This window comes from Hymenobacter sp. UV11 (assembly GCF_004684095.1).
Taxonomy (GTDB): Bacteria; Bacteroidota; Bacteroidia; order Cytophagales; family Hymenobacteraceae; genus Hymenobacter.
In genome coordinates this window covers 112878-170548 of record NZ_SRII01000004.1, presented here as the reverse complement: position 1 = coordinate 170548, position 57671 = coordinate 112878, and the positions used below count along the sequence as shown (strand labels likewise).

The window sequence follows — 57671 nt, the reverse complement described above, 5'->3', positions numbered from 1 at the left end:
CGGGGGCCAGCTCCACGGGCACCGTAATCTCGTTTTTACCCTCGGGCTTCACAAACAGCCGAATGGCCATCTGCCCATCCTTTAGAAACTTATCGGGCTCGTTGTAGAAGTTGAGCTTTATCTGGGCCTGCGTGGAAGCCAGGTCCGACACCACAATCGTGACGAGCTGGGTAGCCGGGGCGGGCCGCGGGGCCGTTCCAGCGCTGAGTATGGAGCTACTCAGGAGAAGCGCGGTCAGGGGCAAAGCATTCATTGTAGGGCACTAAGCTAATGGCAGAGTACTGGCGTAAACTTATGAAGCAGCCTAAATCGTTCCTATCGGGGCCGGGCGGCCGGGCGGCGGGGCACGGTTTACCTTCGCGTATCCCACCCTACCCCCCTGCTGCGTATGCAAGCCTACTTCCGTCATTTTCAGCGCCTAGCCGAGGCGGGCGCCTACGCCGAGCTAGCCGAGCGGCCCCTTCCGAAACCCGAATTCTTTAACTGGACAACTGATATTCTGGAGGGCCTGCACGTGGCCGAGCGCCCCCACCAGCCAGCCCTGGTGCTGGCCGACGACGCGAGCAGCCAGGCCATTAGCTACGCCGAGCTGGCCGCCCACGCCAACCAGCTGCTCAACTTCTGGCGCGGGGCCGGGGTAGCGCCGGGCCAGGCCGTGCTGCTGATGGTGCCCGTATGCGCCGAGCTCTGGGATACCTACGTGGCCGGCATCAAGGGCGGACAGCTGCTGATACCGGCGGCCAGCATTCTCACGGTGAGCGACTTGGAATACCGCTTCAGCCGGCTGCTGCCCGCCGTGGTGATTGCCGACGCCGAGAACGCCGCCAAAATCGACGCCGCCGAGCAGGCCCTGGGCCAGCGCATTGGCCTCAAGATGCTGGTGGGCACCACCGAGCGGCCAGGCTGGGTAGGGTTTGCCGGCCTGGCCGGGCTGCCCGCCACCGCCGAGGCCGCCCCCACGCGGCCCGACGACCCGCTGTTTTTATTCTTCACCTCGGGCACCACCGGCCTACCCAAAGTGGTGACGCACACGCACTTTTCGTACCCCGTCGGCCACCTCAGCACCGCCGCCTGGATTGGGCTGCGGCCCGGCGACCGGCACTGCAACATTGCGCAGTCGGGCTGGGCCAAGTTTGCCTGGAGCAGCTTTTTTGCGCCGCTCAGCGTGGGCGCCACGCTGGTGGCCTACCAGGGCAGCGGGCGCTTTGCGGCGGAGCCGCTGCTGGCGGCGCTGGTGCGCGAGCGCGTCACCACGTTTTGCGCGCCGCCCACCGTGCTGCGCCTGCTGGTGCTCGAAAACCTGGCGCCCTACCCCTTCACTTTTCGCGAATGCGTGAGCGCCGGCGAGCCGCTAAACCCCGAAGTGATAGCGGCCTGGCAGCGCGGCACGGGCATTTTATTGCGCGATGGCTACGGCCAAACCGAGAGCACGGCCATGATATACAATCTGCCCGGCAGCGCCGTGCGCCCAGGCAGTATGGGCCAGCCGTCGTTTATGTACGACATCGTGATTGCTGACGATGAGGGTCGATTGCTGCCCGACCTGGCCGAAGGGCACATCGCGGTGCGCACCGATACGGGCCAGGCCAACGGCTTGTTCAAGGAATATTTTGGCGAGCCCGAGCGGGCGGCCAGCGTGTTTCGGCACGGCCTGTACTACACCGGCGACAAAGCCTACCGCGACCCCGACGGCTACCTGTGGTTTGTGGGCCGCGACGACGACGTGATAAAATCGAGCGACTACCGCGTGGGCCCGTTCGAGGTGGAGAGCGTGCTCATCGAGCACCCGGCCGTGGTGGAGGCCGCCGTGGTGGGCGTGCCGCACCCCATCAAGGGCCATGAAATCAAGGCTTTCGTAATTATCACCCCAGGCGCGGCCCCTACCCCCGCGCTGGCCCGCGAGCTGTTTGGCTACGGCCGCGCCCACCTCGCGCCCTACAAAATGCCCCGCGTGCTGGAGTTTGTGGCCGAGCTACCCAAGACCATCAGCGGCAAAATCCGGCGCGTGGAGCTACGCGCCCGCCCCAGCGGAGAAGGGGGGGGTAGGGAGGAATTTTTCTATGAAAAAGAGCCGAGCTAACGCAGCGCTGCCAAACCCTCGCAGAAGTACCGGAAGCTGGGCGAGGCATTGCGGGCCGGGTCGAGGTGCCGGCTGATGTCGGTGGCCCATTGGCTTTTGCGCTTGCCAGCGGCGAAGTAGCGGCCTTGCTTGAGCACCGCCCACAGCGTTTCATTGGGTTTGGGCAGGCTGTCGGGGTCACGCACTATGCCCTTGAAATGCGGGGCCTTTACGCCGGGGTAGGCGGCTATAATAGCGGCGCGGTCGCCCAGCCACCAGGCTTCCAGCTCTTGCACGGCGATGGGCGTGAAGACATGAAAAGGCTGGTCGGGACCCGCCGTGCGCCGCGTGAGCAGACCGGCTTCGGCCGCTTTTTCTTCCACGCTGGCTTTGCGACGGGTACAAATACCGTCGCCGTCGAGCAAAATCACTATCCGCAGGTCGGTTTCGCCCTCGCGCATAATGCGGCGGTGGTAGCCGCGCAACAGCACACGCAAATCGCCTAACAGGTCTTGCCAGCCGTCGAAAGGCCGCACCCGAAATGCGCAGCCAGCCGGCAGCAGGCGCGGCAACAATACCTCTAGCGCTGCCTGGGCCGATGGCTCTTCCACCAGAAACTCTACGCGCATAACTACTTGCTGGCCAGCGGCGAATCGAGCGGATTTCCCACATCAAAGAAATTGCGGGCCCACAGGTAGCCCAGCGGTGAGCCTTCCTCTACCATTGCCGGAATGCCGGGCAGGTCGGCCGTGCGCGTGGCTTGGGTATAGCCATCGGGCCCGCGGTGCAAAATCCAAACTTGCTCGGGCGCCAGGGCGTTAAGCAGCGCGGGCGAGTGCGTGGCTACCAGCAACTGCCGCGTTTCGGAAGCTGTAATCAGCTCCTCGGCCAAGCGGGGTAGCAGCTGCGGGTGCAGCTCATTTTCGGGCTCTTCGATGCCCAGCAGGCCCGTCGCGTTCGGCTCGTAGAGCAGCGTGAGCAAGGCGGCCAGCCGCATGGTGCCACCCGACATGTACTGCGCCGGCAGCGGCTTCTCAAACGGCCCATCCTTAAAACGCAGCAGCAGGCGCTCGTCGCTGGTTATTTCGGGCACAATATCAGCTAGTTGGGGCACCCAGCGCCGCAGCTGTGCCGTTATTCTAGCGAGGGTTTCGGGGTGCCGCTCGTGCAGGTAGTAGAACACATTAGGCAGGTTGTCGCCGTTGGGCGAGAGCTTCTCGCGTGGGCCCGCGTCGGAGTAGCCTTTAAGGTGATCGTCGGTGAGGTGAAAGAGGCGGTAGGAGCTAATTAATTTATCAAAAACAACTGCCTTTTCCTTTAAAGGATTATCAAATGAAATTAGAATTTCTACTGAATTGGTTTGCGAACGCGCAGTGCCATTACCATCAAAAACTGATTCCAAGTCATTATCAAACGCACTTTCAGGCACTTCTTCATTTTCCTTTATTTTGAAGATTTCAAAGTGTGAATACCAACCTTGAGACTTTGATAGCACATAGGCCACCTGCGCTTTACCTACTCCATTTTTTTCAATAAACTTCTCATTTAGAATGAACAGTTCGCCAGCGCTCTCTTGTATTGACAAAGAATAATCTAATGAGTAATCATACAAATCATTTATAATTGTTACCTTAAACTCAATATTTTCCTCACTCCCCCGCGTTCGCATTCCGCGAAACCGGTCGCGCTTTTCCCAAGCTGCTTGCATATTCCCCCGCACGGCTTCAGCCAGAAAATCCAAGGCATCCAGCACGGTGCTTTTACCGCTGCCATTAGGGCCGATGAGTACCGTGAGCGGCGTGAGGTCGCGAAATTCCACGTCGCGCAGGGCGCGGTAGTTCTTGATGCGCAAATAGGTGAGGCGGGGAACGGTCGAACTAGAATCGGGCATACAACGCAGCTTTTTCACAAAGTAAGCCAGTCTGGCAAGTACCCCCGCCGCTGACAGTACACAGCCTACCCTAACGCCCACGAAGAAGGCCCGCAACTAACGCTGCGGGCCTTCTTCGTGGGTGAGAGCAACTACTTTTTCTCGACCGGAAATTTGTCCAGAATATCTTTGGCTGAGGCGCTGAACTCGCGGCCCAGGCGGCCGGGGTCGTCTACCGGGTCGGCCATCGAGCCGCGCCACACGAGGTTGTTGGTGCGGCGGTCGATAAAGTCAATTATCAGCGTGCCCTCGGTATACTGCTCGGTATGCGACGTTTGGTAGTAGGCAGGCGAATAGTAGTAGCCGTAGTTGATGGGCAGGAAGGCCCCGCGGTAACCCACGGAGTAGGGGTAGGCAAAGCCCGCGCCGGGGTAGCTATTGTTATACACCGTGCGCTCAGCTTCATCAACGTAGGTGTGGGTAGTAACCAACAGGTCGGGGCTGTTTTCTACCTGCCGCAGGCCACGTTTGGTGAGCTCGCCGGCAATGGCCTGCTTGATGTGGTCCTGGGCGATGGGGCTGTTCAGCAGCGGGTTTTGGTTGCCGTTGGTTTTTACTTTCGTATCGGCAAAGTCGAAGGTGCGGTACTTGCTAAAGTTGACATTATCGCGCTGCTCTACATTAACGCCGGAGGTACAGGCGCTTAGCCCGCCGCCCAACGCGAGAGCGAGGCCTAACAGAATTTTTTTCATGGAAAAGGAAGGTAGGGAAGAGTAGAAGTATGCTACATACCGCTTATTGCACGCTGGGGTTATGGTTGAGCTTGGCTGAACGCGCGGCGCGGCGCGGCCGTATTGACCGGTAGAAGCTCCTGAGAAGGGGTAGGCGCACGCATCTTTACCTTATGGAAGGACTCACGAAAATCGCAGACCTGGGCAAGCCCCGCGTCGTCATCGTTGGTGGCGGCTTCGGGGGGCTGGCCCTGGCCAAGTCGCTGGCCGACGCCCCGGTGCAGGTAGTACTCATTGATAAGCTGAACTACCATGCCTTTCAACCCCTACTCTACCAAGTAGCTACGGCGGGGCTGAATGCCGACAGCATCGTGTCGCCGTTCCGTAAAATCCTGACTGAGCAGGAGAATTTTTACTTCCGCATGGCCGAGGTGCTGTCCATCGATGCCACGGCGCAGGTGGTGGAGACTTCCATTGGCCTGCTGCGCTTCGACTACCTGGTGCTGGCCACCGGCACTACCTCCAACTACTTTGGCGACAAGCTGATGGAGAAAACCTCCATCAGCCTCAAGAGCGTGAGCGATGCCATTGAGCTGCGCAATACGCTGCTCTCCAACTTTGAGCAGGCGCTGCAAATCGGCGATGTGGAGCAGCTCAACAGCCTGCTCGACTTCGTGATTGTGGGCGGCGGCCCTACCGGCGTCGAAATGGCCGGCGCGCTGAGCGAGCTGCGGGCCCACGTGTTTCCGCGCGATTACCGCGAGCTCGACCTCAAGCAGATGGACATTCACCTCATCCAGAGCGGGCCGGTGCTGCTCAAGGGCATGTCGGCCGAGGCTTCGGCGCACGCGCTCAAGTACCTGGAGGAACTGGGCGTACGGGTGTGGCTCGACAACCGCGTGACCTCGTACGACGGCTACACGGTAACGCTGAAAAGCGGTGAGCGGCTCATCACGCGCACGCTTATTTGGGCGGCGGGCGTCACGGGCGCGCCCATCGCCGGCCTCGACCCGGCCGCGCTCCTCAAGTCGAACCGCTACCAAGTCAACGAGTTCAACCAGGTGAAGGGCTACAACCACGTATTTGCCATCGGCGACATTGCCCAGATGGCCACGCCGACCTACCCCGAAGGCCACCCGCAGGTGGCGCAGCCGGCCATTCAGCAAGGCGAGCTGCTGGGCGACAACCTCAAGCGGGTGCTTAGCCAACAGCCCATGCAGCCCTTTCACTACGAGGATAAGGGCACGATGGCCACTATTGGCCGGCACCGCGCAGTGGGTGATATTCAGCTCTTTGGCAAGCAATACCACATCACGGGCTGGCTAGGCTGGCTGGCCTGGAGCTTCGTGCACGTGCTGGCCTTGGTGAGCTTCCGCAACCGCCTGTCGGTATTCCTGGCCTGGGGCTGGAATTACCTCACCCAAGACAAAGGCATGCGCTACATCATTGGCAAGGCCAAGGCGCCAATTAAGGAAAAAGAGGTCGATGTGAAGGCCATCGTCTGACCAGCCGCATAGCTTTGAAACGACCCTACCCCCTCGTTTCGGCGCCGTGTCTGTTCGCGCAGCCGACCCAACCCAAACCGACTCACAGGCGCACATTGAAGGCCAGCGGCTGCACTACCAACTGCTGCAAGTAGCTGCTGTACGCTACCCGCACGCCCGCCTCAACGGGTGTGCGCAGGTGAAAGACGTTGAAAAGGGCCATGAAATCGACGCCCCCGTCGCGGTAGTTTTGGTAGAGGCGGGTAGGAACGAGCGGGCCGCCGGCCGTGAGGCGAAGCGGCACCACGCTGCTGCCCTGGGCGAGGTCGAAAAACGCGGTGGCCCGCAGGCGCTGCACGTACAGCACCCGCCCCACCGACCAGTGCACGAAGGCCAGCGGCAGGCTGTAATCGACGCTACCCACCGCCAGCCGGTCGAAGCTGACGTAGGTTGTTTCGGCCCGCGGAAAGGAAATTGCCGCCGCGAAATTGTATTGATTCTGCTGTTGATATTGGAAGCCGCCCCGCAGCCGTAGCGCGTGGTGCTTGCCCAGCCCCGGCAGGTATACCGACGATTGCACGCCCACCTGGCTGGCTTGCAGGCTGGTGCCGAAGGGCGTGGTGCGGTAGGTAGCCAGCAGCGTGGCCCCGCCGCGCGGCGCCACGTCGCGGGCGCTCTGCTTGAGCTGGCTGGCGTAGCTCAGCGAGGTTTGGATGGCGTGGAGGGGGCCAGTAATCCCAGTTTCATTTTTGTTGCGGAAGGTCGGGGTGTAATTAAAAACCCGCTCGTGCAGGTAGTACCCGCCCACCGTGAGCGCCTGCAGGTACTTGGAGCGCGTGAGCACCAACGGCAGGCGGACGCCGGCTAGCAGCCGTGCGTATTGCCACTGGGTGCCGCGCAGGCTATCGAGCGGCGCGGCCCGGTCAAAGTAGCGCGCCGCGTTGCGCCCGCCGTAGGTGGCTTCCACGTCGAGCACGGGGTAGCGGCCCTGGTAGCTGAGTGCGCCGGTGGCAGCCAGCGTGCGCTCGGTCTGGTTGTAGCCCAGGCCCGCGAAGAGCTGGGTGGTGCTCAAAAAATCCTGTGAGCGCGCGCCCACTGTCACGCCGCTGCCGTCGGGACTCTGCACCACGCCGTAGCTAAAAACGCGAAAAGCGTGGGCCAGCGGCCGGTAGCGCCGCACCCCGTAGCGCGGCCCCGCCGAGTCGGGCGAGGCCAGCAGCGCCGTAATGCGCGCCGCGCCCGGCTCACCGGCCGCCAGGGCAGCGGTGTAGGGCTCGGGCGCATCGGTGAGCGCGGGGGTGGGTAGGGCGGTCCAGGTGCTGGGGTTGAGCGGCATTTCGACCACGCGGGCGCCGGTGGCGCGGTAGTCGTGCAGGGCCAGGTGCTGCCCATCGGGGCTTATAGCCGCGTGGTAGGCGCCGAAGGGCCGGTTCGTCACCTGGTATGTCTGCTTGGTGCTGTAATTGACGGCGTAAATATTATCCACCCCCGACTGCGGCGAGTTATACAGCACGTATTCGCCCCACAATTGCGGGTTGGCCAAATTCACATTCGCCACCGGCAAGATATTGACCTCCAGCCCACTGGTGGGCTCAATTAGCTGCAAGGTCTTGCCGGCCGCGCTCAGCGCTACCGTCACGATGGCCTGGCCGCTCGGCGACCAGCGCGGCTGCTGGTAAAAGTCGTTGCGTGGGTTGGGCAGCGTGCGAATAACGCTGCCCGTAGCGGCGTCAATAATAACTAGCGCGTGGTGGTAGGCCTCATCGGTGCGCACGGCCACCAGCTGGCGGCCATCGGGCGAGAGGGCGGCGGCGGCGTAGCGCTGGTTTTTGCCCACGCGGGTGAGGCGGCCGGTGGCCAGGTCCAGCACTTTCAGCTCGGAGTAGATGCGCTGGCCCCAGCGCGGGTCCTGCCGAAACTCGGGCCACACCACCTTGCCCCCGCCCACCGACAGCAGCTGCGGAATATTCTGCAAGCCCAGCGTAAACACGCGCTTTTCGCGGCCGTGGCGGCCCAGCAGCACCAGTTGCGCAATGTCGCCGAGGCCGCTTTTCAGGGCCACCACGGTGCTATCGTTCACATACTGCGGAAACTGGTACTGCGTAAACACCCGCGTGTTGGCCTGCCCGGCCAGCTCGCGCACGGCGGAGGGGGTAGGGCGCGCCGCCTGCTGGGCGCGCCAGGTCGAGTCCAGCTCGCGCATAGTGCGGGCATAGAGGTCCTCCACGCGCAGGCCGGTAGTGCGGCGCAGGCCGTTGGAAAACGAGAACGGATAGAACGGAAAACGGTAGTACTGGTCCAGCACCCGGCCCCACACGGCAGGGCCGTAGTGCGCTTTGGCGTAAGACGTTAGGTAGTAGCCCAGCACGTACCAGTCGGGCACGTTGTCGCGCAGCGAGCCGTTCACCGCCTTTTGGTAAGTATACAGCCGGCCGTTCAGCAAATTGGCCCGCAGGCCCAGGCCGAAGTACGGAATGCGCCCGCGCCCGCTGCGCGTAAGGGCCGTTTCGGAGCCCACCGCGTCGCCCTCAAAAAACCACTGCGGCACGCCCACCGCCGCCACGCCCAGCCCGCCATCGCCGAGCAGCGGCACCACGGCCCGCCCTACCCCCTGCCGCGCCTTGTCAAACTGATTGACGTGCCGAAACTCGTGCACCACCAGCCCGTCGAGCCAGTCCACGGTGCCGAGGCCCTGGCCTTGGTCGGGGGTCGTGAAAAACTCGGCGTGGCGCGGCAAAAACGTCACGAACGCATTGCTCACGGTCGTCTGGTTTTGCAGCACCACCGCGATGGGCGGCGCCTGCACGCCCAGCGTGCTGCCCTCGGGGCCGTGCACGGCCTCCAGCCGCCCGGCCGTGCGCTGGGCCGCCGAGTCCATGCCGACGGGGTACAGCACCCGAAAGTGCGGGCTGCGCAGCTCCTGCCAGCGCAGCGCGGCCGGATTCTGGCTAATAATGGGCAGGCTCTGGGCCCAAACCCGCTCGCCCGTGGCGCAACTTATGACCAACGCCAGCAGCAATTTTCGCATGGGGCAATTTACTGCTAACAGCCCCGGTAAAAACAAATGATGTTGGTACATGATTTAAGATAAAGTTGTGTACCTTTACGCAACGTTTCACCCTTTTCCCCTTTCATCATGTCTGCTACCGCCACCGCCACCAAGTGGGTCCTCGACCCCATGCACTCCGAAGTGCAGTTCAAAATCAAGCACTTAGTTATCTCTACCGTCACGGGCTCGTTCAAAACGTTCCAGGGCACGGCCCAGAGCGAAGGCGACGATTTTGAGAATGCGGATATCGAATTCACGCTCGACGTAGACAGCATCGACACCAACCAGGAGCAGCGCGACCAGCACCTCAAGGCCGACGACTTTTTCAACGCCGCCGCTTTCCCCCAGATTAAATTCCAGTCCACCTCCTTTACCAAGAAGAGCGGCAGCGACTACAAGCTAGTGGGCGACCTCACTATCAAGGACATCACCAAGCCCGTTACCCTCGATGTAGAGTACGGCGGCACGGCCGTTGACTTCTACGGCAACACCAAAGCCGGCTTCGAAATCACGGGTAAAATCAACCGCAAAGAGTACGGCCTCACCTGGGGCGGCATCACCGAAGCCGGCGCTATCGTACTCGGCGACGATGTGAAGCTGAACATCAACGTGCAGTTTGCCAAGCAAGTAGCTGCTTAACTGCGAACTGGCTTCTTACAAAAGTACGCCAAAGAAGAACGTCATGCTGAGCTTGTCGAAGCATCTCTACCACGTAAGTAACCTCAATGATTGGTCTTACTTACGCGGTAGAGATGCTTCGACAAGCTCAGCATGACGTTCTTTTATAGTGTATGCTTATAAAAAGCCTCCTCACGCCGTACGCTTCAGGCCAATAATACCCACTAGAATGCAGCCGATGTAGAACACGTGGGCCCACTGGAAAGCCTCTTTGAGCACCAGCGTGTCCACGATTTTGATACCGACCAGGGCCATGCCCATCCAGATGGCAAAGGCCGTGGAGGCCGGAATAACGTTGAGTGCCTTCGAGAAGAAAAACACGTTGCCCACGCCAAACGCAACGTAGCAAATGGCCGGCACCAGGGTTACCACGCCCGTTGAGTTAGCGAAAAACTGCGACCAGTCAATCGCCTTAATCTTGGCAACGCTCGTGTATTTGAGGCTGTAGTTCCAGCACACCTCCATCACGGAAGCGAGCAGCAGGTAGAGCCAGGCAGGGTTAAAGCTGAGCGTCAAGACAGGGCAGTGGCAACAGGGCGGGAAGAATCGGCGGGAACGGCCGTCAGAGCGGCATCGGGCTCGTCGGGGGGGGTAGGGCCGTTGGGGTGGCCGCCGGGGCGCAGGGCCACCACAGTTTCGGCGGCGCCTTCGGGCACTTCCCAGCCTTGCAGCACTTTGGCGGGGGGTAGGCGGTCGCCCAGCCAACTCAGGGCGCGCCAGCGGGCACCGTGGTACAGCCGGAACAGCGCCGAGCGCTCGGCCAGCGCCTTTTCATCGAAGCGGTACACCGAAAACGCGTGCTGCGCGAAGTAGTCTTTCGGAAACGCGTAGGGCAGGCCCCAGCGCTCGGGCTTGCGGTTTTCGGGCAGGTAGGCGGTGCCGAAAAGCCAGTCCCAGACCGCAAACTTGGTCGAGAAGTTAGCGAAGTACACTTCCTCGTGGTCGGCGTGGTGCCAGAGGTGCATCTCTGGACCGTTGATAACGTACTGCAGCTTACCCGATTTCACGTTGATATTGGCGTGAATGTACATGCCCCACACGGCATCAATCAGCGCCTTTATCGGCACTACTATCGGGTTGGCTCCCAGCAGAATAATGGGTGCAAACTCAATGGTTTGGTTGATGATAATTTCCACGATGTGCGAGCGCGAGCCAGCCAGCCAGTCCACCTGCTTGCCCGAGTGGTGCGCCTCGTGGGTGCGCCAAAAGAACGCGCTGTTGTGCTGAAAGCGGTGAAACCAGTAGATGTAGAAGTCGTGGGTAAGCACAAAAAAGCCCACCTGCGTCGCCACCGGCCAGCTGCTCACCAAGTGAAACCGCGCCCCAAAATGCGCGGCCAGCGGCGCAATGATGAACCCAAAAATCACAATCTGCAGAAAGTAGCTCTGCACCAGCGTGTACCAAAAGAGGTCCACGAATAGCCCTTCGCGGAAGAAGGGCAGGCCCTTGCGGTACGGAAACTTGCGCTCTAGCACCAGTAATACCACCACCGCCAGCAGCAAGATGGGAGTGGTAATCATGGTGGTGCGCAACACGGGGGTTGCCTCCTGGTAAAACTGGCTTATCGTCTCTAGCATACTGTATAATGACTAGTTGGCTTCCCTAACCCGGCCCGACCGCCGAATGTTCAGGCAAGTTAGCCCGCAGAAGCCGCAGAGGGTTTCGCAGAAGTCGCAGAACGTTCTGCGACTTCTGCGAAACCCTCTGCGGCTTCTGCGGACTAAAAAATTCCCGAAGCTTACGCGGCCGTTACCTCGCGGCGCAGGCGGCGCAGGGGCTCCTTCTCGCTCTCGTACACCACCTTCACACCGTCGCCGAGGCCGGCTTCGGTGTCGCGGATGTCGCGCACCATCTTGGCCAGGCCGCCGGGCTCTACGCTGGCAGCATGGTCGCTACCCCACATGGCGCGGTCGAGGGTGAAGTGGCGCTCCACGAAGGTGGCGCCCAGGGCTACCGCCGTTACGGTGGTGCTCAGGCCGGTTTCGTGGCCCGAGTAGCCGATGGGCGTGCCCGGAAACTGCGCTTGCAGCGTTGAAATCATGCGCAGGTTCAGCTCCTGCGGGGGGCAGGGGTAGGCCGACGTGCTGTGCGCAATCATCAGGTTATCAAGGCCTACGTACTTCACGGCGTCCGTGATTTCCTGCTGGGTGCTCATGCCGGTGCTCAGCATGAGGGGCCGGCCGGTGGCGCGCACGCGGTCGAGCAAGGGCTTGTCGGTGAGCGAGGCTGAGGCCATCTTGTACATCACCGGGCTGAACTGCTCCATGAAATCGACGGAGGGCTCATCCCAGCACGAAGCAAACCAATCGATACCCTTGGCCTTGCAGTAGTCGTCGATAGCCGTGTATTCTTCTAGGCCAAACTCCGTTTTGCGCTTGTAGTCGATGTAGCTCATGCGGCCCCAGGGGGTATCGCGCATTTTTTCCCACTGGTCCTTGGGCACGCACAGCTCGGGGGTGCGCTTCTGAAACTTCACGGCGTCGGCGCCGGCCGTTACGGCCGCGTCGATGAGCTGCTTAGCCAGGTCGAGCGAGCCGTTGTGGTTAATGCCGATTTCGGCAATGATATAGCACGGCTGGCCGGGGCCAATGGCGCGGTTCTTCTTGATTTGAACTATCGACATAATAAGAGAAGGTGGTGGGCGAAAAGTAACAGAAAAAGTAACCTAACAGCGTAGCAGCCGGGCAGGTTTTGCTTCCCGCTAACTACGACGCTGCCACTCTGATTTTATTTTACCAGCCCACTATTCCGAGCTTTCGTCTACGGGGGCCTTGCCGCCCTGGCAGCTGATAATCAGCTCGGCCAGCTCGCGGAAAGCACCGTGGCCGCCGCGCGCCCGGCAGCGGTAATCGGCCACGTCGCGGGCAAATACGGTAGCATCGCCGGGGCAGGCGGCCAGCCCCACGAGGCCCAGAATGGGCACGTCGTTGGTATCGTCGCCGATAAAAGCAACCTGCTCAGCCGTGAGGCCGGTGCGGGCCAGAATCTCGGCTAGCAGCGGCGCCTTGTCCTTAATACCCAGATGCAACTCCGTGATTTTGAGCTTGTCGGCGCGCTTCTGCACCGAGGGCGAACGCTCGCCGGTGACGATGCCCGTCTCCACGCCCACGGCGCGCAGGCGCTCCACGCCCATACCATCGCGGATGTTGAAGCGCTTGAGCACTTCGCCACTTTCGCCGTAGTACACGCCACCGTCGGTCAGCACGCCATCGCAATCGGTGAGGACAAGTTTGATGCGGCGAGCTTTAGCGGCAAGGTCGGCGTGTTTCATGTAAGGATTTGGTGAAATTTTATCTAAAATTAATACCGGGAGCAGCATAAGCTTTAGCTTGTGCGCTGCTAGCCCTCGCTTCGACGACGTACGAGCTAAAGCCTATGCTACTTAAATGGCCGTCCAGCCGCCATCTACCACGAGGTTGGCGCCCGTCATGTAGGCCGAGGCGTCGGAGGCCAGAAACACCACCGCGCCCTGGTAGTCGGTGGGCGCGGCCATGCGGCCGAGCGGCGTTTTGGCGCTGTACTGCTTCACAAAAAAGGCGTCCTGGCTGTTCTCTACCCCCCCCGGCGAGAGCGTATTCACGCGCACGCCCTTGGCGCCCCAGTAGGCAGCCAGGTAACGGGTGAAGTTCACAACCGCGCCCTTAGTAGTGGGGTAGGACGGTGATTTATAGAACGTTTGCTCTCCGGCCTCGTTGCGGTAAATACTCTGGTCAGGCCCCACCAGGCCGTAAGTGCTGGCCACGTTGATGATGGAGCCGTGGCCCTGCTCGGCCATTGGCGTGCCGAAAACCTGCGCCGCCAGGAAAACGCCCGTCACGTTCACCTCCAGCACCTGCCGGAACGTCGCCACCGGGAAATTCTCAAACTTGCTGAGGTCAGCGGCCATCGCTGGGTTCTCAAACATGTCGTTGATGGCGGCATTGTTCACCAGAATATCGATGTGGCCGAAGTGCTCGATAATGATGTCGCGCGCGGCGGCCAGCGACTCGGGCGAGGTCACATCCACGGCGAGGGGTAGGTGCACGGCGCCGGGCAGGCCGGCGGCCACTTCGCGGGCCTTGTCGAGGTGCAGGTCGGCTACCACTACGTTGGCGCCGGCCAGGGCCAGGGCCTCGCAGTGCTTCTGGCCAATGAGGCCGCACGCGCCGGTCACGATGGCCGTTTTGTTGGTTAGGTCGAAAAAATTCATGGGGGTAGTATCGCCCGACGGTCACCTCACCCCCTACCCCCTCTCCTTTGGGAAAGGGGGAACTAGCTTCTAGTTTTCCTAGAAACCTACAAGGAATAACGCGTTACGCCAGGCTTGAAAGCAGCTATGGCTAAGACTAAAAGCTAGTTCCCCTCTCCCCAAGGAGAGGGGGGTAGGGGGTGAGGTTGCCGTCGGGTTACTTCTTCACCGGCGCGGCATTGGTCACCTTACGGAATACCGCTTCCAGCGGCTCGCCTTCCAGGCGGCCAGCCACGTCGCCCTTCTCGATGGCATCCTTGAGCAGGGGTAGGACCTCGCCGTAGGCGGCCAGGGTTTGGGCCACGTCCTCGTCGGTGTGCGAGAAGCTCATGTTGTGGAAGCCGCCCCACAGGATGCCGCGCTTGAAGAGCTCCTGCTGCACGTAGGCTTTGGTTTCCAGGGGGTTGCCGGCGCTGGCGTCGAAGGTCACGATGCTGCGGCAGTCGTAGCCGTAGCACTTGGTGTAGCTGCTCAGGCCGAGGTCGGCGGCAATTTTATTGTAGCCTTCCTTCAGCTTGTTGCCCTGGCTGGCCAGGAACGCGGGCACGTTCTTCTCGCGCATCTCGCTGATGGTGGCAATGGTAGCCGCCAGGCTCAGGGCCTCACCCCCGAAGGTGGTGAAGAAAAACACGTCCTGCTCGAATAGCTGGAGCACGTCCTTGCGGCCGGTGAGCAGTGCGATGGGCATACCGTTGGCGCAGGCCTTGGAGTACACGGCCAGGTCGGGCGTGATGCCGAAATACTCCTGCGCGCCACCAATGGCAATGCGGAAGCCGGTCCACATCTCATCAAAAATCAGCAGCGTGCCGTTCTCCTTGCAGAGGCGGGCCACTTCGTGCAGGAAGTTATCCTTGGGCGCGTCGAAAATGAACGGCTCCAGGATGACGCAGGCCACCTCGGGCGTCAGCATTTCCTTGAACGAGTCGAGGTTGTTGTACTCGAAGGCACTTACCAACTCCTTGCTTTCCTGCGGAATACCCTTATCGCGGCTCGTGGTGCCGATATACCAGTCGTGCCAGCCGTGGTAGCCGCAGCACAGCACGTCCTTGCGGCCCGTAAAGGCGCGCGACACGCGCACCGCCGCCGAGCACACGTCGGCCCCGGTCTTGCTGATACGGATGCTCTCGGCGTTCGGGATAATCTCGTGAATCAGCTCCGCGACCTCTACTTCCAGCTCGTGCATCATCGAAAACGTGATGCCGTCTTCGAGCTGCGCCCGGATAGCGTCGTCTACGCGGGGGTAGGCGTAGCCGAGGCTCAGGGGACCGATACCCATTTGGTAGTCAATGTATTCGTTGCCATCAACGTCCCACACGTGCGAGCCCTTGCCGCGCTTCACATACTTGGGCGCGGCGCCTTTGGTATACTGGCCCGGCCCCTTGGCGAGGGTTTGGGTGACCGGGGTCATGATTTTCTGCGCCCGGGCGTAGAGTTCGTCGGATTTCTGGAAATTCATAGGATGAGCTTGGTTGTTCTTTGTAAAAGTAGAACGTCATGCTGAGCTTGTCGAAGCATCTCTACCGCTTCATTCAACGAGGCGGTAGAGATGCTTCGACAGGCTCAGCATGACGGCCGATTACAGCGGGGAAATTACTCGGCAAATACGTTTTCGACCACCTTGGTCTTCGCGCCGAAGGTGTGCTCCCCGTCGCCCAGCCGCTCGCCGATGCGGCGGGCAATGTGCTGGCCGGTAAAGCCTTCGTATTCGAGCACTTCGCTCAGCAGGCCGGGCTTGTACCAGCGCTCTTTCAGGGCCAGCGGCAGCACCTTGGCAGTCAGCTCGTTTGCTAATAGAAGCTCAGCCAGGATGGAGTAGAGGCCACCGGTCTGGAAGTGGTCCTCCACGGTCACGATGAGGCTACCCCCCTTCACGACGGTCAGCACGGCGGCTTCGTCCAGGGGCTTGAGGCTGCGCAGGTTCACGAGGCCCACCGAGTAGCCGGCTTCGGTGAGTAAGTCCTTGGCAATGAGCGCTTGCTCGAAGAGCATGCCGTAGGTGAGGATGGTCACGTCCTTGCCCTCGGCTACGATTTCGGCCTTGCCCATCTCATACGGGGCGTGCTGGTAGGTGGCGGGGCGGGTGTTTACGCGTAGGTAGGCGGGGTCGGGCGAGGCCCAAATGGCGGGCAGCATGGCCAGCATGTCCTGCTCGTCGGCGGGCGCAAAAACCGTCATACCCGGAATGCCGCGCATGAGCGAAACGTCCTCGATAGCCTGGTGGGTAGGGCCATTGCCATCCGACAAAAAGCCGGGAACGAAGGCGCTGATTTTCACCGGCAAATTGGCAATGCCCACGTCGGTGCGGATAAACTCAAACGCCCGCAGCGTGAGGAACGTGGCCAGCGCGTGCACCACCGGCACGCGGCCGCGCAGGGCCAGGCCGGCAGCGGCGCCAATCATGGTTTGCTCCGTGATGCCGGTGTCAATGAAGCGGGCGCCCAGCGGGCCGGGCAGGTTGCGGATAAGGGCGCGGTTTTCGGCCGTCATCACCAGCAGGCGCTCGTCGGCCAGGGCAGTTTCGTGGATAAGCTGTTCGTAATTCATATCGCAGATTTAACGGATTTAACGGATTCCGCGGATACGGCGCTGAAGCGCCTGATTATGCGGATAAAATTCAGACTCAGGTTTAGACCCGGACTCAGCCGAAGATGGTGGTGAGTGGAGGAAGCTTTGCGCAGCAAAACGGCCAACGCCAACGTAGTCAGGCGCTTTAGCGTCGTATCTACGAAATCCGTTAAATCCGTTAAATCTGCGGTCTTAGCGCACGGTGAGGGTTTCGCTGGTGAGCGTGGTGGCTTCCTGGCTGTGTAGCTCTTTGAGCAGCTCCACTACCTCGTCGCTGCTGAAATTGCAGAACCAGCGGTCGGCGCGGCGCTCGATGCTGGGTAGGCCGCGGCCGCGCACCGTGTCGCAGATGATGACCGAAGGCTTGTCCTCGCTGAACGGCAGGGCCGTGAACGCCTCCTCCAGCGCCGCGAAGTCGTGGCCGTCGATGCGTTTTACCACCGCGCCGAAAGCCTCAAACTTGGGGGCCAGCGGCTCCAGCGGAATGAGGTCTTCGGTGGCGATATTGGCCTGGAAGTGGTTGCGGTCTACCACGATAGTGAGGTTGTTGACCTTGTGGGCGCTGGCTACCAGCAGGGCTTCCCAGCAGGTGCCTTCGTTCAGCTCGCCGTCGCCGGTTATCACGATAACCTTCTGGTTTTGGCCGCGCATGCGCGCATCCAGGGCCACGCCCAGCGCCACGCTCGGCAGGTGGCCCAGCGAGCCCGAGTGAAACTCGACACCCGGCACGCTGCGGTTGGGGTGCCAGTAGATGGAGTCGTTCGACTTCAAGTGGTTGGCCAGCCGCTCCTTAGGCATGAAGCCTAGCTCGGCGAAGGTGCCGTAGAGGGCCGGCACGTCGTGGCCCTTGCTCAGGAAGAGGTAGTCGCGCTCGGGGTCCTGGAGGTTGCCAGGGTGCACGTTGAGGAAGTCGGCGTAGAGGTACACCAGCAGGTCGGCGCAGCTCAGCGAGGCGCCCGTGAAGCAGCCGCCATCAGTGCTGAGGCGCACAATGTGCTCGCGCACGCGCAGGGCCAGGGCCTTTAGTTCTTCTTGTTTTTCGGAGGTCATAAGTACTTTGCTAATTGCTACTTCCACGTCTGTCATTGCGAGCAACGCGAAGCAATCGCACCAGAACGACACCCGAACGACCTCGTTCTGGTGCGATTGCTTCGCGTTGCTCGCAATGACAGTCTCAATTGAATTTCTCTTTCGTTTGCTCGGTCGAAACGGTTTTCAACTCGTCCAAATGGTTGCGGTACCAGTTCACGCCGGCCAGGTCAGCATTTAAGGCGTAAATGTCCGGCCTTTGTTTTAATAAAGTCAGGATATCGTCCAGCCCAAAATGAGAATTGGCTGGATGAAGTGCTTCGTACACGGCTTTGATGAACTCATAATCAGCCGGATAATCAATGGTGAAGCGGTGCGACATCGAGTAGTCCAAACCCGTCTCCCAGGTCACGTTGGCCAGCCGGAAGCGGTCGGGGTTTTCCCAGAAGAAGGGGGTAGTGTGCTCGCGCTCCAGCGGGCGGCGGGCCTCGCGCCAGGCCGTTTCGAGGGCCGCGAAGGTCATGGCCTCCACGTCGTTGCCATCGGGGTAGGTGGCGGGGTGCAGGTTGCTCACGAAGTCGTACTGGCCCTTCGTATCGGCAAAAAAGCCGAGGACTTTATCAATGATGGCCGGGTCGATGAGCGGGCAGTCGCTGGGGATTTTTACTACCCCCTCGGTTTCGCCGAAGTGCAGCGCGGCCTGGTAGTGACGGTCGAGCAGGTCGAGGGCGCTGCCGCGAAATACCTCAATCCCATACTGTTGGCACAGCTCGGCCAGCGGGTCGTCGCTGGGTTCGGTGGTGGTGATAACGGCCACGCGGCCCGCCAGCCGTGCCTGCTGCACGCGCTCGACCTGGCGCACCAGCAGCGGCCGGCCTACAAGGTCGAGGCTGACTTTATCGGGGAGGCGCGAGGAGCCGCGCCGGGCTTGGATGAGGGTGAGCATAGGCTATTAAGTTATTGTCATGCAGAGCGCAGCGAAGCATCTCGCGTGAAGTCGTCCTCACCTTAGAAATTACTACCCCACGCGAGATGCTTCGCTGCGCTCTGCATGACGTTCTTTTTTGATTTCAGCGGGCTGATACTGCTGCAAAAACGCCGGGCCCGAGCCTTCAAAACGCCCAAACTGCCGGCAAATGTCGGCGATGCGCTGGGCGCTGGTGCCGCCGTTTTGGATGGGCAGCTTGCGCTGGAGGTCGGCCACGTCGAAGTACGAATGCACCGGAATACCCAGCGCCAGACCCACGTAAGCCACAGTGCTGTACTGCGTTATGAGTTCCACCGAGTTAGCAATCATCTCCTCGGTGTTGCCTTCGGTGAAGATGAGGGCGCTGGGCGGGGCGTATTTCTTGACCTCGGCCGTGGCGCGGACCATGTCCTCGTTGGGGTGAAACTTGAAAATCATGGGCCGGCCGGCGGCGATGCGCGTGGCGTGGCGGATGAACTTCTTGCGGTTGTCGGGCCGGAAGGTTTCGCGCATGTCGGTGGTGGCCACCAGCACGTAGCCACGGTGCGGAAACGTGTTGGTGCGCAGCTTCTCCACGTCGTCGAAATTGGGGATGCCCGTGACCACAAGCTTGCCCTTATCGACCCCAATCTTCTCGAAGTGCTCGGCGTAGCCAGGCGAGGCCACGCAGTAGATATCGCAGCAGTTATTCATGCCATTGAGCGCAGTGCCGATGGCCAGAATGGGGAAATTGGTGCAGCGCTTTACCAGTCGCGCCCACAGGTGGAGCGGGTCGGTCATACCCTCCTGCACGAATATTGACTTGGTGGTTTTCAGCAAGTTCCAGGGCACCACGATGTCGGAGCAGCACACGATGAGGTCGTATTTATGGCGCAGCTCGCGGTTTTCAAAGTCGCGGCGCAGCTGGTGCTGGGCCACGTAGCGGTCGGCTTTTTCCTTCACCAGGCCCTGCACAATGGTCTTGTCCAGGATGTTGTTGCGCAGCAGCCACTCGTAGAAGCCGCGCATCCAGCCGTCGTAGTAGAGCTGGCTGAAGTAAGGTTCGTATTCCTCTTCGAGTAGCTGCGCCACCCGGTGCATCTGGGTAGTCTGGTTGGGCGAGCCGATGAGGTACAGCGCTTTTTTCACTGACAAAAAGTAGGTATGCCTACAAAAATACAACCGCGGCCGATTGGTTGGCGACCGGGCAGGGAGCAGAAAAGTGTGCGACCCGAGTAGCGAACGGTTACTTTCGGCCCGGCTCCCATCCTATTTACTCTTGGTATGCGCTCATTTTCCCCGTTTTTGGCGCTCGGAGCGGCCTTATTGTCGCTGGTGGCTTCTGCCCAAACGCCTGCCCCTACCCCCCCCTGGGTGCCCGACCTGGGCACCGGACAATACAAAAACCCGGTGCTCTACGCCGACTATTCCGACCCCGACGTGGTGCGGGTGGGCCGCGATTATTACCTCACCTCGTCGAGCTTCAACTCGGCGCCGGGCCTGCCCATTCTGCACTCCCGCGACCTAGTCAACTGGACTATTATCGGCCACGCGCTGCCGGTGCAGCCGCCCCGCGACCGCTACGACCAGGTGCAGCCGGGCAACGGCGTGTGGGCGCCCGCGCTACGCTACCACGCCGGCCAGTTTTACCTCTATTACCCCGACCCCGACCTGGGCATTTTTCTGGTGAAGGCCACCAACCCGGCCGGGCCGTGGTCGGAGCCGGTGTGCGTAAAGGCTGCCAAGGGCTGGATTGACCCCTGCCCCTTCTGGGATACTGACGGCCGCGCCTACCTCGTGCACGCCTTCGCGGGCAGCCGCGCGGGTGTCAAGAGCGTTATTCATGTGAGCGAGATGGCCCCCGATGGGCTGAGCTTGCTGGGCGAGGACCGGCTGGTATTTGATGGGCATAAGAACCACCCCACCATTGAAGGGCCCAAGTTTTACAAGCGCCACGGCTACTACTACATCTTCGCGCCGGGTGGCGGGGTGGGGCAGGGCTGGCAGGTGGCGCTGCGCAGCAAGCAGGTGTTCGGGCCTTATGAGGATAAAATTGTGCTGGCCCAGGGCCCTACCCCCACCAACGGCCCGCACCAGGGCGCGTGGGTCGACACGCCCGATGGCAAGCAGGATTGGTTTCTGCACTTCCAGGACCAGGGCGCCTACGGCCGGGTGGTGCACCTGGAGCCGATGCAGTGGAAAAACGACTGGCCCGTGATGGGCCTCGACCCCGACGGCGACGGCACCGGCCAGCCGGTGCTCACCTACCGCAAGCCCAAGGTGCCCGGCAAGGTAGCCGTGGCCGTGCCCGCCACGTCCGATGAGTTTGACCACGGCCAGCCCGGCCTGCAATGGCAGTGGCAGGCCAACCCGCAGCCGCAGTGGCTGGCCCCTACCCCCCCGGCCGGCGGCCAGCTGGCCCTGGCCACCGCGCCCGTGCCCGCCGCAGCCAAAAACCTGTACCTGGTGCCCAGCCTGCTCCTGCAAAAGCCGCCCGCCGAGCAGTTCACGGCCACGACCAAATTGTTGTTTACGCCCCAGGCGGAGGGCGAGAAAGCGGGCCTCGTGGTGCTGGGTATGGACTACGCCACGCTCACCCTCACGCGCCAGGCCGGCGGCCTGCTCCTGAGCCAGACCACCTGCCTGCAAGCCGACAAGGGCGCCGCCGAAACCACCGCCGCCACGGCGGCCCTACCCCCCGGCCAGCCGCTGTACCTGCGCGTGGCGGTGCGGGCCGGCGCGCGCTGCCAGTTCAGCTACAGCGCCGACGGCCGGCAGTTTACGGCGCTCGGGCCGGAGTTCACGGCCAAGGAAGGCCGGTGGGTGGGCGCCAAGATGGGCCTGTTCTGCCTGAGCGCGGATGAGGGGGTAGGGGCCGGCCAGCTGGCCGTGGATTGGTGGCGGGTGGGACCTTAAAAGTTCAATTTTTTCTTGACACAATCGATTGCATAGCCCGGTTAGCAGATATTTGCCCTACTTTCGTTTTCCATTCGTTTTTTCCCGCCCCATGCACAAGCTGGCTACGCTAGACTACATCGTCTTTTTCGTCTACTTTTTGATAGTAGCCGGATACGGCATCTGGATTTATAATCGCAAGACGGGCCATGATGGCACCATTGAGGGCGACTCGAAAGACTACTTCCTGGCCGAAGGCTCGCTCACGTGGTGGGCCATCGGCTCGTCGCTGATTGCCAGCAATATCTCGGCCGAGCAGTTTGTGGCCATGTCGGGCTCGGGCTTTAAGATGGGCCTGGCCATTGCGGCCTACGAGTGGATGGCCGCCGTGACGCTGGTTATCGTGGCGGTGTTCTTCATTCCGGTGTACCTCAAGAACCGCATCTTCACGATGCCGCAGTTCCTGCACCAGCGCTACAACGGCACGGTGGCCATGATTATGGCCGTGTTCTGGCTGCTGCTCTACATTATCGTCAACCTGACGTCCATTCTCTACCTCGGGGCCATTGCGGCCAGCAGCGTATCGGGCCTCAACCTCAACTTCTGCATGTACGGGCTGGCCATTGCCGCCGTCATCATTACGCTGGGCGGCATGAAGGTAATTGGCTTCACGGACGTGATTCAGGTGTTCTTCCTCATTCTGGGCGGCCTGGCTACTACCTACCTGGCCATCAACCTGGTATCGGAGCACTACGGCACTACCGGCGTGTTCAACGGCCTGAACATCATGTATCACCAGGCCAACGACCACTTCCACATGATTTTGAAGCCGGATAATCCCAGCTACATCGACCTGCCGGGTCTCACCGTGCTGCTGGGCGGCCTCTGGATTGTGAACCTCAACTACTGGGGCTGCAACCAGTACATCACGCAGCGCGCCCTGGGTGCCGACTTGCCCACTGCCCGCAGCGGCCTCTTGTTTGCGGCCGTGCTCAAGCTCATGATGCCCATTATCGTGGTGCTGCCGGGCATTGCGGCCTACATCCTGTACAAGCAAAACGTGTTTGGCAGCGGCGAATTCATGCAGGGCGGCGAGCTCAACCCCGACCGCGCTTACCCGGTGCTGCTCAACATCTTGCCGGTGGGCCTCAAGGGCCTGTCGTTTGCGGCCCTCACGGCGGCCGTGGTGGCCTCGCTGGCCGGCAAAGCCAACTCGATTGCCACCATCTTCACGCTCGACATCTACAAGAAGGCCATCAACCCCAACGCCTCGGAGAAGACGCTGGTAACCACCGGCAAGATTGCCGTGGTGGTGGCCATGCTGCTGGGCATTCTCATTGCCCCGCACCTGGGCATCGACAAAAAGGGTGGCTTCACCTACATTCAGGAGTACACGGGCTTCGTGTCGCCGGGTATTTTTGCCATGTTCATCCTGGGCTTTTTCTGGAAGAAAGCTACGTCGAGCGCGGCGCTGTTTGCCACCATTGGCGGCTTTCTGCTGTCGGTGCTGCTCAAGTTTTTGCCCGGTATGGCGAACCTCTCGTGGCTGGCGCCCTTCGGCTTCGCCGTGCCAGTCAATGGCGTGTACGAGATTCCGTTTCTTGACCGCATGGGCTTCGTGTTTGTGTTCTGCATCATCGGCATGGTCATCATAAGCCTCATCGAAAACGCGCGCGGCGTAAAAACCAACGGCCTCGAAATCGACTCCTCCATGTTCAAGCCCAACCCTACGTTCACGGCCGGGGCCGTGCTCATTGTGGGCATCGTGGTAGCGCTGTACTCGGTATTCTGGTAGGCTCAAACTACCGGCAACCCACAAAAAAGCACCCGCCAAGGCGGGTGCTTTTTGCGTTTAGCAGGTTCCCTACCCCTCTCGGGCAGCGTATTTAGTAGATGAGGCGCAGGCCGGCGCCCCAGCCGTAGTTGCTGTCGTAGTTGCCGGCCAGGGCCACGTATTTGCCCAGGATGTAGCTGCTGCCGAGCCGGTACTCGCGGTCGGAGTTGACCATGAGGTCGGCGCGCAGGCGCCGGGTGATGGGCAGGCCGTCGCGCTCCAGCTGCAGGCGCATCTTGCCCTGGTGGTCGAGGCGCAGGTCCGACCACACCAGCAGGGGCAGGAAGTAGCGGATACCCACGCAGGCCACTTGGCGGAAGTCCTTGGAATTGTCGCTGCGGGTGGGCTGGCCGGGGGCGTCGGCGGCCGTGTTGGCGCCGCCGCGCATGTTGTTGCGGATGTCGGTACCCGCGTACACGGCCACGAACTGCTTGGGGCCGAGGTAGCGCTGCACGTGGGTTTCGGTTTCGTAGGAGCCGTGGTAGTTGGCGGCCACATCGGCCCGCAGCAGCCAGTAGGAGTTGCGCACGCCGCCCTGGGCAAACACGCCCTGGCTGAAGGCATCGACCCGCGCATACGGGAATAGCGCCCGGTCTTCGCTCACGAAGCGGGCCAGTTTCTTGGGGTCGTCGGTGAGGGTGGTGGAGCCGGCGTAGTGCACGATGCGCGCCATGCCCGAGTTGAGGTGGTAGAGCAGGTGGCAGTGAAAAAACCAGTCCTTCTCCTCGTTGGCGTCAAACTCGATGGTGACCATATCCATGGGGGCCACGCTGAGCGTGTTTTTGAGCGGCGAGTAGGCGCCCTGCCCGTTCAGGACCCGGAAAAAGTGCCCGTGCAAGTGCATGGGGTGGCTCATCATGGTGGTGTTGTGCAGCACGAAGCGCACCGTCTCGCCCTGCTTCACCTCAATCTTATCGGCGTTGGAGAGCACCTTGTTGTTGATGCTCCACACGTAGCGGAACATGTTGCCGGTGAGGTACAACTGCACCGTGCGCACCAGCCGGCCGGCCGGGATGGTGGTGGGCTGCGGGGCCTTCAGCATCTCGTAGTTGAGGAGCGTTTCGGCGGGGTAGGCGGCTTGCAGCTGCTTGGCCCCAGTCACGAACGTGCCGAGCGGGGCTTTCTTCATGCCGCCCATCTGCATACCGCCCATTTTTTTATCACCCATTTTCATGCCTTCGTCGCCGCTTTTCATGCCGGGCATGGGCGCGGCGGTCATGGCCGGCTTGGCGGCCGGGTCGTCCATTTTCATACCGGGCATGCCGGGCATGGCCGGCTGCTTGTCCATGCTCATGCCGGCCATACCGGGCATGTCACTCATGCCAGCGCTGCCGGCGGGGGCCACGCTGGGGGCCGGCACGTGGGCGGGGGCGCGGCCCATGGTCATGCCGGTCATCTGGCTCATCATGGTGTTCATGTCCTTGGTGAGCTGGTAGTAGTTGAGGCGCGGCAGGTCGGGGGCGGGGTGCAGGGGGCCGCTGCCCAGCAGCAGGCTGGTGTGGCGGGTCATGTCCCAGGACGTAGCGCGCAGCTCGTACTGGCCGGCGGCGGGCGGGGTCACTTCCACATCGTAGGTTTCGGCGGTGCCAATCAGCAGCTTATCGACCGCCACGGGCTGCACATCGACGCCATCGGCGGCTACCACGCGCAGCTTGCCGCCCCCAAACTGCACCCAGAAATACGACGCCGCCGAGCCATTGATGAGGCGCAGGCGCACCGGCTGGCCAGCCACCGCGTCGGGCAGTTGCTGGGTGGGCTGGCCATTCACGAGGTCGGCCTGGTAATACACGTCGGCCAGGTCCATCTGGGGCATGCGCTGCCACTCCTGGCGCAGCTTAGTGCCCAGGTAGCCGCTGGCCAGGGCGCCGCCGTAGCTCTGCACCGAGCCGCGCTCAATGGCGTACCAGTCGGTTTCGCGCTTCAGCGAGCGCAGCACTTCCCAGGGGTTTTCCTTGGTCCAGTCCGAGAGCAGCACCACGTGGTCGGGGGTGGCGAGGGGGGTAGGCGGGTAAATCACGATGGCCCCGTACTGCCCCTTTTGCTCATCGAGGCGCGAGTGCGAGTGGTACCAGAACGTGCCGTGCTGCTTGAGGGCAAACTTGAACTCGTGCACCTGGCCGGGCTCGATGAGCTCGGTCGTGAGCATGGGCACGCCGTCGTAGCGGTTGGGCAGCAGCAGCCCGTGCCAGTGAAACGACACCGTTTTCTGGGTCTGGTTGTGCAGGTAAATCAGCGCCGTATCGCCCTCCGTGAAGGTGAGCGTGGGCGAAGGCACCATGCCGTTGGTGGCCAGCGCGTGGTTGCGGATGCCGGCAATGGTCCAGGTCGTGTCGCGCACGTTCAGGTCGTAGCGCACGGTGCGCGAGGCGCGGGCCGCCGCCGCCACCGGGCTGGCATACAAGGCATTGTAGGCGGCGGGCTGCACCTGCTGCGCGCCGGCCGCCTGGGCCAGGCTCAGCAGCGCCAGCAGCAGCCAGGCCGCCGCGCCCCGGCCCCTACCCCCCCTGAGGGGGCGCAAGGCAGGCAGCCAGTTTTTCCAGTAATCAGCAGTTAGTAAGGTAATTATCATAACAAAAATCAAGTAGCAAGCACTGCCTTGCGTGAAGTAAGCGCGACCCAACCGGCTCCGCGGCCCACAAAAAAGCCCGGCAGTACCGGGCCTTTTTTGGGGCAGCGGGCTAGGCGGCCTGAATGTGGAAGCCGGCATCTTCGACCGCCTGCACCACCTGGCTGGCGGTGAGCTGGTCCGAGTTGACGGTCAGAATTTTATCGGGGTTGGCGGTATCGACCTGCCAGTTGCCGGCGCCGGCCTCGCGGTTGAGGGTGGGCGTCACGGCCTTGATGCAGCCGCCGCAGTTGATGTTGGTTTTAAATTTCAGGGTTTGCATGGCGAAAGAAGTTAGGGGCCACTACGGGGTGGCCGCATCTTTATAACGTAAACCCCCGGCGGCGGGTGCACCCAAAAGACCACACAATTAGGCCCGAATACTATAACATTCGGGAGTAAGGCCGGCTACATCTCCTCCTTCACCCCGGACTTAATCAGCCACCAGTTGACGGGGTAGGCCGTGAGGAAGCCCGCCAGCATGGCCAGCTGCATCATGAACCAAAACACCGGATTATTGGCCTTTAGCTCGTGCTTGAAAATGACGAAGGTGGCAATGGCCATCCAGCCATACATACCCACCTGCCAAGCCGTTAGCGACAGTGCATCGGCCTTCACGGCGGCCTTAAGACCCTCGGCCGGCGAGAGGTTTTTCATGGGCTTGATGGTGAAGTATTGGAAGGCGATGCCGAACAGAAAGGCCACGATATAATCGAGAATCCAGGCCCCAAAAATGGCGTGCCCCAGCACCACGAAGGGCACGTAGAGCACGAACGTCTCGACCAGCAGGTCGCCCAGGCTACAGCCGCTGCCGCAGTGCAGCACGCCCACCGCCACGCTCTGCCAAAAGGGCTTTTGCTGGCTGGGCGGCTCGGTGCCGGCCTCCTTGGCGGCCATCGCCTTTTTCTGGGTGCTGAGGCGGCCTAGTTTGTAGTAAGCCCACAGGCCCAGTGGCCCCGCGTAGAGCGGCGTGAGTATCCACACGGCGTTCATTATCCACATTTTTTGCCGGTGGCCGGCCACGATATCGAGGGCCACGAGGACCACGCAGAGCAGCGCCACCACCAGCGAAACCACGGCAACAGTATGCAGCATAACAGACAGCTTGAGGCCCGGCTCGTTCCGGGGTCGCGCTTCCTACGCAGCCCCTACCCCACCCGGCGGGCGCCACCGGCAAATTCCCCAAAAGCTGTGCGAACCGCGCCAAATTTTGCACGCTGGCGCAGGCCGGAGCCGGCCGCCGCACCGGCGGGCCAGCTCCGGCCGTTGGCCGCGGGCCTTACTTTTTCACGATGAGGTCCATGCCGCACTTCGGGCACTTGCCGGGGTGGTCGCTCACCACTTCGGGGTGCATGGGGCAGGTGTAGGCAGTGGCCATGCCGGCGGGCGCGGCGGTGCTATCGGCCGCTACGGCGGTGGTGGCGGCGGGGGCCGTGGTGGTGGTTTCGGTGGTCATGGTTTTGTTGTCGGAGCAGCTGGTGGCTACGCCAGCGAGGGTGGCCAGGGCCAGGCTCCAGGTCAGGAAACGCTTCATGGTTTTTGAAAAGAAAAAATGGGTAAATAAAGAAAAGGAGCTGAGCCGCAGCTCCGTACGGTAAATATTTGGGGCCGGCCGCCTACATGGCCATGCCGCTCATGTGGTCGTCGGGGGCACCCTGGCGCAGCGTAAACTCGCTTTGCAGCAGATAGGCGCCGGCCACCACCACGCGGTCGCCGGGCTGCACGCCGCTCAGGATGGGTACCGTGGCCGCCGTGCCCTCGCCGGCTTGCACCCGCACCCGCCGGTACTGGCGCGTGCCGGTTTGCGTCCATACGTAGCTCGCGGCCCCGTCGTGGATAAGGGCGGCTTGGGGCACGCGCAGGGGGGTAGGGCCGGCGGCCGTGGGCGCGGCCGGCGCGGCGGCCGGGGCGGCCAGCAGCACGTTGGCCTGGGCGCCGGGCTGCAGGCGCCCGCCGGGGTTGGGCACCGCTATGCGGGCCAGCGTGATTTGGCTGCCGCCGCTCAGCTCGGGGCTGAGAAACACCACTTTACCCGCCAGGGACTGCGGCTGGCCCGCCACCTGCACCGCCACGCGGGTGCCCAGCGGCAGCCGGCCGGCATCGGCGGGCACGAGCTGGGCCTCGACCCACACCTGGCTGAGGTCGGTGAGGGTGAGCAGCGGCGAGCCCTCGGCCACGTACTGCCCCTGCACCACGCGCAGCGACTGCACCGTGCCGGTGCGCGGGCTATAGTACGTAACGAGCGCCGTGGGCCGGCCGCCCGCCGCCAGCGCCCGTAGCTGCCCGGCCGACACGCCCAGCAGCCGCAGCTTCTGGGCCGTGGCCTCGGCAAAGCGCCGGTAGGTGGGCTCGGGCACTTGCAGGTCCTGGGCCAGGGCCAAGAGGTACTCGCGCTGCAGGGTTTCGAGCTGCTCGCTGTACACCGCAAACAGCGGCGCGCCCCGGCGCAGCACCTGCCCCGTTTGGCGCACGTAGAGCTTCTCGACGCGGCCCGCCACCCGGCTGCTCACGCTTTCGGTGCGCTGAGCATCGGCCACCACGGTGCCCGTGAGCACGGCCGTAGCGGCGGGCAGCTCGTTTTCAACGGGCTTGCTACCAATTACTTCCGTTTGAATATTACCCAGCTCTACCTGCTGGGCGGTGAGCACGAGGTCGGTGCGGGCCGAAGCGCCGCCGGGCATGGCGGCCATCTCGGCGGGCGTCATCTTTTGGGCGGCGGGGCGGGCCGAGGTTTTCACCAGGTCCATGCCGCAGATGGGGCAGCTGCCGGGCTGGGCCTCGCGCACCGCCGGGTGCATGGGGCAGGTGTACACGGCGGCAGTTGCGGTCGCTTTTTCTGCCGGGGCGGCCACTGGTGTCGGCTGCACTTTTATCAGATTCATGCCGCAGATGGGGCAGCTGCCGGGGCCGTCGGCGTGCACCTGGGGGTGCATGGAGCAGGTGTAGTAGGCCGCCCCGGCGGCGGCCGTAGCGGCGGTATCAGGCGCGGCCTGGCGGCAGGCGGCGGGGCCCAGCAGCAGCAACAGCAGCCCCAGCAGCAGCGGGCCGAGGCGGCCGAGGGTCGGGCGGGGGGTCTGGGGGGCGTTAGTCATGCGCAGTGGGGGTAGGGGCAGCGTTGGCCGTTTGAATAAAGCCTTCGCTGTCAATTAAATACTGGCCATTGGCCGCCACGTCCTCAATGCCAGTCAACCCACTAAGCACCTGCACCTGGCTGGCGGTGCGCTGGCCCGCCTGCACCGCCACCGGCACAAACGTGCTGCCCCGCCGCACAAAGGCCACCTGGCGGGTGCCCAGGTCCACCACCGCGGCGCGCGGCAGCCAGAAGCTGCCCGCCAGCGCCGGCCGCGCCGCCGGCGTCAGCGTGCCGGTGAGGCGCTGTCCACGCCGCAATAGCCCCTGGCTATTAGCGAGATACACGCGCACGGCCGCCACGCTGGCCCCGGACCGAAACTCGGGCTCCACCAGGTCGAGGCGGGCCGTGCGGGGGGGTAGGGCCAGGCCCTCGGCCACCACGCGCAGCGCCTGACCGGGATGCAGCCGCCCCAATTCGGCTGGCGTGGGCTGAAAAATCCCCCACACCTCATCCGTATTCATCACTTGAAACAGAGTTTGGCCGGTGCTCACGTAGGCGCCTTCGGTGAGGGTGAGGCCGGCAGCCTGGGCCGCGCCGGGGGGGGTAGGCGCACTGGCCTCGGCGCTGCCCATGCCGGGGGCGGCGCCGGCCATGCCGCCCGCCGCGTCGTCGGCCGGAGCGGGGGCGGCGGGCGAAGCGCTGGCGGCGGCCGTCTCAACCACGTAGCCGTCGTAGGGGCTGAACACGGCCACCCGGTAGCTGGGGCGGCGGGTGCGGGCCAGGTCGCGCAATTGATTGTCAGTCAAGCCTAGCAGCCGTAGCTTCTGGCGGGCGCCGCTCAGCAGCAGCGCATTATCGGCGTCATTTTCGAGGATAAAAATCAGCTCCTGCTCGGCCGTCACCAGCTCGGGACTGTAGAGCTCCAGCAGCTTCTGGCCCCGGCGCACGGGCTGGTAGTTGTAGCGCACCAGCAGCCGCTCAATGCGCCCGCCGAAACGGGCGGCCACGGCGCGGCTGCGGCGCGGGTCGTACTCCACCACGCCGGGCAGGGTGAGGGTATCGGCCGCCGCGCCCTCGGCCACGGGGCGCACGGTGGCCACGGCCGCCACCACCGCCGCATCGGGCGACTGCGTGACGCTGCCCAGGCCGGCCTCGGCCCGCGCGGCGCTGTTGCTCAGTATCTTGGGCACCAGGTCCATGCCGCAGATAGGGCAGCTGCCGGGGGCCTCGCGCACTATCTGGGGGTGCATGGGGCAGGTGTACTGCGTGGCCGCGCTGGCGGCCACCGGGGGGGTAGTGGCCACGTTGGCGGGGCCGTGGGCCTGGCCGTGGCAGCCCGCCAGCAGCAGCGCTACTGCAGCTGCCAACCAACTGCTTTGCAACAGTTTATTGCTCCAGTTCCTGGTCATAGCGCACGGTAAGGGTGAGGAGTTCATTTTGCGTATCGAGGTATTGCAGGCGGGTGAGGAGCCAGGTGTTAAGGGCCTCGACCACGGCGGGCAGCTGGGCGGTGTTTTGCTGGTAGGCCAGCAGCGTCACCTGGTAGCTTTTGCGCAGGGCGGGCAAGATGCCTTTCTCAAAATTCTCGACCTGCTCGCGCTTGGTCACCAGGTCCGACTGCAGGGTGCTGAGGCGGCCGGCCGCGTCGTTGAGCAAGCTGGCGCGCTGCTGGCGCACGGCCTGGGCCTCGTAGCCGAGCGCGGCGGTGTTGGCCCGGTACTCGCGGGCGGCCCAGGGCACCATCGGAATCGTGACCATGCCCATGACGGTGAACTGATTAGGCGTGCTGCCGATGCCATTCATGTGGTCGTAGCGCACCCCAAAATCGGGCCGGCGACGGCTGGCCTCCACGGCCTGGTTGAGGCGCACCACGGCCAGCGAGCGGTCGAGGCCGCGCACGTCGCTGCGGCGGGCGGCCAGGGTGGCCGTGTCGGGCAGGGCGGCCAGCGGGGGGGTAGGCAGCAGCGTATCCACCACAAACTCGGTGGCGGCGTCGCGGGCCATTAAGGTATTGAGGGCGATGGTGTTCTGGCGCAGCTGGCCGTAGAGCACGGCGTGGTCGTTGCCGTGCATGGCTACCCGCGCCTGCACCTGGTAGATGCTGGCCAGCGAGCTCTGATTATAAGGGTAGCGGGCGCGGGCCACCTTCAGCAGAAAATCGAGCAAGTAGGCGCTCTCGTCCAGCACCTTCAGCTTTTTTTCCAGAATGACCCGGCTGTAGTACAGCGTGCGGGCCTGGGCGCGCAGCTCGTTGAGCGAGGCCGCCTGGCCGGCCTGCTCCACGGCCGCCTGGCCGGCCAGGTAAGCGCGCCGGGCGCGCTGCTTGGCCGGGTTGGGCAGCATCTGCTCCACCGATACCATCTGCATGCCCATGCCCTGCCCATTATTCATCTCCTTGATTGGCTGCTGGTTATAGGGCGTCATCCAGTAGCCGGCGCTCACCTTGGGGGCGTCCCAGGTGTTGGCGCCGGCCACGGCGGCGTCGCGGGCGCGGGCCCGGTAGTCGTACTGGCGCAGGGCCGGGTTGCGGGTTTGGACGGCCCGCAGCACCGAGTCGAGCGGCAGCGGGCGCGGCTGCGCCGCGGCGGGCAGGGCCAGGGTTAACAGGAGCAGGAGTTTTAGGTAATGCGGCATGGTCGTTCTGGCGGGCGCCTCACCCCCCGGCCCCCTCTCCGAAAAGCAGAGGGGGAGTCGAGTAAGCAAGAGCGTTTTTGATAATTTTCACTTCTCTAATTTTAGTAATCGGCTGGCTCCCCCTCTCCTTTTCGGAGAGGGGGCCGGGGGGTGAGGCGAACGCCCGCGCCGCCTAATGCCCCACCGCCAGCACGTCCAGCCGCCCAAACTTGCGCAGCTCATACTCCTTGGTCATCAAAAAAATGAGCGGCGTCACCAGCAGAATGTGCGTCGAAGACGTGAACACGCCGCCAATCATGGGCAGCACGATGGGCAGCATCACGTCGGAGCCCGTGCCGGTGGCCCAGAGCACCGGCACCAGCCCAAACAGCGCCACCGACACCGTCATCAGCTTGGGGCGCAGGCGCTTGGCTGCGCCGTGAAACACGGCGTCGCGCAAATCCTGCTTCGTGATGGTGGCGCTGGAGTTACCCTTGAGCGCCACCAGCTGCTGCATGGCGTCGTTGAGGTAAATGACCATGATGACGCCCGTTTCCACGGCCAGCCCAAACAGCGCGATGAAGCCCACGGCCACCGCCACCGACAAATGCACGCCGTAGAAATACACCATGTAGGCCCCGCCAATGAGCGCAAACGGGATGGTGACCAAGCTCAGCAGCGCCTCGCGCACCGAGTGAAAGGCGAAGTACAGGCAGCCAAAAATCACGACCAGCACGATGGGCAAAATGAAGAGCAGCGTGCGCTGCGAGCTGATAAGGTTTTCGTACTGCCCACTCCACTCCAGGTAGTAGCCGGGGGGTAGGCGGCCCTGCACGGCCTGCACCTTCTTCATGGCCTCGCTCACGGTGCTGCCCAGGTCGCGGTCGCGCACGTTGAAGAGCACCGCCCCCCGCAGCTGGGCGTTTTCGGAATTAATCATGGGCGGGCCGTTTTCGAAGCGCAGGGTGGCCACGGCCGACAGCGGCACCGGGCCGTAGGCAGTGGTTTGAATCGGGATGCGGCGCAGGGCGGCCAGGCTGTTGCGGAAGTCCTCGGCCAGGCGCACGTTGATGGCGAAGCGCCGCCTACCCTCCACGGTGCTGGCCACGGGCGCCCCGCCGATGGCCATTTCCACCACCTCGTTCACCTGGTCCACGGTGAGGCCGTAGCGGGCCAGCTGCGGCCGGTTGAGGTCGATTTGGAGGTACTTGCCGCCCGTGATGGGGTCCACGTACAGGTCCTGCACGCCGGGCACGCCGCCCAGCGCCGCCCGCACCTGCTGCGAGATAGTGTATATCGTATCGAGCTGCTGGCCATACACTTTCACGCCCACGTCGGTCCGAATACCGGTGCTCAGCATGTTGATGCGGTTGATGATGGGCTGCGTCCAGCCGTTCACTACCCCCGGTATTTGCAGCTTGCCGTTCAGCTCCTCGATGAGCTTGGCCTTGGTCATGCCGGCCCGCCACTCGGCGCGGGGCTTGAGCTGGATGATGGTTTCAATCATGCTCAGCGGGGCGTTGTCGGTGGCGGTGCTGGCCCGGCCGGCCTTGCCCAGCACGCCCTTCACCTCGGGCACCTGCATGATGATGCGGTCCTGCACCTGCAGGATGCGCTTTACCTCGGTGTTCGACACGTCGGGCTGGGTGATGGGCATGAACAGAATCGAGCCCTCATCGAGCGGCGGCATAAACTCGGTGCCCAGGCTCAGCAGCAGCGGAATGCTGATGGCCAGCAGCACCAGGTTGATGGCAATGGTGGTTTTGCGCCACGTCAGGCACCAGTTTATCAGCGGCGCGTACACCCGCTCCAGGCCCCGGTTGATGGGGTTTTGCTCCTCGGTTTTGAAGTTGCCCTTCATAAAAAAGGACAGCAGCACCGGCGCCAGCGTCACGGCCAGCACGGCATCGATGAGCAGGATAAACGTCTTGGTATACGCCAGCGGGTGAAACAGCTTGCCCTCCTGCCCGGTGAGCAAAAACACCGGCAGAAACGACGCCACAATGATAATCGTGGAGAAAAATATTCCCCGCGACACCTGCTGGCTGGATTTCTCGATGATGGCGAGGCGCTCGTCGTTGGTCATGGGTAAGGGGGGTAGGAATAATCAAAAAGAACGTCATGCAGAGCGCAGCGAAGCATCTCGCCAGGGGTAGTAACTCAATCGTTGCAACGGGTTTGCTTACTGCTGCACGCGAGATGCTTCGCTGCGCTCTGCATGACGTTCAGTAGTAGCCACTTGCCCGCCACTCGCCGCCGCCGCTTCCGCCGCCTGGTGCAGTGCCAGGTTGCGGTAGGCATTCTCGGCCATCACGATGCCGTTATCGACAATGACGCCGATGGCCAGCGCTATCCCCGTGAGCGACATGATATTAGAAGAAATCCCGAACGCGTTGAGCAAGATGAAGCTGGCCGCGATGGTAATCGGAATCTGGAGCAGGATGCTGAGCGCGCTGCGCCAGTGAAACAGAAACACCAGCACCACCAGCGACACCACGCCCATTTCCTCCAGTAGCGTGTGCTCGATGTTGGCCACCGATTCCTTTATCAGCCCGCTGCGGTCGTACACGATGTCGAACGACACGCCGGGGGGTAGGCCCTTGGCCACATCGGCCATTTTGGCCTTCACGCGGGTGATGACCTCGTCGGCGTTTTCGCCGTAGCGCATCACCACGATGCCGCCCACGGCCTCGCCCTGGCCGTTGTGGTCGAAGATGCCGAGGCGGCTTTCGCCCGTCATCTGCACCGTTCCGAGGTCCTTGAGGCGCAGCGGCACGCCGTTGGGGCGGGTCAGCACGGGCACGTTTTCGAGGGTGGCCACATCCTGCACGTAGCCGTTGGTTTTGATGATGTAACCCACGCCGGCCTGCTCGAATTTGCGGCCGCCGGCCTCGTTGTTGTTCTGGCGCACGGCGGCCAGCACCTGCGGCAGGCTCACGTTGTAGTAGGTAAGCTTGGTGGGGTCCACCGTCACCTGGTACTCTGGCTGGAAGCCGCCAAAGCTGGCCACCTCGCTCACGCCGGGCACGGTTTGCAAGCCAAATTTCACGTACCAGTCCTGCAGGGCGCGCTGCTCACCCAGGTCCAGCTTGGGCGCGTGCAGCGTGTACCAGAGCACATGGCCCACGCCCGTGCCATCGGGGCCCAGGGTGGGGGTAAGGCCGGCCGGCAGCAGCCGCTGGGCAAAGTTGAGGCGCTCCAGCACCCGCTCGCGGGCCCAGTAGATGTCGGTATTGTCATTGAAAATGACGTACACGAAGCTCATCCCAAACATGGAAGCGGCGCGCACGGCCCGCACCTGGGCCAGCCCCTGCAGGTTGGTGACGAGGGGGTAGGTCACCTGGTCCTCAATAATTTGCGGCCCGCGCCCCGCCCACTCGGTGAACACAATCACCTGGTTCTCCGACAGGTCTGGGATGGCGTCAATCTTGCTGGCCCGAATGGAGAAAATACCCCACACCAGCAGCCCCGCCGCCAGCAGCAGCACGATGCCCCGGTGGCGCAGCGAAATAGAAATAAGTTGCTCAATCATCTGGATAGTAGCTGATGAGCGGAGCGGAGCAGCGCGGGCGGCGCGGGCGGGGCACCTCACCCCCTAGCCCCCTCTCCTTTGGGAGAGGGGAGACTAGCCCTAGATATAATCTTATAAAAACCAGATTATTAGAGCTAAGACTAGAAACCAGTTTCCCCTCTCCCAAAGGAGAAGGGGCTAGGGGGTGAGGTGCCCCGCCCGTGCCAGCCGCGCCTCCTCAGCGCCAGCCCATGCACAAAAGCCCCACGGCCAACCGGCCGGGGGCACAAGGCAACACCCAGAAGCTAAATCAGGAACGCGTGGCCGCGCACGTAGGCGGGGCAGTCGGGCGGCGGGGCGGCGGTGGCCGACTGCGGCGCGACCGGCGCTTCGGCCGGGTAGGTGGGGGTAGGGAGCCGGTAGGCCAGCCGCAGCGCGGCGGGGGCGGGCACGGCCACCAACACCGGCAGCTTGAGCTGCGCGGTAGTCAGCTTCACATCCTTGAGGGTGCTGCTGAGCTTGTGGTCGTGGCAGCAGCCGGCGGGCTTTTTGGGCACCGGGCAGCAGCAGGCGGCCTCGCTGGTCACCGAAACTTCCGTGAGCGTATCGCCGCAAAAGTGCATGCTGTACACCAGCCCGGGGCTGGACAACAGGTAGCTCAGAAGCAGAAACAGACTGGCGAAGCGTTTCAAGGCAGCGGGGAAAATCGGGGGCGAAGGCGGTTGCAAAGGTACGGCAACCGGCCGGGGTAGGAGTTACGGAACTACGGCAGCGAAGGTGTAAAATTCACCCAACGCTTTATTTATCAGAGCACGTGCAGCTGGCTCAGCAGCACCGCCAGGCCCACGGCCAAGTAGAGGCCGAAGCGCTGTAATTGCCGCCGGGGTGGGTGATGCTCGCACATGCTGCCCCAACACGCGCCGGCCGGCTTGCGTTTCCGGCCGCAGCCAACTGGCCCAACCCGCCCGAATTCTGTACGCCCCGACGGCAATTGCGTGCCGCCGTTTTTGCACGCGCGCCGGTCCTTTACCGTTTAAGTAACTGAACCTCCGCCGGCCCCCGGGCCGCCCCGCTATATGGACCCTACTACCCTGGCCCCGGCCGCCGCTGCCGGCACCGAAACGACCACCTTCGACATCGAGGGCATGACCTGCGCTTCCTGCTCCAACTTCGTGGAGCGGGCCCTCAGCCGCACGCCCGGCGTGCAGCGCGCCGTGGTGAACCTGGCTACCGAAAAAGCCACCGTCGATTTCCTACCCACCCAGATTGACCGCGCCGGCCTCAAAGCCGCCGTGGAAGAGGCCGGCTACGGCGTAGCCGAAACGGCGGCAACCACGGCCGCCGCCGGCCAGCCCGCCAGCCCCCTGGCCACCGACGACGAGCTGGCCGACCGCAAAGCCGCCGCCTACGCCAAGCTGCGCCGCCGCTTTGGGGTAGCCGTGGCGCTGGCCGCCGTGGTCATGCTGCTGAGCATGACCATGCTGTGGCCCGACTTGGCGGCACGCGTCAACATGCCCTTGCTCAACTACTTGCAGCTCTTCCTGACCCTGCCGGTGGTGCTGTACTGCGGGCGCGAGTTCTACGTGTCAGCCTGGAACGGGCTCACGCACCGCACCGCCAGCATGGATACGCTCATTGCGGTGGGCACCGGGGCGGCGTTCACGTTCAGTCTGGTGGCCACGCTGGTGCCGGGCGTGCTCACCAGCCGCGGCATCCAGCCGCACGTGTACTACGACACCACGGCCACCATTATCGCCCTCATCTTGCTGGGTAAGGTACTGGAGGCCAGAGCCAAGTCGCAGACTTCGGCCGCCATCCGGGCGCTGCTGGGCCTGCAGGCGCGCACGGCCCGCGTGGTGCGCGGCACCCAGGAAGTGGACGTGCCCATCGAGCAGGTGCAGCTTGGCGACGTGGTGGTGGTGCGCCCCGGCGAGAAGGTCGCCACCGACGGCGTTATCCAGGAAGGCCATTCGTCGCTCGATGAGGCCATGCTGACCGGCGAGAGCCTGCCCGTCGAGAAGAAAGCCGGCGACGCGGTGTTTGGCGCCACCATTAATAAGACGGGTTCTTTCCGCTTTAAGGTGACCAAGGTGGGGGCCGAAACCATGCTGGCCCAGATTGTGAAGCTCGTGAGCGACGCCCAGGGCAGCCGTGCGCCCATTCAGCGGCTGGCCGACCGGGTGAGCGCGGTGTTCGTGCCCACGGTCATCATCCTAGCCATTGCCACGTTCGTTATTTGGTTTGATTTTGCGCCCGACGCCACCCGGTTGCCGCTGGCGCTCACCAACTTCGTGGCCGTGCTTATCATTGCCTGCCCCTGCGCGCTGGGGCTGGCCACGCCCACTGCCATCATGGTGGGCACCGGCAAAGGCGCCGAGTACGGCGTGCTCATTCGCAACGCCGAGGCCCTCGAAAAAGCCTACCAGGTCGATACCGTGCTGCTCGACAAAACCGGCACCATCACCCAGGGCGAGCCTGCCGTGACGGACCTGCTACCCCTGGCCGGCCACCGCGCCGCCGACCTCCTACCCCTGCTCGCCGCCGTGGAGCGCCAGAGCGAGCACCCGCTGGCCGCCGCCGTGGTGCGCTACGCCGAGCTGCCCGCCCAGGCCGGCCCCGCCCCTACCCCCCTCGCCACGGCCGACTTCCGCGCCATCGAGGGCCAGGGCGCTTCGGCTACGGTGAGCGGCAAAAAAGTACTCATCGGCAACCAGCGCCTGCTGCGCGAGGCAGGCGTGGCCCTCACCCCCGAGCAGGAGCACGCCGCCGCCGGCCTGCTGGCCCAGGCCAAAACCGTGCTCTACGTGGCCCTCGACGGCCAGCCCGCCGCCGTGCTGGGCGTGGCCGACACGCTGCGCGCCACCTCAGCCGCCGCCATCAAGCAGCTGCAGGCCCAGGGCCTGGAAGTGGTGATGATGACCGGCGACAACCCCCAAACCGCCGCCGCCGTGGCCGCGCAGGTGGGCATCACGCGCTACTTTGCCGAGGTTCTGCCCGCCGACAAGGCCGGCAAGGTGCAGGAACTGCAAGCCGAGGGCCGCACCGTGGCCATGGTGGGCGATGGCATCAACGATGCGCCCGCCCTGGCCCGCGCCGACGTGGGCCTGGCCATGAGCACCGGCACCGACGTGGCCATGGAAGCCGCCCCCATCACCCTCATGCGGGCCGATTTGCAGGGGGTAGTAACGGCCATCGCGCTCTCGCGCCACACCATGCGCACGATTAAGCAAAACCTGTTCTTCGCGTTCGTTTACAACTCGTTGGGCATTCCCATCGCGGCCGGCCTGCTCTACCCCTTCACCGGCTGGACGCTCTCGCCCATGCTGGCCGCCGGGGCCATGGCCCTCAGCTCCGTTTCGGTGCTCACCAACTCGCTACGTCTGCGCAGCTTTTCCGTTAAAAAGTAGAAGCCGTTTGTCATTGCGAGCGCAGCAAAGCGGAGCGCGGCAATCCTTCCTTCACGTTAGGGTCACTAACCCATTGAAGTGAACGACCAGGAAAGATTGCCGCGCTCCGCTTTGCTGCGAGCGCAACGACAACTGGCTCCCTACCCCCCAAATCAAAATCAATGGACACTACCCAACTGCTCGTCACCATCATCGGCCTGGGCCTCATGGCCTTTGTAGGCTGGTTTTTCTTTTTGGCGCCGCACCAGCGGGCGGCGGCAGTGTCGTCGTCGGCGGGCGTGCAGCAGGTCGATATCACCGTAAAAGGGGGCTACTCGCCCAACGTGATTGAGGTGCGAAAGGGCGAGCCAGTGCAGCTCAACTTCTACCGCGACGAGGAAAGCTCGTGCTCGGAAGAATTGCTGATGCCCGACTTTCACATTCGGCGCGACCTACCGGCGTTTCAGACCACGGCTGTCGAGTTTCTGCCCCAAAAAGCCGGAAGCTTTGAGTTTACCTGCGGCATGCACATGCTGCGCGGCAGCGTGGTAGTGCGCTAGGCGCTGGCCCCTACCCCTCGCGAGGCAGCCGAAGGCTACTACCGGGCCCTTTAGTCCGGAAAATACTGCTGCAAAACGCCCCGCATCTTCTCCTCGGTGAGGGGCTTGTTGAGCGTGCCCGCAATGGGCAATTGCCGCACGCGCTCCAGGTCGCGCGGGTGCACCGAGGTGGTGAGCAGCACAATGATAATGGCCTGGCGCTGAGCCAGGGGCAGGCGCTGGTAGGCCTCCAGAAACTCGATGCCGTTCATCACGGGCATGTTCACGTCCAGCAAAATCAGGGCCGGGCACCTGGGCGTGGCCTCGGCGCACACTTCCGCCAGGATAGCAAGCCCCAGCGCGCCGTTTTCGGCCACAAGCAGGGTATCGGCAATATCCAGGCGCTTGAGCAACAAATTGTTGAGAAAGTTGGTCGTCGAGTCATCGTCGATTAGCAGCACGCTGGAAAGCTTTTTCATATCTCGCACAGAGTCCCGCCCCGTGGTGGAGCAGGTTGTAACATCAATTTGGCAGCAAAACGATAAAGCTGGAACCTACGCCCAATTCGCTTTGCACCGCAATAGTACCACCGGCATTCTCCACTATTTTCTTGACCATATACAACCCAATGCCCGTGCCCTCCACGTGCGTGTGCAGCCGCTGAAACAGCCCGAAGAGCCGGGCCTGCTGTGCCGCGTCGAGGCCCAGGCCATTGTCCTGCACCCGCAGCTCCACACTATTCCCTCGCAACTGGCTGCTCACCTGCACGCGCAACGGCCGGCCGGGGGCACAATACTTGAGCGCGTTGCTCAGCAGGTTGTAGACCACCGAGCGCAGGTTTTTTTCGGAAAAGGTGACGACCTGGCCGAGCGGCACGGCCACTTCCAGCCAGCCGAGCGCGGCCAGCACGGGGTCCAGGTCGAGGGCCACTTCCTCAATTACCTGACGCAGCCGCACTTCCTGGGCCGGCTGGTCGTGGGCCTGCTGCAGCTTGCTCACCTCGGTGAGGTCGCCGATGGTTTTTTGAAAACGCTCCACCGCGGCGTGCATGCGCTCTAGAATGGGCTGCACCAGCGCCGCCTGGCGAGCTTCGGCGGGCAGCTCGTGGGTAAGGGCCTGGAGCAGGCCCTCAATGTTGGCGATGGGCTGCTTGAGGTCGTGCGAGGCAGTATAGATGAAGTTGTCCAAGTCCACGTTGGTGCGCGTGAGCTGGCGGTTGGTATCGCCCAGCTCCTCGTTGGTGGCCTGCATTTCTTCGTTAATCGCCGCTAGCTCTTCATTCAGGTTTTGCACCTGCTGGCGGGCCAGCACCTGGGTCGTCATGTCAGTAGCCACGCACACAATCCCCGTTTGCTGGCCATCGGCGCCCCATAGCGGCTGGTACACAAAATTAAAATAGCCGGTGGTGCCGGGCTGGTGGCGGGCCAGCTGCACGGGCCACTCCTGGGCTACATAGGGTTGGCCACTAAGGCGCACTCGGTCAAGCAGTTCACGCAAGCCCTGGCCTTGCAGCTCAGATAGGGCCGTGAAGAAAGGCTGGCCTACTAGCTGTGCGGGGGGGTAGCCCCACATTGCCCCCATAGAGGGGTTCACTACGTCGAGTATGTAGTTAACTCCCCGAAATACGGCAATAGCCATCGGTGCCTGCTCAAACAGCTCACGCAGGCGCTGCTCCTGCATCACGCGCTCGCGGCGGGCCAGCACCTGGGCCGTCACGTCGTTGGCATAGGTTACGAAGCCATCAATCTGGCCAGTTTCGTCGAAGCGGGCCTGGTACGTCAGGTCAAAATAAACCTCTTCAAGGGGGCCACCCTCGTGGCGGGCCAACGACACCAGTACTTCCTTGCCTTCAAAAGGAATACCGGTAGTGTAGACCCTGTTCAGAATATCCAGCAAGGGTTGGCCGGCTACCTCAGGCAGAGCTTGCAGCAGGGGTAGGCCCAGCAGCCGCCGGCCGGGAAACAGCTGCTGGTAGCCCGGATTTACCAGCTCGTAGACCCAATTGGGCCCGCCGAAAATAGAGATGGCCGCCGGCGCGCGCATAAATAGGTCTTCGAGCTGGCGCCGCTGGCGCTCGGTTTCGGCGCGGGCGGCGCGGGCATCCTGGGTACGGGCGGCCACGCGGGCTTCCAGCTCCTGGTTGAGCTGCTGCAGCTGCAGCTGCGTGTGCGTCAGCTCCGAGTTGGCTTGCAAAAACTCTTCGTTGCTGGCGTACAGCTCTTCGTTAATGGTCGCCAGCTCCTCGTTTAGCTCTTGCACCTGCCGGCGGGCCAGCACCTGCGTTGTCACGTCATAGGCAAACACAAAAATGCCTGTAATCTCGCCTCCCAAGCCGTGGCGCGCCTGATAGATAAAGTTATAGTAGCGCTTTTCCAGCGTTTGCGAGCCCAGATTATCGTGGTCGAGCTGCACCGGCATCTCGTTGGCGCGATACGTTTCGCCGGTGCGGTACACGCCATCAAGCAGCTCAAAAATGGGCTGCCCAACCAACTCGGGCATCGCCTCGGCAATGGGCTTGCCCACCAGCGGGCGGTCACCCACCAGCGCCTGGTAGGGCGGGTTCACAAACTGAAACACGTGCTGCGGCCCGTCAAACACGCAAATCATGGCCGGCGCCTCCTGAAACGTTTGGTACAGCTGCTGGCGCTGCGCCTCAACGGCGGCGGCGGCGGCCTGCTCGCGGGCCTGGCTTTCGCGCAGCCGTGCCTCGGCCTGCACGTGGTCCGTCACGTTGAGCACCGCGTGAATAATGTGGCTCACCCGGCCTTGGGCATCGAGTACGGGCGTGTTGCGGGGCAGCCAGTGGCGCTCCACAAAGTGGCCGGGTCGGTCGGGGTCGGGCGCGTCGTAGCGCTGGCGGGCCATCTCGTGCGGCAGCCCGGTAGCCAGCACCTGGTCCAGCGAGGCGCGCAGGTTGCTTACGCCGTTTGCCTCGGGCGTGTCGGGATTATCTGGAAAGGCGTCGAACAGGTAGCTACCCAGCAGGTTGGCGCGCTCCGTGAGGGTAGCCGCCAGAAAGGCATCACTCACGGCTTCAATCACCAGGCTCGGCGTGAGCAGCAGGTAAGGCGCGGGCAAGGCGTCGAAAATGGGCAACAGGGCAGAAAGGTCAGTCGAAGAAGCGGCAGGCATGAAGCAAAAAAGCAGCGCAGTTGGGTGGTAACAATACGGAAATTGCCCCAACACAACCAAAAATTCAGCCGACTGATTTCCTTGTTTTTGCTCGCTGGCTCGCCCCTACCCCACACGCAGAAATCAAGCCGCGTGAGTAACGACCACGGTCCGCAGCTAGCCTTTGCGCACTTCCTTAGCCACTATAGCTTGTTTCACAATAATATATTTTACGAATGCTTGAGGCTATTCCCACTTGCCACCAAGCAGCAAGCATTCGCGTTATTGTCTCAAACACAAAGGAGCCCGCCGATAATCGACGAGCTCCTTTGTAATCAAAAAATTTATACTCGCGGCTTTCCAGCCTCCGCCACGGCCGCGCCCCTGGGCAGGGGTAGGGCGGCGGCCGTAGCAGTAGGGCTTTAGTAGCCGGGGTTTTGCGTGATGTTAGGGTTTACATCCACCTGCGTCTGCGGAATAGTAAAGAGGAGATACTTATCAGCGCTCACGGGCTTGTCTTTCCGGGCCAGCAAAAACTTGCCGAACCGAATCAGGTCCTGCCGGCGCCACTCCTCGTTGTACAGTTCCCGGCCGCGCTCATCGAGCAGAATATCCAGCGTAAGCGCGGGCAATGCACTGGCTCCCCGCGAGGGCAGCGTGCGGATATAGTTGACGATAGCCAGGGGCGTAGTGCCATACGGGCCAGCCGTGGTGGCCGTGCCGCCCCGCAATATGGCCTCGGCCTTCATCAGCAGCACGTCGGCCAGCCGGAAGCTTACGTGGTCGTTTTCCGCGCCGTTGCCGCCTTTATCCTCGCTGGCGTAGTCTACCGGGTATTTCAGAGGCCGAATGCCCTTCACTTCCAGGTCGGGGCCCACTTCAAATATGTTGATGTCTTTGGTAAACACCAGTGGATTACCGCCCCGGTCTTTGAGGGCCGTCTCGTCCTTAAGGTTGTACTGCTGGCCGGCCAGAAAGCCCACATTGATGTGCTTGCCCGTGTTGATGGCGTTGGGAGAATTGCTCGGATAGGCTTCGCCCCGCCGTTTATCGGTCGCCTCAAACTTGTCGAAAAAATCGCCCGTAGTGGCCGGGCCGTTGTAGCCATTGACGGGAAAAAGGTTGTAGTGCGAAACGAATTTCCAGTAGGAGCGCACATCACCGCCGTCACCGTAGGTATTTTCCTGGGTGAAGATATTCTCTTTACCGATGGCGGTGTTGTTGGGCGCGAAGTTATCGAAGTAGTCGGCCGTGAAGGAGTACTTATTGCTATTGATAATTTCGTCCGCCAGCTTAATTACTGCGTTCATATCAGCCACGTCAAACGTTGGCGTTTTGCGGTTGGCGTAGGCCCCCTTGTTGAGGTAGCACTTCATCAGCAGAACGCGGGCGGCATCCTGGTTGGCTTTGCCCGCCGGGCCGAGGGGCAAGTCCTTTTGCACGGTCTGTATTTCGCTCACGATGTAGTTCAGCGCTTCCGTGCCTTTCCGCAACCGGGCCGCCTGGCTCACTTCCTCACCGGGGTCGCGGTACAGCACCTGGTCGAACATATCCAGCAACCAGAACATCCCCCAGGCGCGGATGAACCGGGCTTCGGCGGCCTGCTGCGTGGTGGGGTTAAACCGCAGCAGGTCGGTGGCAGCGTAGGTGATGCCGTTGAGCCCGGTGAAGGTGTTGCGGATTTGCTCGTTGTTAGAGTCCCAGTTGTGGAGATAGAGTTGGCGCCACTTGCCGTTGTCGTCCCAGTCTGGTCCGCGGGTGGGCATAATTCGCTCGTCAGTCGATACTTCTTCCAAGGCAAAAACGTTTACGCTGCCCTGAATGGGGTCACGCATAGAATTGTACACCCCCGTGAGCAGCGCCGCGGGGTTGCCACTAGGAATCTGGTCTGCGGTCAGGTTTCCACTAATATCCTCTTTTAGCTGGCAGCTATTGGCCACCTGTAGCAGGGCTAAAGTGGCCGCGATACGGGCAATACTATTTTTGTTCATGGCTGATAAAAGCTATTGTATTACAAGGAGAGATTGAGGCCGAAGGTGAAGGTGCGGGCACTCGGATAGCCCATGTAGTCAATGCCGACCGAGGGGACACTATTAGCACCCGTTTTGATGGTATTGATTTCCGGGTCGGCTCCCGTGTAGTTCGTCAGCACAAACAGGTTCTGGCCCGTAGCGTAGACGCTGGCTCCCTTGAATACCTTACCTAGGTTGCCAATTGCGTACGACAGCGTCACGTTCGACATTTTCAGGTAGTTACCCTTCTCCAGGTAACGTGACGAGGCAGATGTCGCGCTGCCAGTCGCTTCCTTAATGGGGTTTTCATAGGTCACCAGCGCAATGTTCTTCCGGGCGTTAATGCCCCCAATAGCACCCACCGCGTTGAGGGTGTTGTTGTAAATGAGCTGGCCAAACACCCCGGTCATGTTGGCTACGAGCGAGAGCTTGCCGTAGCGGGCGTTAGCGCTCAAGCCAAGCAGGGTTTTGGGATTGGGGCTACCGGCGTAGAAGGCCGGGCCGTAGAGTGGCAGCCCCTTGTCATCGAGGCCCAAGTATTGCGGCAGAAAGAAAGCATTGATAGGCAAACCGTTGCGAATGGTTTCGACCACCGCTCCGGATAGCCCCTGGCCATTGACCGCGCCGGTAGGGATAGCGGCACCTGGGAGGTTGGAAACGCTGTTGCGGATGAACGTGGCGTTGGCGTTGAGGCCTAGCGCAACCTTATCGCTGCTCAAAATCGTACCTCCGAGCGCGAGTTCTACGCCTTTGTTCACGACTTCGCCCTTGAGGTTATCCCACTTAACAGCAGCATTAGACGGCCGGGGCTCCCCAGGAATGGTGGGAAATAGCAGGTCAGTGGTCGTCTTGTAGAAGTAGTCAACCGTAGCCGTCAGCCGATTATCGAAGAACCCCAAGTCAACCCCGGCGTTGTACTGCGTGTCCGACTGCCATTTCAAGGCTGGGCTGGCGGCATTGAGCGGATTTTGGGCCCCGTTGTTATCCAGCGAGTACCGGGCTTGGGCCGAGCCGGCCGGAAACTCCTGGTTGCCGGTGCGGCCGTAGCCCGCCCGGATTTTAAGCTGATTCAGGTACTGGTTACCCTTCAAGAATTCTTCCTGGCTTACATCCCAGGCCGCGGCAAAAGAAGGGAAATAGCCCACTCGGTTTTCGGGGCCGAACTTGCTGCTTTGGTCGCGGCGCAACGTAGCCGTGAAGAGGTAGCGCTCCTTGTAGTTAAGAATGGCCCGGCCAAAGACGGACTGCAGCGCGGTGAAAGGGTCTTTGAAAGAGGTTACAAACCGGGAGCCGTTGCTGGAATACTGAATGTAATTCGTGTAGTCCAGCCCGAAGTTGCCAAAGCCGCCCTGGTCAGGATTGCCGTAGGCCCTGATGTTCGAGCCTGAGCTGGAGAACGTGGTATACTCGTAGCCCAACAGCGCATTCAGGTTGAGGTCAGGAGCAATTTTCTTGTTAAAATTCAGCGTATTGGCTATCTGCTGGGTGCTTAGTTGGTTGTTGCCAATGCTAGCAAGTCCCTTGCCCTTTATATCATCAAAATTGATAAGGTCTTGGCCGATAGATGAGCGGCGCTCCCCGGTGCTGTAGTTGATGCTGTACAGCACCCGTGCTTCCAGCCAGTCGGTAATTTTGTAATGCGGCGACACGCTGGCCAGAATGGTGGTTACCCGGGATTCGTCATTGAACAGCTCCTGATACGCCAGGGGGTTAATAAGTTCGCCCGCTTTAATATTCAGCGTGCCATTAGGATTGTAGAGCGACTCGGTCGGGTTCCACTGCAACGCTTGGCCGATGAGGCTGCCTTGAGAGCCGGCGTTGGTAGTGATGGGGGCCAGGTTCTCCTGAAACTGGCTGGTGACGATGTTCACATCCACGCCCAGCTTCTTGCTTTCGAGAAACTCCAGGTTGGTGGAGAAGTTGGCGCTGTACTTCTTGAAGCCAGTTTTGCGCACAATACCGTCTTGGTTGAGGTAGCCCAGCGAGAGGCGGTAGCGGCCATTTTCGCCGCCACCACTCATGGCCACATTGTAGTTTTGCAGTTTAGCCGTTCGCAGGAGGGCACCCAGCGCGTCGGTATCAGCGCCCAGGTCGTAGCTACCGGCCCCGGTATTGGGCAGCCCGTAGTAAGCCAGGGCTTGCCGGTACTGCCCGGCATTGAGCATCTTCTGGCGACGCAGGATGTTTGAAAAGCCGGTTGAGGCCCCTATGCTTAGTGTCGGGGCGCCCGTTTTGCCCCGCTTCGTGTTAATCAGCACAACCCCGTAAGCTGCCCGCGAACCGTAGATGGCCGTGGCAGAAGCATCTTTCAAGACGGTCACCGACTCAATATCAGCGGGGTTGAGGAAGTTCAGCGGATTGCTGTCAGCCCCATCACCGCCGGCGGTCGATGCGTTCAGGCCCGGCCGGGCCGAGCGGCCATCGAGCGGTACGCCGTCTACTACGTAGAGCGGCTGGCCGGTACCCGTCACGGCCGAATTACCCCGAATTTTTATGGTTGCAGGGCCCCCAGGCTGCCCGCTGCTGTTAGTGACTTGCACCCCCGAGGTACGGCCCTGAATGAGTTGGTCGGGCGAGGTGTACGTGCCCTTGTTGAAGTCCTTCTCGCCGATGACCGAAACGGCCCCGGTCAGGTCGCTCTTTCTAACCGCGCCGTAGCCCACTACCACTACGTCGCCCAGGGCTTGGGCATCGTCTTTCAGCGTCACCGCTATTGTGTTTCGGCCCGTGATATCAACGGTTTGCTTGGCGTAGCCGATAAATGATACCGTGAGCGAGGTGGCCGTAGCCGGCACCTGCAACTGGAATCTGCCGTCGGCCCCCGTGCTGGAGCCCACCGTGGTGCCGGCCACAATTACCGTTACGCCCGGCAAGCCGGTACCGGTGCCATCCACTACTTTGCCCGTGACCTCCCGCGCCGTCTGCGCGTGGCCAATCAGGGGTAGGAACAGCGTCAGCAGTAATGCTTTGCGGCCCAAGGATGAGCGGGCCGCCGGTTGCTCATAGGTCTGTTGTGTTGAGTAACAAGTGTTACGCATGAGTGAAAAGAGTTGAAGTGTGGGAATTCTAACTGGAACTTATTTATCTCTACCTATCGCAATCGATTGCCGAGAACGATTGCAAAAATCCTAGGACTAGACAGTCAAGGGGTTACCAGCTTGGGGGGAATGCGGTAAAGGTAGTAAACTGCACCGCTCCGAACTGGCATTTTTACCGTTTTATGGTAAAAGAATATTATTTTCTTACCCTTATGATTCGCTATGACCGCCTTTTACCCAACTCATTGCCTCAAAAAGCCCTTTTATCGGGACGTTTTACAACAGCTATTAACCAGATAATCAGTATACTAAGCACCAAAAGGGAGCTCCTCAAAGCCGTACTACCACCGCTTGCCAGGGCTCCAGGGCGAGGGTAGGGCCAGTGGCCAGCGCAGGATAGTTGTTGAGCAGGGGAACGCCGGTAGGCTTCAGGCCGGGGGGTAGGGCCCAGTCGCGCTTTTCGGGCGAGAAGTTGAGCACCACCAGTACCTTTTCGGTGCCCTGGGTGCGGGTGTAGGCGTAGATGTGCGGGTTGGCCCGGTCGAGCAGCTGGTACTGGCCATATACCAGCACGGGGTGCTGCTGGCGCAGCCGCATGGCCCGCCGGAAGTGGTTCAGCACCGAGGCCGAGTCCTGGTTTTCAGCCGCCTCATTCACAGTTACATAGTTCGGGTTCACGCCAATCCAGGGCGTGCCGGTGGTGAAGCCCGCGTTCTTCGTGGCGTTCCACTGAAAGGGCGTGCGGCTGTTATCGCGCGAGAAGCGGGCCAGGCCGTGGAAGAAGGCCGCCTCGTTGCCGCCCTGCTGCTGGAGCAGCTGGTAGGTATTGCGGGCGGCCACGTCGCGGTAGTCGGCAATGCCGTTGAACTTACTATTGGTCATGCCCAGCTCGTCGCCGCTGTAGCAGTAGGGCGTGCCGCGCATGGTTAACAGGAAGGTGTTGAGCAGCTTGGCCGATGGGGCGCGGAACTGCGGCCGGTCGTCGCCAAACTTGCTCACCATGCGCGGCTGGTCGTGGTTGCCGAGGTCGAGGGCCTGCCAGCCCTGCCGGGCAAAGGCGCTGTCCCACTTCGTAAACACGCGCTTGAGGTCGGTGAGCTTATAGGTATCGGTGCCGCTACCCACGCCCGTGCCCTCAAAGTGGTAGGTCATGTCGAGCTCCTGGCGGGCGGGGTCCACGAAGAGGTGCGCCTCGGTGAGGTTGCGGCCCGCGCCCTCGGCCACGGTCAGCACGTTGTAGTGGCTTAGTACCTCGCGGTTTATCTCCTTCAGGTAGTCGTGCAGGTGCGGGCCGTGATTGTAGGCGTTGGCAAAATTCTGCTCATTCAGGCCCGGCATGGGCGGGAAGGCGGGGTCTTTGGCCACAAACTGGAAGGCATCCATGCGAAAGCCGTCGATGCCCTTATCCAGCCAGAAGCGCATGATGTTGTGCACTTCCTGGCGCAGCTTAGGGTTGTTCCAGTTCAGGTCGGGCTGCTTCTTGGAGAAGATGTGCAGGTAGTAGCTCTTGGTGGGCGCGTCGTACTGCCAAGCGTCTTTCTTCACGTCGAAGGTGCTGTAACGCGCTGGCGGCGTGCCCTTTTCGGCGGGCCACCAGTAGTAGTAGTCGCGGTAGGGGCTGGTGCGCGAGGCGCGGGCCGACTTAAACCATTCGTGCTCATCCGAGCTGTGGTTCACCACCAAATCCATCACCAGCTTAATGCCGCGCTGGTGCATGCCTTTCAGCAAAGCATCGAAGTCGGCCATGGTGCCAAACTCGGGCATAATCTGGCGGTAGTCGCTGATATCGTAGCCGTTATCATCGTTGGGCGAAGCGTAGATGGGGTTCAGCCACACCGTCCCTACCCCCAGGCTTTTGAGGTAATCGAGCCGCTGCATGATGCCCTTGAGGTCGCCCACGCCGTCGCCGTTGCTATCCTGAAAGCTGCGCGGGTAGAGCTGGTACACCACGGTTTCCTTCCACCAGCCGGCTTTTTTGGCCAGGCCGCTACCGGCCGCGGCGGGGGGGGTAGGCGTGCTTACGCCGGTTGCCGCCGTCGTTTCCTGCTTGGCCGACTGGCTGCAAGCCGCCACTCCGCCAGCAAGGCAGCAAATAAGAAAAGTAGCGCGAAGATTCATGCGTAGTAAAAAGGGCAAAACGAAAAGCCAGAAAGCTTTTTAGTAAAAATCTTATTATCAATCAATAGAGGTAGCCAGCGCCTGCACCTGCGCCACCGAGATAGCCGGCGTAGCGCCTTGGTAGCTGGCCACCAGCGAGCCCGCCGCGCAGGCAAAGGCCAGGTAGTCGGCGGGCGCCTGCCCGGCCAGCCAGCCTTTGAGCAGCGCCGCCAGAAAAGCATCGCCGCTGCCGATGGTGTCCTGCACCTGCACCACTAGGCTGGGGCTGCGGTAGAGCTGCCCGCCCACCCACAGCGCCGCGCCATCGGCGCCCTTGGTCACGCACACGGCTTGCAGCCCAAAGCGGGCCGCCAGCCATTCCAAGGCCGTTTCTTCGGCCGGGCTCACGCCAAACCAGCCCAGCAGCTCGGCTAGCTCGTGGTGGTTGAGCTTCACCACGTCGGCCTGCCGCAGCAGGTAGGTCACCACATCGCGCGAGTAGTGGGGCGTGCGCAGGTTCACGTCGAACACCTTCAGCGGGGCCTGCTGCAGCAGGCGGTACAGCGTTTCGCGGGTGACGGAGCTGCGAGCGGCCAGGCTGCCAAACACGAAGGCATCGGCCTCATCAACTAATACCCGCAGGTCGTCGCCGTACTGGATGTAGTCCCAGGCCACGGGTTGCAATATTTTATAGGTCACCTCCTGATTGTCGCTCACGTTGGCTTTTACTACCCCCGTCAGGTGGGTTTCACCCTGCTTCACGTAGCTGATATCGAGGTCTTTGCTCGCTACAAACTCCAGTAGCTCGGCGCCTAGGTCGTCGTGCCCCACGCGGCTGATGAGCTGGGCCTCTAGGCCGAAGTTGCGCAGGTGCACCGCCACGTTGAGCGGGGCGCCGCCGGGCTGCTTGCCGGTGGGCAGCACATCCCAAAGCATTTCTCCAAAGCAGACGACAGGCATGTGGTGAGGTGGCAAGATGGTGAGGTAGTGAGTAAAAGAACGTCATGCTGAGCTTGTCGAAGCATCTCGCGGGGGGTAGTAAAATCAATCGTTCAATGATGAGAGCGAGATGCTTCGACAAGCTCAGCATGACGTTCTTTTACTCACCATCTCACCACTTACCACCTCACCACTCACCTAGTGCATAACCAGCGTTTTTTCGACGCCTTCGAGGCTGGTGCCTTTGGTTTCGGGCATGAAGCGCAGCACGAATACCAGCTGCAGCACCATCATGGCGCAGAAGAAGGCGAAGGTGTTGCCGCCGCCCAGATGCTCCGAAAACCAGGGAAAAGTGAAGGCGATGACCGTGGCTATAACCCAGTGCGTAGAGCTGCCCAGCGCCTGGCCGCTGGCCCGCACGGCGTTGGGGAAAATCTCGGAGATGAAGACCCAGATGACGGCGCCCTGCGAGAAGGCAAAAAAGGCGATGTAGCTGAACAGCAGCACCGGCACGCTGCCAAACTGCTGCGTATAAAAGGCCCGCGCCACCAGCCCCAGCGTGGCAATGAGCCCCACCGAGCCCACCAGCATGAGCGTGCGCCGCCCAAACCGGTCAATCAAATTCACGCCCAGCAGGGTGAAGATGAAGTTGACCAGCCCAATGCCCGCCGACGACAGCAAGGCCGCGTCCTGGCCGCGCCCGGTCATCTCAAAGATGCGTGGGGCGTAGTAGATAATCGCATTAATGCCAGACACTTGATTAAAAAATGCGAACGCCATGGCCAGCAGCACGGGCGTGCGGTACTGCGGGCTCCAAAGCGACTCGCTTTGCTGGGCGGCGTGCGCCTGGCTGGCCAGGATGGCGCCCACCGTAGCGTCCACGTTGGTGGGGTTGATGATATGCAGCACGTCCCTACCCTCCTCCAGGCGGCCGTGCAGCAGCAGCCAGCGCGGGCTTTCGGGCACCCGAAACAGGAACAGCAGAAACGCTACCGCCGGCACGGCCTGCACGCCCAGCATGAGGCGCCACGAGTGCTCGCCGGTGCTGGCCAGCAGGTAGTTGGAGAGGTAGGCGGCCAGGATGCCGAACACGATATTGAACTGAAACAGGCCCACCAGCTTGCCCCGCGAGTCGGCCGGCGAAATCTCGGAGATGTAGAGCGGGGCCGTCACCGACGAGGCCCCTACCCCAAGCCCGCCCAGGAAGCGAAACACCAGAAATGGCACCCAGGCCGGGGCCAGCGCCGCGCCCACCGCCGACACCAGGTAGAGCACCGCAATCCAGCGCAGCGTCTGCCGCCGGCCCAGCTTATCGCTCGGAATGCCGCCAAACATGGCGCCCAGCACCGTGCCGATGAGGGCAATGGAAATGGTGAAGCCGTGCTCCACGGCACTCAACCGCCAGAGCTGCTGAATAGCCTTCTCAGCCCCCGAAATCACGGCCGTATCGAAGCCAAACAGGAAGCCCCCGAGTGCCGTGACGATGGACCAGAAAAGAACTTTGCGCTGCAGCATGGGGTGGGAATCCGGAAGAATATCGTCCCAAAATTCGGCCTTTCCCCGCGCCTAGGCTTGCTGGTTTATTTCAAATACTTGCAAGATTCTTACAAGCTGGCTTTTTTGAAATAATTATTTGATAATCAGTTTTTTATTTACAATTCCCTACCCCCTCTTTTGCGCCTAGCTTTCACTCATCCTACGGCATTTGCAAAATTCGGCGGTGGTAGCGGGCATGTAGAACGGAGTGGCACTCCGTTCTGGCGCAGCGCGCCAAGGCAGTTTGGTTCGGCCACGCCACCCGCGGGCTTGCCGCTGCGCGGCAGAACGGAGTGGCACTCCGTTCTACATGCCTCATCAGGCGCGTGAGGTGAGGTGCAGGGCCCGGAACTCGGAGGGCGACACCTGGTACTTGGCCTTGAAGGCGGTGGAAAAGTAGGAGGGCGACGAAAAGCCCGTTTGGTAGGCCACCTCGGCAACGGTGACGCCCTCTTGCAGCAACAGCAGCCGCGCCTTAGTGAGCCGGATGGTCTGGAGATAGTCCGTGACGCCTGTGCCGAGCAGGGCCTTCACCTTGCGGTAGAGCTGCATCTGCGACACGCCGAGGCTGCGGGCAATGTCGTCCACGCTCAGGCCCGGCTGGTCGAGGTTGGCCTCGATGATGGCCGTGAGGTCGGCCAGGAATTTCTGGTCCACGCGCTGCGGGGCCACGGTGGCGGTGTCCACGCTCAGCTCGCGCCGGAAGTGCTCGCGCTGCTGCTCGCGGTTGCGCAGCAGCGTGCGCAGGCTTTCAAGCAGAAAGGTGGGGTTGAAGGGCTTGGTGAGGTAGAGGTCGGCACCGGCCTGCACGCCGGCCACCTGCTGCTCAGGCGCGCTTTGGGCCGTGAGCAGCACCAGCGGAATGTGCGAGGTGCGCCAGTCGCCCTTGAGCCTGACCGCCACCTGCAAGCCGCTCAGCTCGGGTAGCGTCACGTCGCACACAATCACGTCGGGAATCGCCTCCGTGGCCAGGCGCAGGCCGGTGGCGCCGTCGGCCGCGGTGCTCACCTGGAAGTGCGGCTGGAGCTTCTCCACCAGGAAGTTGCGCACCTCGTCGTTGTCCTCAATGAGGAGCACGGTGGCCGTGGCAGCGGCAGTAGGGGCCGCCTGGGGTTCGGCGGCGTCCTCATCAGGCTCGAAGCGGACGTGGGGGGTAGGGGCCGCGCTGGCCTCCTGCCAGCCCACCGGGCGCGTCAGCGGCAGCGTCACCTCGAAGGTGCTGCCGTGGCCCGGCTGGCTCCGAAACGAGAGCGTGCCCTGGTGCAGCCGGGTGAGGCCCTCGGCCAGCGCCAGGCCCAGGCCCGAGCCGTTGGCCGAGGGCTGGCGGCCCTGGTAAAACCACTCCAGAATGTGCGCCTGGTCGGCCTCGGCAATGCCCCGGCCGTTGTCTTCCACGCTGATGCGCACCGCGTCGGTGGCCAGCACGGGCTGCATGATCACCGTAATGTGGCCACCGTCGGGGGTGTATTTGAAGGCGTTGGAAAGCAGGTTAAACAGCACTTTGTCCAAAATATCGCCGTCAAACCACAGACTGATAACCGGCTCGGCGGGCAAAAACCGGAACGTGATACTGCGCTGCCGGGCGGGCTTCTCAAACACATCCATGATTTCGCGCACGAAGCTCACCAGGTTGCCCTCGCTGGCGCGTACGGCCATCTTACCCACGTCGATTTTGCGAAAATCGAGCAGCTGATTTACCAGTTGCAGCAGGCGCTGGGTGTTGCGGCGCACCAGCTTCAGGTCGTGGCGCTGGGCCGGCGAGAGGTCGGCCGGACTGGTCAGCAGCTCCTCCACCGGCCCCAGAATGAGGGTGAGCGGCGTGCGCAGCTCGTGCGAGAAGTTGGTAAAAAACCGCAGTTTAGCCTCCGACGAGCGACGGTTTTCCTCGGCCAGCTCGGCAATCTGGTTGCGCTGGGCGCTGATTTCGGCATTCTGGCCCTCCAGCGTGCGCCGAATGCGGCGGTTGAGGCGCGACGAGCGCCAGGCCAGCGCGCCCAGCGCTACTGCACCCAACAGGCTGGCCAGCAGCAGGTAAACAGTCGTTTTTTGGATGGCGTAGCGGTGCTGCTCAGCTTGCAAGCGCTGCTGCTGCTGCTGAATATCCTGGCGCTGGGTAACCAGCTGCTCGGCCTGCGTGCGCACGGCGCTCACGTTGGTCGAGTCAATCACCATCGTGCCCAGCAGGTTTTCCTTCTCGTAGGGCTCGTGGCGCAAAATGCGCAGGGCCGTGCGAATAGCCTGCTCGCCGCCGGGGGGGTAGAGCAATGTGGCCTTCAGCGCGCCATCTGCTACCAGCTGCAAGCCATTGCCCGGCCCCGTCAGGCCATCAACGCCGATAATACGCAAGTTCCTCATCCCCAGCTCTTCGACCACTTCGTGGGCCGCCCGCGCCATGGGGTCGTTTTGGGCAAAAATCAGCTCCACATTGGGGTGGGCGCGCAGCAGGGCGGGCAGGCGCTGCCGCACTAATTCGGGCCGCCAGTCGCCATCGAGCCGGGCCACGAGCTGCATGGGGGGGTAGGCGGCCAGCGCCTCCATAAAGCCCAGGTGGCGGTCGGTGGCCGGCGACGAACCGGGCGCGCCCAGGATTTCGAGCACCCGGCCGCGCTCATGCAGCTGCTGCGCAGCGTAGTGGCCCGCCGTGCGGCCCACCTCCCGATTGTTGCCGCCCACGTAGGCCGTGTAGAGCTGCGAGGTGGTGCGCCGGTCGAGCACTACTACCGGAATGCCTTGGTTATACGCCGTCTCGGCCAGCGCTGTGAGCGGCCCCGACTGGTTGGGCGAGATAATCAGCAAGTCCACTTTCTGCCGAATCAGCGCCTGCACCTGGCGGCGCTGCAAGTCGCTGTTATTGTGCGCGTCCAGCATTTGAAACTGCACGCTGGGGTGCAGGCTCAGCTCTTTTTGCATACCCGCCAGCATGGCTTGGCGCCAGGCATCGCCGGTGGTACACTGCGAGAAGCCGATGCGGTACTCAGGCTCCTGCGGCACCGGGGCGCAGCCAGCCAGCCCCAGCACCAACAAGCTGAGTAGCCGCCAACAGCGCCAGATGAATAGAAAACGGGTACGCAAGCGGATAAGAAAGGGCAAGGACGGGAAGCAAGGCGCCAAGTGCAGGCAAGTAGCAGCTAGCCAGTTAGTTCAGTCCTTTTATTAAATATTCCTAGCTAGCAAGGTACTAGTAAAACGAATTAACTCGAATTTACCAGGTCCGTCACAAGTTAGTAACCACTTACACACTACTCAGGTTGAGAGATAAATCAGCAGTATCGGCGCGCCGAGCGCACGGCCAGCCAGTTGCGGTGGTTAGCTTACTTTTGGCCCGATTAGCCTTCCCGCGTTATCTGGGCCAGCCGCTGGGCCGACGCTGTGCTTTTCTCCCCGCTCCTATGTCCCTTCCCACCCGCTTCCACCTGCTGGCAGGCCTTTGTGTCCTGCTGCTATTAGCCACCCGCCTATCCCTCGCCGCCCAGGCCACGCCCAACCCCTGGCGCATCACGGCCGACAAGATTGACCCCGCCAACTACTACGGCGTGACCGTGGCCAACGGCATGATTGGGCTGGTGTCGTCGCCTACCCCCTTTCAGCTGAAGAACGTGGTGCTGGCCGGCGCCTACGACCAGTACGGGCGGGGTAGGGTCAGCAATTTCCTGAACAGCTTCAACCTGCTCGATATGTACCTGGAGGTAGACGGCCACCGCCTCGGCGCGGCAGACGCCCGCAACTTCCGGCAGGAGCTGGATATGCAGCGCGCGGCCCTTACTACCACCTTCGACTACCAGGACAAGGCCACCATCAGCTACACCTACTATGCGCTGCGCCAGCTGCCCTTCACGGTGCTGCTCGACGTGAGCATCGTGGCCAAAAAAGACGTGGCCCTCACCGCCGCCAGCGTCATGAATGCCCCCGACGCCCTGCGCGAGGTGCAGAACTACTACAACGAAATCGACCGGCCGCACGCCACGCTCAGCCTGCTCACGTCGTCGGCCAAGAGCCCCACCGGCAAGCTGCTGCTGTGCGCCAGCACCAGCTTTTTGTTTGAGGAGCCGCACGGCCAGGAGCCCCGCATCATTCATGAGATGTGGGACAACAATATGCACCTCATGAAATTCAGCAAGACGCTGAAGGCCGGCCAGACCTACGCCTACGCCGTGGCGGGCTCCAGCATCACCTCGGCCCACCACCCCGACCCGCTCAACGAGGCCGAACGCCTCACCATCTTCGCCCGCCTCGAAGGCCGCCAGCGCCTGCTCGACTTTCATCAGAAAGCCTGGAAAGAACTGTGGCAGAGTGACATTCAAATCACCGGCGACGCCCAGGCCCAGCAGGATGTGCACTCCATGCTGTATCACCTCTACAGCTTTTCGCGGGCCGGCACCGACTACTCGCCCTCACCGATGGGCCTGTCGGGCCTGGGCTACAACGGCCACGTGTTCTGGGATGCCGACCTGTGGATGTTTCCGGCGCTGCTGGTGCTGCACCCCGACATCGCCAAATCATTGGTCGAATACCGCTTCCGCCGCCTCGACCTGGCCCGCCGCAATGCCTTCGCCCACGGCTACCAGGGCGCCATGTACCCCTGGGAAAGCGCTGACTCGGGCGTGGAGGAAACGCCGGTGTGGGCCCTCAGCGGGCCGTTTGAGCACCACATCACGGCCGACGTGGCACTGGCCGCTTGGCAGTATTATAGCGTGACGCAGGACAAAGCCTGGCTGCGCGAGAAAGGCTGGCCCATCCTGCAGGCCACGGCCGACTTCTGGACCAGCCGCGTCGAGCGCAACGGCCCCGGCCACTACGATATTAAGAACGTGGTAGCCGCCGACGAGTGGGCCGAAAACGTGGACAACAACGCCTTCACCAACGCCGCCGCCCAGGTCAACCTGCGCAATGCCACCGCCGCCGCCAAGCTGCTGGGCCTACCCGCCAACCCTGACTGGCTGCACGTGGCCCAGAATATCCCCATCCTGCACCTACCCGACGGTGTGACCCAGGAGCACGCCACCTACCACGGCGAGGGCATCAAGCAGGGCGATGTCAACCTATTGGCCTTCCCGCTCAACGTCATCACTACCCCCGCCCAAGTCCGCAAAGACCTGGACTACTACTCGGCGCGCGTACCCAACGAAGGCACGCCCGCCATGACGCAGGCCATCTTCGCGCTGCTTTATTCGCGCCTCGGCGACGGCGCCAAGGCCCAGCATTTCTTCCAAGACTCGTATTTGCCCAATCTCCTACCCCCCTTCCGCGTCATCGCCGAGACCAAGGGCGGCACCAACCCCTACTTCGCCACCGGCGCGGGCGGCGTGCTGCAAGCCGTGCTCATGGGCTTCGGCGGCCTAGACATTACGCCCACCGGCATCACGCAGCGCAAGACCACGCTGCCCACCGGCTGGCAGTCGGTGCGGATAACGGGGGTAGGGCCGCAGCACAAGACGTATTCGAACGCCAAGTAGCCTAGAAACGAAGAATGCCCGCCAGTAAGGGCGGGCATTCTAAGCTAAAGCGCTCCCTCCTGGGCTCGAACCAGGGACCCTCTGATTAACAGTCAGATGCTCTAACCGGCTGAGCTAAGGAAGCTTTATATCCCGAAACCGGCGCTTTCGGGCTGCAAAGATAGGAAAGGTGTTTTTGAAATACCAAGCTTTTCGGGATAAAAAACCGCTTTTGTGCGCAAAAACAGGCTTAGTTCTTGATTGTCAGCAGGCTGCCGCTTAGGTTAGTGTTGTATTGGCGAAGCGAGCGGGCGGCGGGGCCACCCGTGACCAGGCCCTGGAGGCTGAACTGGGAGGTGCAGCAGCTATCGCGGAAGAACAGGCGCGAGCTGCGGTCGAGCGTCACGGTGG

Annotated in this window: 42 protein-coding genes and 1 tRNA gene (2 of these 43 cut by a window edge); 8 read left to right on the top strand and 35 right to left on the bottom strand. The window is 62.3% G+C overall.

Annotated features, from left to right (window positions below):
• Positions 1–253: the 5' portion of a DUF2141 domain-containing protein gene (locus E4631_RS08195; RefSeq protein ID WP_133659618.1), read on the bottom strand. Its footprint begins 200 nt before the window's first position; 253 of the gene's 453 nt are visible here — the first part of the coding sequence; the start codon lies at positions 251–253; the stop codon falls past the left edge of the window.
• Positions 254–388: 135 nt separating this feature from the next.
• On the opposite strand from E4631_RS08195, the gene E4631_RS08190 reads away from it, so the two are divergent.
• On the top strand, positions 389–2080 hold the full coding sequence (locus tag E4631_RS08190; protein WP_133659617.1) for an AMP-binding protein: 1692 nt from the start codon (positions 389–391) through the stop codon (positions 2078–2080).
• On the opposite strand, the gene E4631_RS08185 is transcribed toward E4631_RS08190, so the two are convergent.
• The 3 genes from E4631_RS08185 to E4631_RS08175 form a co-directional block, all read right to left on the bottom strand.
• The gene (locus E4631_RS08185; RefSeq protein WP_133659616.1) at positions 2077–2688 is read right to left on the bottom strand and encodes a DUF4276 family protein; all 612 of its coding nucleotides are present in this window, start codon (positions 2686–2688) and stop codon (positions 2077–2079) included. The two genes, E4631_RS08190 and E4631_RS08185, sit on opposite strands and share 4 nt — an antisense overlap.
• Positions 2689–2690: 2 nt before the next feature.
• Positions 2691–3950 carry an AAA family ATPase gene (locus tag E4631_RS08180; protein WP_133659615.1) on the bottom strand — a complete coding sequence of 420 codons (1260 nt, stop codon included), beginning with the start codon at positions 3948–3950 and terminating at the stop codon, positions 2691–2693.
• 131 nt (positions 3951–4081) lie between these two features.
• Positions 4082–4681, bottom strand: coding sequence for a DUF4136 domain-containing protein (locus tag E4631_RS08175; RefSeq protein WP_133659614.1), 600 nt, complete (start codon positions 4679–4681; stop codon positions 4082–4084).
• A gap of 152 nt (positions 4682–4833) precedes the next feature.
• Here E4631_RS08175 and E4631_RS08170 point away from each other — a divergent pair, with 152 nt between their 5' ends.
• The gene (locus E4631_RS08170; protein WP_133659613.1) at positions 4834–6165 is read left to right on the top strand and encodes an NAD(P)/FAD-dependent oxidoreductase; all 1332 of its coding nucleotides are present in this window, start codon (positions 4834–4836) and stop codon (positions 6163–6165) included.
• A gap of 82 nt (positions 6166–6247) precedes the next feature.
• Here the strand turns inward: E4631_RS08170 and E4631_RS08165 are convergent, their stop codons facing one another.
• Entirely contained in the window at positions 6248–9172 is a 2925-nt protein-coding gene (locus E4631_RS08165; protein WP_133659612.1) for a hypothetical protein, read from the bottom strand.
• Between the two features lie 108 nt (positions 9173–9280).
• Between E4631_RS08165 and E4631_RS08160 the strand changes: the two genes are divergently transcribed.
• Positions 9281–9832 (top strand): YceI family protein, encoded by a 552-nt coding sequence (locus E4631_RS08160; protein ID WP_133659611.1) that lies wholly within the window; start codon positions 9281–9283, stop codon positions 9830–9832.
• Between the two features lie 171 nt (positions 9833–10003).
• Here the strand turns inward: E4631_RS08160 and E4631_RS08155 are convergent, their stop codons facing one another.
• The 10 genes from E4631_RS08155 to E4631_RS08110 form a co-directional block, all read right to left on the bottom strand.
• Entirely contained in the window at positions 10004–10387 is a 384-nt protein-coding gene (locus tag E4631_RS08155; protein WP_133659610.1) for a multidrug efflux SMR transporter, read from the bottom strand.
• Positions 10384–11448 carry a sterol desaturase family protein gene (locus tag E4631_RS08150; RefSeq protein WP_133659609.1) on the bottom strand — a complete coding sequence of 355 codons (1065 nt, stop codon included), beginning with the start codon at positions 11446–11448 and terminating at the stop codon, positions 10384–10386. Before E4631_RS08150 ends, E4631_RS08155 begins: the two co-directional genes overlap by 4 nt.
• Before the next feature lie 161 nt (positions 11449–11609).
• Positions 11610–12494 carry an N-acetylneuraminate synthase family protein gene (locus tag E4631_RS08145; RefSeq protein ID WP_133659608.1) on the bottom strand — a complete coding sequence of 295 codons (885 nt, stop codon included), beginning with the start codon at positions 12492–12494 and terminating at the stop codon, positions 11610–11612.
• Between the two features lie 120 nt (positions 12495–12614).
• Entirely contained in the window at positions 12615–13142 is a 528-nt protein-coding gene (locus E4631_RS08140; RefSeq protein WP_133659607.1) for an HAD family hydrolase, read from the bottom strand.
• 111 nt (positions 13143–13253) lie between these two features.
• Positions 13254–14060, bottom strand: coding sequence for an SDR family oxidoreductase (locus E4631_RS08135; RefSeq protein WP_133659606.1), 807 nt, complete (start codon positions 14058–14060; stop codon positions 13254–13256).
• Positions 14061–14256: 196 nt separating this feature from the next.
• Positions 14257–15555, bottom strand: coding sequence for an aminotransferase class III-fold pyridoxal phosphate-dependent enzyme (locus E4631_RS08130; protein WP_133659605.1), 1299 nt, complete (start codon positions 15553–15555; stop codon positions 14257–14259).
• A 134-nt stretch (positions 15556–15689) separates the two neighbouring features.
• Complete coding sequence (locus E4631_RS08125; RefSeq protein WP_133659604.1) at positions 15690–16643, bottom strand: transketolase family protein; 954 nt, start codon at positions 16641–16643, stop codon at positions 15690–15692.
• Between the two features lie 213 nt (positions 16644–16856).
• Positions 16857–17714 carry a transketolase gene (locus E4631_RS08120; protein WP_133659603.1) on the bottom strand — a complete coding sequence of 286 codons (858 nt, stop codon included), beginning with the start codon at positions 17712–17714 and terminating at the stop codon, positions 16857–16859.
• 124 nt (positions 17715–17838) lie between these two features.
• Entirely contained in the window at positions 17839–18639 is an 801-nt protein-coding gene (locus E4631_RS08115; RefSeq protein WP_133659602.1) for an NTP transferase domain-containing protein, read from the bottom strand.
• Positions 18640–18711: 72 nt separating this feature from the next.
• Entirely contained in the window at positions 18712–19788 is a 1077-nt protein-coding gene (locus tag E4631_RS08110) for a hypothetical protein (protein ID WP_133659601.1), read from the bottom strand.
• A gap of 135 nt (positions 19789–19923) precedes the next feature.
• Here E4631_RS08110 and E4631_RS08105 point away from each other — a divergent pair, with 135 nt between their 5' ends.
• Both E4631_RS08105 and E4631_RS08100 read left to right on the top strand, forming a co-directional pair.
• On the top strand, positions 19924–21555 hold the full coding sequence (locus tag E4631_RS08105) for a glycoside hydrolase 43 family protein (protein WP_133659600.1): 1632 nt from the start codon (positions 19924–19926) through the stop codon (positions 21553–21555).
• A gap of 91 nt (positions 21556–21646) precedes the next feature.
• Positions 21647–23329: a sodium/sugar symporter gene (locus E4631_RS08100; RefSeq protein ID WP_133659599.1), complete on the top strand. Its 1683-nt coding sequence runs from the start codon at positions 21647–21649 to the stop codon at positions 23327–23329.
• 91 nt (positions 23330–23420) lie between these two features.
• On the opposite strand, the gene E4631_RS08095 is transcribed toward E4631_RS08100, so the two are convergent.
• The 10 genes from E4631_RS08095 to E4631_RS08050 all read right to left on the bottom strand — a co-directional run bounded on the left by E4631_RS08095 (position 23421) and on the right by E4631_RS08050 (position 35862).
• Positions 23421–25937, bottom strand: coding sequence for a multicopper oxidase family protein (locus E4631_RS08095; protein WP_166648244.1), 2517 nt, complete (start codon positions 25935–25937; stop codon positions 23421–23423).
• Between the two features lie 109 nt (positions 25938–26046).
• Positions 26047–26256 carry a heavy-metal-associated domain-containing protein gene (locus E4631_RS08090; RefSeq protein ID WP_133659597.1) on the bottom strand — a complete coding sequence of 70 codons (210 nt, stop codon included), beginning with the start codon at positions 26254–26256 and terminating at the stop codon, positions 26047–26049.
• 125 nt (positions 26257–26381) lie between these two features.
• Positions 26382–27068: a DUF4396 domain-containing protein gene (locus tag E4631_RS08085; RefSeq protein ID WP_133659596.1), complete on the bottom strand. Its 687-nt coding sequence runs from the start codon at positions 27066–27068 to the stop codon at positions 26382–26384.
• A gap of 184 nt (positions 27069–27252) precedes the next feature.
• Complete coding sequence (locus E4631_RS25875) at positions 27253–27507, bottom strand: heavy metal-binding domain-containing protein (protein ID WP_166648233.1); 255 nt, start codon at positions 27505–27507, stop codon at positions 27253–27255.
• Positions 27508–27589: 82 nt separating this feature from the next.
• Positions 27590–29065, bottom strand: a complete 1476-nt coding sequence (locus E4631_RS08075; protein ID WP_133659595.1) for an efflux RND transporter periplasmic adaptor subunit — start codon at positions 29063–29065, stop codon at positions 27590–27592.
• Positions 29058–30455 carry an efflux RND transporter periplasmic adaptor subunit gene (locus tag E4631_RS08070; RefSeq protein WP_166648243.1) on the bottom strand — a complete coding sequence of 466 codons (1398 nt, stop codon included), beginning with the start codon at positions 30453–30455 and terminating at the stop codon, positions 29058–29060. The genes E4631_RS08075 and E4631_RS08070 overlap by 8 nt, the downstream gene beginning before the upstream one ends.
• Entirely contained in the window at positions 30433–31680 is a 1248-nt protein-coding gene (locus E4631_RS08065; protein WP_133659593.1) for a TolC family protein, read from the bottom strand. The genes E4631_RS08070 and E4631_RS08065 overlap by 23 nt, the downstream gene beginning before the upstream one ends.
• A 172-nt stretch (positions 31681–31852) precedes the next feature.
• Positions 31853–33745, bottom strand: a complete 1893-nt coding sequence (locus E4631_RS08060) for an efflux RND transporter permease subunit (protein ID WP_133659592.1) — start codon at positions 33743–33745, stop codon at positions 31853–31855.
• A 96-nt stretch (positions 33746–33841) separates the two neighbouring features.
• A complete protein-coding gene (locus E4631_RS08055) occupies positions 33842–35191 on the bottom strand; it encodes an efflux RND transporter permease subunit (RefSeq protein WP_133659591.1) in 1350 nt (449 codons plus the stop codon).
• A 284-nt stretch (positions 35192–35475) separates the two neighbouring features.
• Positions 35476–35862 carry a hypothetical protein gene (locus tag E4631_RS08050; protein WP_133659590.1) on the bottom strand — a complete coding sequence of 129 codons (387 nt, stop codon included), beginning with the start codon at positions 35860–35862 and terminating at the stop codon, positions 35476–35478.
• A gap of 384 nt (positions 35863–36246) precedes the next feature.
• On the opposite strand from E4631_RS08050, the gene E4631_RS08045 reads away from it, so the two are divergent.
• Together E4631_RS08045 and E4631_RS08040 are read left to right on the top strand one after the other, a co-directional pair.
• Positions 36247–38577: a heavy metal translocating P-type ATPase gene (locus tag E4631_RS08045; protein WP_133659589.1), complete on the top strand. Its 2331-nt coding sequence runs from the start codon at positions 36247–36249 to the stop codon at positions 38575–38577.
• 161 nt (positions 38578–38738) lie between these two features.
• Positions 38739–39116, top strand: coding sequence for a cupredoxin domain-containing protein (locus tag E4631_RS08040; RefSeq protein ID WP_133659588.1), 378 nt, complete (start codon positions 38739–38741; stop codon positions 39114–39116).
• A 50-nt stretch (positions 39117–39166) separates the two neighbouring features.
• Here the strand turns inward: E4631_RS08040 and E4631_RS08035 are convergent, their stop codons facing one another.
• The 8 genes from E4631_RS08035 to E4631_RS08000 form a co-directional block, all read right to left on the bottom strand.
• Positions 39167–39574 carry a response regulator gene (locus E4631_RS08035; protein ID WP_133659587.1) on the bottom strand — a complete coding sequence of 136 codons (408 nt, stop codon included), beginning with the start codon at positions 39572–39574 and terminating at the stop codon, positions 39167–39169.
• Positions 39575–39617: 43 nt separating this feature from the next.
• On the bottom strand, positions 39618–42227 hold the full coding sequence (locus E4631_RS08030) for a PAS domain-containing protein (protein ID WP_133659586.1): 2610 nt from the start codon (positions 42225–42227) through the stop codon (positions 39618–39620).
• 401 nt (positions 42228–42628) lie between these two features.
• Positions 42629–44197, bottom strand: coding sequence for a RagB/SusD family nutrient uptake outer membrane protein (locus E4631_RS08025; RefSeq protein ID WP_133659585.1), 1569 nt, complete (start codon positions 44195–44197; stop codon positions 42629–42631).
• Positions 44198–44217: 20 nt separating this feature from the next.
• The gene (locus E4631_RS08020; protein ID WP_133659584.1) at positions 44218–47256 is read right to left on the bottom strand and encodes a SusC/RagA family TonB-linked outer membrane protein; all 3039 of its coding nucleotides are present in this window, start codon (positions 47254–47256) and stop codon (positions 44218–44220) included.
• Between the two features lie 330 nt (positions 47257–47586).
• Complete coding sequence (locus E4631_RS08015) at positions 47587–49374, bottom strand: alpha-glucosidase (RefSeq protein WP_133659583.1); 1788 nt, start codon at positions 49372–49374, stop codon at positions 47587–47589.
• Positions 49375–49431: 57 nt separating this feature from the next.
• Positions 49432–50313, bottom strand: coding sequence for a carbohydrate kinase (locus tag E4631_RS08010; RefSeq protein WP_240734764.1), 882 nt, complete (start codon positions 50311–50313; stop codon positions 49432–49434).
• Between the two features lie 177 nt (positions 50314–50490).
• Complete coding sequence (locus E4631_RS08005) at positions 50491–51807, bottom strand: sugar porter family MFS transporter (RefSeq protein ID WP_133659582.1); 1317 nt, start codon at positions 51805–51807, stop codon at positions 50491–50493.
• Positions 51808–52146: 339 nt separating this feature from the next.
• The gene (locus tag E4631_RS08000; protein WP_133659581.1) at positions 52147–54900 is read right to left on the bottom strand and encodes a substrate-binding domain-containing protein; all 2754 of its coding nucleotides are present in this window, start codon (positions 54898–54900) and stop codon (positions 52147–52149) included.
• Between the two features lie 317 nt (positions 54901–55217).
• Between E4631_RS08000 and E4631_RS07995 the strand changes: the two genes are divergently transcribed.
• Positions 55218–57281, top strand: a complete 2064-nt coding sequence (locus E4631_RS07995; RefSeq protein ID WP_166648242.1) for a glycoside hydrolase family 65 protein — start codon at positions 55218–55220, stop codon at positions 57279–57281.
• A 50-nt stretch (positions 57282–57331) separates the two neighbouring features.
• Here the strand turns inward: E4631_RS07995 and E4631_RS07990 are convergent.
• A tRNA-Asn gene (locus E4631_RS07990) sits at positions 57332–57405 on the bottom strand.
• Between the two features lie 105 nt (positions 57406–57510).
• Positions 57511–57671, bottom strand: partial view of a hypothetical protein gene (locus E4631_RS07985; RefSeq protein ID WP_240734763.1) — the 3' end only. The gene runs 286 nt beyond the window's last position; only the last 161 of its 447 coding nucleotides appear in the window; its start codon lies beyond the right edge, outside the window — the gene reads right to left on this strand; the stop codon is at positions 57511–57513.

Coding starts and splice junctions, on each gene's coding strand:
- E4631_RS08175 (WP_133659614.1), bottom strand. CDS start 4,681: ATGAAAAAAATTCTGTTAGGCCTCGCTCTCGCGTTGGGCGGCGGGCTA.
- E4631_RS08115 (WP_133659602.1), bottom strand. CDS start 18,639: ATGCTCACCCTCATCCAAGCCCGGCGCGGCTCCTCGCGCCTCCCCGAT.
- E4631_RS08185 (WP_133659616.1), bottom strand. CDS start 2,688: ATGCGCGTAGAGTTTCTGGTGGAAGAGCCATCGGCCCAGGCAGCGCTA.
- E4631_RS25875 (WP_166648233.1), bottom strand. CDS start 27,507: ATGAAGCGTTTCCTGACCTGGAGCCTGGCCCTGGCCACCCTCGCTGGC.
- E4631_RS08150 (WP_133659609.1), bottom strand. CDS start 11,448: ATGCTAGAGACGATAAGCCAGTTTTACCAGGAGGCAACCCCCGTGTTG.
- E4631_RS08145 (WP_133659608.1), bottom strand. CDS start 12,494: ATGTCGATAGTTCAAATCAAGAAGAACCGCGCCATTGGCCCCGGCCAG.
- E4631_RS08090 (WP_133659597.1), bottom strand. CDS start 26,256: ATGCAAACCCTGAAATTTAAAACCAACATCAACTGCGGCGGCTGCATC.
- E4631_RS08135 (WP_133659606.1), bottom strand. CDS start 14,060: ATGAATTTTTTCGACCTAACCAACAAAACGGCCATCGTGACCGGCGCG.
- E4631_RS08030 (WP_133659586.1), bottom strand. CDS start 42,227: ATGCCTGCCGCTTCTTCGACTGACCTTTCTGCCCTGTTGCCCATTTTC.
- E4631_RS08035 (WP_133659587.1), bottom strand. CDS start 39,574: ATGAAAAAGCTTTCCAGCGTGCTGCTAATCGACGATGACTCGACGACC.
- E4631_RS08025 (WP_133659585.1), bottom strand. CDS start 44,197: ATGAACAAAAATAGTATTGCCCGTATCGCGGCCACTTTAGCCCTGCTA.
- E4631_RS08045 (WP_133659589.1), top strand. CDS start 36,247: ATGGACCCTACTACCCTGGCCCCGGCCGCCGCTGCCGGCACCGAAACG.
- E4631_RS08190 (WP_133659617.1), top strand. CDS start 389: ATGCAAGCCTACTTCCGTCATTTTCAGCGCCTAGCCGAGGCGGGCGCC.
- E4631_RS08120 (WP_133659603.1), bottom strand. CDS start 17,714: ATGACCTCCGAAAAACAAGAAGAACTAAAGGCCCTGGCCCTGCGCGTG.
- E4631_RS08075 (WP_133659595.1), bottom strand. CDS start 29,065: ATGACTAACGCCCCCCAGACCCCCCGCCCGACCCTCGGCCGCCTCGGC.
- E4631_RS08140 (WP_133659607.1), bottom strand. CDS start 13,142: ATGAAACACGCCGACCTTGCCGCTAAAGCTCGCCGCATCAAACTTGTC.
- E4631_RS08160 (WP_133659611.1), top strand. CDS start 9,281: ATGTCTGCTACCGCCACCGCCACCAAGTGGGTCCTCGACCCCATGCAC.
- E4631_RS08125 (WP_133659604.1), bottom strand. CDS start 16,643: ATGAATTACGAACAGCTTATCCACGAAACTGCCCTGGCCGACGAGCGC.
- E4631_RS08040 (WP_133659588.1), top strand. CDS start 38,739: ATGGACACTACCCAACTGCTCGTCACCATCATCGGCCTGGGCCTCATG.
- E4631_RS08180 (WP_133659615.1), bottom strand. CDS start 3,950: ATGCCCGATTCTAGTTCGACCGTTCCCCGCCTCACCTATTTGCGCATC.
- E4631_RS08015 (WP_133659583.1), bottom strand. CDS start 49,374: ATGAATCTTCGCGCTACTTTTCTTATTTGCTGCCTTGCTGGCGGAGTG.
- E4631_RS08005 (WP_133659582.1), bottom strand. CDS start 51,807: ATGCTGCAGCGCAAAGTTCTTTTCTGGTCCATCGTCACGGCACTCGGG.
- E4631_RS08130 (WP_133659605.1), bottom strand. CDS start 15,555: ATGAATTTCCAGAAATCCGACGAACTCTACGCCCGGGCGCAGAAAATC.
- E4631_RS08170 (WP_133659613.1), top strand. CDS start 4,834: ATGGAAGGACTCACGAAAATCGCAGACCTGGGCAAGCCCCGCGTCGTC.
- E4631_RS08055 (WP_133659591.1), bottom strand. CDS start 35,191: ATGATTGAGCAACTTATTTCTATTTCGCTGCGCCACCGGGGCATCGTG.
- E4631_RS07995 (WP_166648242.1), top strand. CDS start 55,218: ATGTCCCTTCCCACCCGCTTCCACCTGCTGGCAGGCCTTTGTGTCCTG.
- E4631_RS08100 (WP_133659599.1), top strand. CDS start 21,647: ATGCACAAGCTGGCTACGCTAGACTACATCGTCTTTTTCGTCTACTTT.
- E4631_RS08095 (WP_166648244.1), bottom strand. CDS start 25,937: ATGATAATTACCTTACTAACTGCTGATTACTGGAAAAACTGGCTGCCT.
- E4631_RS08010 (WP_240734764.1), bottom strand. CDS start 50,313: ATGCCTGTCGTCTGCTTTGGAGAAATGCTTTGGGATGTGCTGCCCACC.
- E4631_RS08060 (WP_133659592.1), bottom strand. CDS start 33,745: ATGACCAACGACGAGCGCCTCGCCATCATCGAGAAATCCAGCCAGCAG.
- E4631_RS08085 (WP_133659596.1), bottom strand. CDS start 27,068: ATGCTGCATACTGTTGCCGTGGTTTCGCTGGTGGTGGCGCTGCTCTGC.
- E4631_RS08020 (WP_133659584.1), bottom strand. CDS start 47,256: ATGCGTAACACTTGTTACTCAACACAACAGACCTATGAGCAACCGGCG.
- E4631_RS08105 (WP_133659600.1), top strand. CDS start 19,924: ATGCGCTCATTTTCCCCGTTTTTGGCGCTCGGAGCGGCCTTATTGTCG.
- E4631_RS08065 (WP_133659593.1), bottom strand. CDS start 31,680: ATGCCGCATTACCTAAAACTCCTGCTCCTGTTAACCCTGGCCCTGCCC.
- E4631_RS08165 (WP_133659612.1), bottom strand. CDS start 9,172: ATGCGAAAATTGCTGCTGGCGTTGGTCATAAGTTGCGCCACGGGCGAG.
- E4631_RS08070 (WP_166648243.1), bottom strand. CDS start 30,455: ATGACCAGGAACTGGAGCAATAAACTGTTGCAAAGCAGTTGGTTGGCA.